Consider the following 57,671-nt stretch of genomic DNA (forward strand, 5'->3'; position numbering starts at 1 on the left):
CTCGCGCGCCGAATGGGTGCTCAAGCAACTGCCGCGCGCACGCAAACTGGCGTTCCTGCACGAGCCTGAGTTGGGTCTTTCGTCCATCGATTCATAGCGGAGGTTGTCGAGGTTCGGCCCCGGCAGCTCCCGAAGTCGGCGGATCTCTTCCTTCGTTCGTCGCGGCTGGAGCCGCTCCTACAGGGACTTGCGGCAAGCTTGCTGGGTGCACTGTAGGAGGGGCTTCAGCCCCGACAGTATCCTAGGCCGGCAAGCAGTGCCGCTTCGCTCGTCGCGGCCGAAGTTGCAAGAAGCGAGGAAGCCGCGACGGCGACCGTGCGCACCGCTTTCGATCAATCCGCCGCGTGCATGCTGCCGGTGTCCAGCCAGCGCTGGTGCCAGGACAGCGCCTCGGGCAGCAGGTGCGGGGTGTGCTTGCCGTAGCTGTCGTGCAGCGCGCGGTCGAAATAGTCTTGCAGCTGCGCGCGGTAGCTCGGGTCCACGCAGTGGTCGATCAGCTGGCGTGCGCGATGCCGCGGCGGCAGGCCGCGCAGATCGGCCAGGCCGTGTTCGGTGACGACGATGGAGACGTCGTGCTCGGTGTGGTCGACGTGGCTGACCATCGGCACGATCGCCGAGATGCTGCCCTGCTTTGCGGTGCTGGGGCTGAGGAAGATCGACAGGAAGCTGTTGCGGGCGAAGTCGCCGGAGCCGCCGATGCCGTTCATGATGCGGCTGCCCATCACGTGGGTGGAGTTGACGTTGCCGTACAGGTCGGCCTCGATCATGCCGTTCATCGCGATGCAGCCCAGCCGCCGCACCAGCTCCGGATGGTTGGAGATCTCCTGCGTGCGCAGGATGATGCGCTCGCGGTAGAAATCGATGTTGCGCTTGAACTCCTCGTTCGCCTCCGGGCTCAGCGCGAAGCCGGTGCACGAGGCGACCTTGAGCACGCCGCTGCGCAGCAGGTCGAGCATGCCGTCCTGGATCACCTCGGTGAAGGCGCTCAGGTCGCGGAAGCCGCTGCTGGCCAGCCCGGCCAGCACCGCATTGGGGATGTTGCCCACGCCCGACTGCAGCGGCAGCAGGTTGGCCGGCAGCCGGCCCTTGCCGACTTCGTGTTTGAGGAAGTCGATCAGGTGCGCGGCGATGCGCTCGCTGGTGGCGTCGGCCGCGGCGAACGGGCTGTTGCGGTCCGGGCCATGGGTGCGCACCACCGCCACGATCTTGTCCGGATCGCAGCGCAGCGACGGCTCGCCGATGCGGTCGTCGGCGTGCAGCAGCGGGATCGGCTTGCGCTGCGGCGGCAGCGCAGTGCCGTAGTACACGTCGTGCATGCCGTCGATGCCGGCCGGCTGCCAATCGTTGACCTCCACGATCACTTTCTTGGCTAGGTCCAGCCAGGTCTTGTTGTTGCCGATCGAGGTCGACGGGATCAGGCTGCCGTCCTCGCGGATGCCGGCCACTTCCACCACCGCGGTGTCGATCTCGCCGTAGAAGCCGAACCACACATGCTGGGCGACGTGGCTGAGGTGGATGTCGATGTAGTCCAGGGTGCCGGCGTTGATGCGCTGGCGCGCGTCCGGGTCGGTCTGGAACGGCATGCGCAGGGCGATGCCGTCGGCCTTGGCCAGCGCGCCGTCCAGTTCCGGCGCGGTGGAAGCGCCGGTCATCAACTGGATCTTGAACGCCTGGCCCTGCAGGTGCGCGGCCTCGATCCGCTGCGCCAGCGCGATCGGCACCGCCTTCGGGTAGCCGGAGCCGGTGAAGCCGCTCATCGCCACCGTCTCGCCAGGCTGGATCAGCGCGGCCGCGGCCTCGGCGGTGACGACGCGCTCGCGCAGGCGCGGGTGGAGGATGCGTTCGGCGGACATGGGCAACCGTGCGGAAAGAGAGGGAGCGCCGATTATCGCGGATCGCGCCGCGTCCGGGTTTGCGCCGATGGGGCACTGGCGGCGCGCGGCTTTCACGCGCCCGACGCCGTAGCGCAGCGATAGTGCCGCAGTGCCGCCCTTCGCCCGCCTCTCGTTGAACGCCGCCCTCGAACGCTACCGGCGCTGGCCGCGGCCGTGGCGCCTGCTGCTGCGTGGGCTGCTGGTCGCCTATCTGCTGTACCTGCTGCTGGGCAACGTGTTCCTCAACACGCCGCTGTTCGACATGGCGACCAACCGCAAGCCGGAAAAATTCCGCATGCAGACCGGCCCGGCGCTGACCGTGCTGCCGGGCTTCGTCACCGCCTGGAACGTGCGCATGCGCGGCCATGTGCAGCGCACCGTGTGGACCCTGCGCGCCGACCGCGCCAGCGCGCGCATCGCGTTGCTGCCGCTGCTGCACCGCGAAGTGCGGCTGCCGTGGCTGGAGGCGGTGAACGTGATCGGCGAGATCGACCGCGTCGCCGACACCATCCCGCCGCCGCCGCCCAGCGACCAGGGCTGGACGCTGCGCTTCGATGCGATCCACAGCGGCACGCTGCGTCGCGCGCGCTTCGGCGACCTGGCGATCGAGGGCAAGGGCCACGGCACCGTGGGCTTCCTCAAGCAGTTGCGCGGCGGGCCGTCGGAACTGTTCCCGTCGCAGATCGTGTTCGACGACGCCAGCGTGCGCTACGGCAAGCGCCAAGTCGCCGACCAGGCGCACGTGGACGCGCGCTTCTCGTTCCCGCGCCACTACCGGGCGCAGGCGCCGGGCCTGCGCAAGCTGGGCATCGCCGACGTGACGCTGCAAGTGCACGGACGCAGCGTGGCGCTGCGTATCGATACGGCCGGCGGCCAGACCCGGCTGAGTACCGAACCCGGACTCGGACACGTCGAAGCGAACCTGCGCATGCTGCGTGGCGAACTGCAGCCGGGCAGCAAACTCAACTGGCGGGTGCCGCTGCACGCCGGCGTCGGCGCCACCGACCGCGGCGTGCTGGCGCTGCTGCTCGACGTCGATCGCGACATCCGGCTGCGCGCGCGCCTGCCCGGCCAGGTCGACCCGCGCAGCATGATCGATGCCGACCTGCGCATCGCCGGGCGCAGCATTCCCTTCGCCGACCCGGCAGCGCTGCTGCCGCGGCTGTCCGGCACGCTGCAGGGGCGTTGGCATTTCGAATCGCTGAACTGGATCAGCGACCTGCTGGTGCGCAAGCCGTGGTTCCGGCTCGACGGCGGCGGCGACGTGTCCGCCGATCTGCGTCTGGCGCAGGGTGCGCTGCAGCCGGGCAGCCGCCTCGACGTGCCCGACGTGCAGGCGGTGGCCGACGTGCTGCAGGTACGGATTCGCGGCAAGGCGCAGGCCATCGGACGCATCGTCGGCAGCGCCGCGCAGCCGCGCACGCAGGTGAACGTGCGCATGCACACGTTCGCGTTGACGCCGGTGGCCGAGCCCAAGGCGATCTTCGTGCAGGGCGAGGATCTGCGCCTGGATCTGGACGGCGACGGCACGCTGGCGACGCTGAAGGAATCGCTGCAGGCACGCCTGCGTTTCGACGATGCGCGCGTGCCCGACCTGCGCGCTTACAACCGCTACCTGCCGGCATCGCAGGTACGCGTGCTCGGCGGCAACGGGTCGCTCAGCGGCGATTTGCATCTGGACGCCGCCGGGCAGGTCGGCGCAGGCAACGTGCGCCTGCGCGGCCGCCAGGCGCAGTTGCAGGCCGCCGGGCTGGCGCTGGTGGGCGACCTGGACCTGGACGCGCGCTTGCGGCGTGCGGAACTGCACGGCAAGCGCTTCGATCTGAGCGGCAGCACGCTGCGCCTGCAAGGCGTGCGCTACGGCGAGGCGGCGAAACAGCGCGACTGGTGGGCCACGCTGCGCGTGCCGCGCGGCCGCATCGTCGCCGAGCCGGCCAAGCAGGCCGATGCGCAAGTACAGATCCAGATGCGCGACGCCGGCCCGGTGCTGGCGGTGTTCGCGCAGCGCAGCGAGGCGCCGGCGTGGCTGCTCAAGCTGGCCGATGCCGGGCAGCTGGATGCGAGCGGCCAGCTGCGTTGGCGCAAGGACGCGCTGTGGCTTGATCGCCTGTCTGCGGAAAACCAGCGCGTGTCGCTGCGCGCGCGCCTGCGCGTCGGCGATGCCGGCACTCAGGGCGACCTGTATGCGCGCTGGGGCGTGCTGGGCGTCGGCGTGGCGCTGCGCGGCGAACAGCGGCAATGGCATCTGCTCAACGCGCGCGAGTGGTACGAGCGGCAGCCGGCGTGGTTGCCGGATAGCGCGCCGCCGCCCGCGTCGAAACCCTGATCGAGTCGCAAGGCGGCATCGGCTTCGCGCGTGGCTGCGGTCATGCAAGCTCGCAGCCGGATGCACGGTGCAGCGCCGCCGTCGCGATGCGGGCAGAGGGCTTGCGCATGGTGGGATGACAGCTTGAGGAGTCGGCTTGGAACGGCTGGGACTATCGTTCGCAGCAGGCGTAATCGACGAAGCGTGTCGCGATCGATGTCGACCACGCCCCGCACGGATCGCGACATGCGGGTGCGACAATTGCGCATTCGCCAAGGCAACGCGCGTACGGCGGGAACAGCCCTCGGCGCCTCCCGCAGCGCAGCAGAATGTACCGCCCGGTATCGTTTTGCAGTGCAGCGTGCAATGTGCAAACAAAGCGCCCAAGATCGCCCTGCATCCCGACGTGGGGGAGGGAGCAAGGCCCGCTGGCAGTTCGCTGCAAGCGGGCTTTTTTTTGCCTGGAGTTTGGCCGAGCCGAAGACGCCAGACCGTCTTTTAAGACAAGACCAGGCAATGGCGCCGAACGCACGCGGCGCGGCCTCGAATCCTGAGCGCAAACATCGTCCGGTGACATGCGGCCCCTGTCTGCGGGCGCGCCGGGATGCCAGAATCGGCGGATGCCTGCGCCTTCCCTGCTTGTTCCCGACATCCTGCAACCCGTGCTGGACCGCAACCTGGCGCGCCTGCGCCAAGCCGTCGGTACCTTGCCCTGGCCCGACCGTCCGGGCCTCGACGCCGACCTGCAGCGCGCCGTGCTGGCCAGCGAGTTCCTGCTCGACACGCTGTGCCGGCAACCGACGCTGCTCGCGCACCTGGCGCAGTCCGATCCGCCGCCGTTGCCGCCGCCGCTGCTGGACCCGGCGCAGCCGGCGCAATGGCCGGCGCAACTGCGCCGCCATCGCGCCGCCGCGTCGGCGCGGCTGGTGTGGCGCGACGTGCTGGGCCTGGACGATGTCGACGCGACCCTGGCCGGCAGCACGCAGCTGGCCGAGACTTGCCTGGACCTGGCGCTGCAGGCGCTGGAAGGCGAGTTCGCCACCCGCCACGGCGTGGTCCGCGCCGCCGACGGCAGCGCGCAGCGGCTGGTGGTGTTCGGCCTGGGCAAGCTCGGCGGCGGCGAACTGAATTTTTCCTCGGACGTGGACCTGGTCTACGCCTATCCGCAGGGCGGCGAGTCCGACGGCGCACGCCCGCTCGCCGCCGAGGAATATTTCGCGCGCCTCGGCCAGCGCCTGGCGCGGCTGCTGGACGAGACCACCGCCGACGGTTTCTCGCACCGCGTGGACCTGCGCCTGCGGCCGTTCGGCACCGCAGGGCGGGTGGCGCTGTCGTTCGCCGGCATGGACCACTACTTCCAGCGCGAAGGCCGCGACTGGGAGCGCTATGCGTGGCTGAAGGCGCGCGCGGTGGCCGGCGACATCGCCGCCGGCGAGGACTGGCTGCAGACCCTGCGCCCGTTCGTGTACCGGCGCTATCTCGACTTCACCGCGCTCGACGGGCTGCGCGAGATGAAGGCGGCGATCACCGCCGAGGTCGCGCGCCACGATCGCTTGGACGACATCAAGCGCGGCCCCGGCGGCATCCGCGAGATCGAATTCCTGGTGCAGTCGCTGCAGTTGATCCGCGGCGGCCGCGAGCCGGCGCTGCGCGAGCGCCGCTTGCTGCCGGCGCTGCAGGCGTTGGTCGCCGGCGGCCAGGTCGCGGCCGCGGATGGCGCCGCGCTGGCCCACGCGTACCGCTTTCTGCGCCAGGTCGAGAACCGCCTGCAGATGCTGCGCGACGCGCAGACCCATGCGCTGCCGGAAGACCCGCTGGACCGGGCACGCATCGCGCTCGGCCTCGGCTACGCCGACTGGGCGCAGCTGTATGCCGCGTTGCAGGTGCAGCGCGACCGCGTCGCCGCCGAATTCGCCGAGCTGCTGGCGCCGCGGGTGCAGGCCGCGGCGCCGGATGCGCTGGCCAGCTACTGGCGCGGCCTGCCGCACGAGGCCGGCTCCCAGGTACTGGCCGCGGCCGGGTTCGCCGATGCCGACGGCGCCGACCAGGCACTGCGCGGTTTCGTGCAGTCGCTCGGCGTGCGCACGCTGTCGGACGCTGCGCGCGCGCGCCTGGACCGGGTGCTGCCGGCGCTGCTGCATGCCGCCACGCGCTCGCCGCAGGCCGACGCCGCGCTGCACCGCGTGCTCGGCCTGCTGCAGGCGATCCTGCGCCGCGCCAGCTACCTGGCGCTGCTCGACGAACAGCCCAGCGCGCTGGCGCGGCTGGTCGACGTGCTGGCGCGCAGCGCGTTCCTGTCCGAACGCCTGGCCGCGTATCCGCTGCTGCTCGACGAATTGCTCGACAGCCGCGTCGCCGGGCCGATGCCGGATCGGGCGGCGATGCAGCGGCTGTGCGACAGCGCGGTCGCCGCCGCCGGCGACGATCCGGAAGCCGCGCTGCGCGGCCTCAACGAAGCGCGCCAGGCCTTGAGTTTCCGCATCGCGCTGGCCGCGCTGGACCGGCGCCAGCCGGCGGTGCGCAGCGCCCGCCAACTCGCGGAACTGGCCGAGGGCGTGGTGCTGACGGTGCTGCGTCTGGCCCGCGCCGAACTGGCCGCGGCCCATGGCGAGGTGCCCGGCGGCAGCTTCGCGATCATCGGCTACGGCAGCCTCGGCGGCATCGAACTGGGCATCGGCTCGGACCTGGACCTGGTGTTCCTGTACGACCACGCCGCCGGCGTGGAGGCCTCGGACGGCGCGCGCCCGCTGGAGAGCGGACGCTGGTTCGCGCGGCTGGCGCAGAAGGTGATCGCCCTGCTCGGCGCGGTCACCGGCGGCGGCCGCCTGTACGACATCGACGTGCGCCTGCGCCCGGACGGCGGCAAGGGCGCGCTGGTGTCGTCGCTGGCCAGCTACACCGAATACCAGCGCGAGCGTGCCTGGACCTGGGAGCACCAGGCACTGGTGCGCGCGCGCGGCGTGGCCGGCGACGCCGACCTGCTGCAACGCTTCGAGCAGGTGCGGGCGCAGACCCTGGCACGCCCGCGCGAGGCTGCGCAGTTGCGCGAGGAAGTGCTGAAGATGCGCGCACGCATGCGTGCCGAACTGGACCGCAGCGATGCGGCGCGTTTCGACCTGAAGCAGGGCGCCGGCGGCCTGGTCGACCTGGAGTTCCTGCTGCAGGCCGGTGTGCTGCTCGGCGCCGCGCAGCATCCCGAGCTGACCCAGCCGCGCGATACGCCGGCGCTGATCGACGCCTTGGCGGCCAGCGCTTGGTTCGATGCGCCGACCGTCGCCACGTTGCATGACGCACACGCGACCCTGGTCGACGCCGGCCTGGCCTGCACGCTGGATCGGCGCCCGCGGCTGACCGCGAGCACCGAGGCGATCGCGCACGCACGCGCGGCGATCACCGCCGCGGCGCAGGCCAAGGAGTTGGCGTTCGAGCCGGGGCGCAGCGGACGATAGCGCGGCTGGCCCGCCGACGGTGCGCCGGATCCCACCCGGCCTGCCCGGAAGTGGATGGCATGCCCCTTAGGCGAACATGGGGCGTGCCCGTCATCTGGGGTTGACTCGCTTTTTGAGCCAAAGCGCCCTGATGAGCGTGAGCACAAGCAGAAGAAAGCCGCAGAGTCCTTGCAGTAATTCCGGCCAGCCGGGGCCGAGGTCGCATGCGGCCGCAATTTTCTGCCAAAGAACGTCTGCGGAAAGCGCATTCAGAAGCGAGGCGAGCAATAACGGAAGAAGCAGTGGATCGCGGAGCATGCGCCTGTAGTTCGATGTCATCTGTCTTCGCTTCCTTTCGTTTGTGAGGTGGCCGATTCGCGTCCGAGTCGTGGCGCCGTCGATGCGTCGCGGAGAAGAATTCGAAGCGTGTATTGGGTCCGAGTCACGTGCGCGTCCGCACGTAGCGGCGTTGTTCGATCCGTCGTACTGGCGCGGCGACGATGTTGCCGACGTCGGCCTGGCGTGGCGAGTGCCGACGGGTCGGTCCATTGGCGTTTGCGTGGCTGCGCGTTGCCAGGCCGGGACGTCGCGCAAACGCCGGGGTGCCTGATTCCATGGCGGCCGCCAAGCGGATCGCGGTTCGCCCTAACGCGGCGGCGCGCGCGTGGCCGATGCATTGTCGGCGGCCGGCGGGGCGGTCCGCCACAGCAGCGCGCGGAACGGCGCCAGCAGGAACACGCCGATGCCCAGCTTCACCGCCAGGTCGCCGGCGGCCCAGCTGACCCACGGCAGCGCCGAACCGGCGAAGGCGATCGACCAGAAGATCGCCGTGTCCAGCGTCGCGCTGCAGGTGGTGGCGACGATCGGCGCGCGCCACCAGCGGCCGCGGCGCAGGCGGTCGAACACGGTGATGTCCAGCAGCTGCGCGGCGATGAACGCCAGGCACGAGGCGGCGGCGATGCGCGGGGTGGCGATCCAGATCGACAGCAGCACCGCCAGCGCGAAGCCGCACCAGGCCACGCGCCGTGCCGCGCGCGGACCGAAGCGGCGATTGATCAGGTTGCTGACCAGGAACGCCACCGGATAGCTGAAGGCACCCCAGGTCAGCCAATCGTTGATCGGGAACTGCACCAGCACGTTCGACAGCAGCACCACCGCGCCCATCGCCAGCACCGCCAGCAGCAGGGCGCGCGGGGTCAGCGCGGCGAAGGTCGGCGATGGCGAGGATGGTTGGTTCACGGGCGGCGGCGCTAGGGCGAGGCGAAGCGGCGCATTATCGCGATGCGGCGGCGTCGCGGCCAGCGCGGTGTGCCGCGGACCGCGGATGCGCCCTGTAGATGCTTCCTGTAGGAGCGGCTTCAGCCGCGACAGGATCTTGCTGGTGAAGCCCGGTCGCGGCTGAAGCCGCTCCTACAGAAGAAGCGATCCTTGCGAATCCTTGAGCCCTTCTGTGGGAGCGACTTCAGTCACGACGGGCTTTCCCGATAGAGCCCGTCGCGACTGAAGTCGCTCCCACAGGATCGCTAGGTGTCCCTGCAGAGCGCTTCAGCGCTCGCGCGACACCGCCGTCCCATCCACTGCCGCACGACCCACCGCCGGGTCGTCGGTGAAGAACCCATCGACGCCTGCGGCAATGAACGCGCGCATCTCGGCGATGCTGCCATCGGCATTCACCGCCGCCGGACCGCGCGCGTCCTGCAATTGCTTGGGCAGGAAATAGTTCTCCGGACGGAACGTGTACGGCACCACCTGCAGCCCGGCCGCATGCGCGTCGGCGACGAAGGCGGTGGGCGCGGACAGCGCGCCGTCTGTATCGACCGGGATGATGGCGCGCAGGCTGGGACTGACCAGCTGCGCATACTTGGCGATCGCGCGCAGGCCCTGCGCGCTGCCCATCTGCGCATAGGTCGGGCCGTCGCGCAGCTGGTCGCCCGGGCGTTCCTCCGGGTCGCCCAGCAACTGCACCAGGCGCACGTTCGGATGGGTGTCGCCGAGCTTGCGGTGCAGCGACTGCAGGTTGCCGATCTCGAACGACTGCACCACCACCGGTGCGCTGCGCGTGTACGCATGCGCGTCCAGCGTGGCCAGCAGCTTGTCTTCCATCGCCAGGCCCAGCGACTGGAAATAGGTGCCGTGCTTGATCTCCGGGATCAGTCCGATCGGGTGCCCGCGCGTGGCCGATTCGGCCGCGGCGAAATCGATGATCTCGTCGAAGGTGAGCAACTGGAACTGCCCGTCGAACGCGGTGCCGCGCAGTTGCGGCAGGCGCTCGCGCGCGCGCAGCGTCTTCAGCTCGGCCAGGGTGAAGTCTTCGGTGAACCAGCCTTCCACCTGCTGCCCGTCGATGGTCTTGCGCGTCTTGCGCGCGGCGAACTGCGGATGCGCGGCGACATCGGTGGTGGCGCCGATCTCGTTCTCGTGGCGCGCCACCAGCGCACCGTCCTTGGTCGAGACCAGGTCCGGCTCGATGAAATCGGCGCCGTCGGCGATGGCCTTGGCATACGCCGCCAGCGTGTGCTCCGGGCGCAGCGCGCTGGCGCCGCGGTGACCGATCACCAGCGGCTTGTGCGGACCCGCAGCCGCGGCGTTTTCGGCCGCGGCGGCCAGCGACGACAGCGCCATCGAACATCCCAGCAACCAGACAATCGGTTTCATCATCGCATGCGTTCCGGAGCGAAGTGGCGACAGGATGCGCGCGTTCAGAAGCGCGCGTCCAGGGTCAGGAACACCTGCCGTGGCGCGCTGGCGTGGAACGCCAGCGAACGCCCGTTCGGGTCGCTGTTGCTGAAGGCGGTGAGGTTGGAGGCGTAGCGCTTGTCGGTGAGGTTGGTCACGTTGAGCGACAGCTTCAGGTCCTGCAGGAACGACACCGCGCCGAAGTCGTAGCCGGTGCCGGCGTCGAACGCGGTGTAGCCGCCGAAGCCCTGGTCGTTGGTGTAGGTGTAGTAGCGCTGGCCGGTGTACTTGCCGCGCAGGTTCGCGTTCCAGCCGTTGTAGTTCCAGCTGATCTCGCTGGTGAACATGCGCTTGGGCGTGTCCACCGTGTACTTGCCGGCGGTCGGAATGGTCACGCCGTTCTGCACGTAGTTGTCGTCGTAGGTGGAGCGGTTGATCGAGGCCGAGTTGTACCACTGCAGGTGCGCGGTCGGCTTCCAGATGAAGGTCAGCTCGCCGCCGCGGCTGCTGACCGAGCCGACGTTGAAGAAGCGCGTGGTGCACGCCGGGGTGGTGCCCTGCTGGATGCTCGGGCAGGGGTTGAGCGAGAGCAGGCGGTTGTCGAAGGTGACGTCGTAGCCGACCAGCGAGGCCTCGAACTGGTCGCGCACCAGGCGGTAGCCGGCTTCGAAGGTCTTGGACTTCTCCGGCTCCAGCGCGCCTGCGCTGGCATCGAACGAGGCCTGCGTGACCAGCAGCGGGCCGCCGGCGCCGCCGCCCTGGAACGCGGCGATGTTTTCGGCGTAGGAGGCGAACAGTTCCTGGCCTTCGGCCAGGCGGTAGCTCACGCCCACCTGCGGCAGCAGCGCCTCACTCGCCTTCAGTGTGCCGTTGGCGACCGGCGCTTCGACCGCGATCCCCGGCGTCTCGCGCGCGGTCATCGTGGTGTGCGGGCTCTTCACGCCCAGGTCCAGGGTCAGGCGTTCGTCGAGCAGCTTGAAGGTGCCCTGCAGGTAGGCCTGCTTGGTGGTGATCGTGTAGTCCTGCGAGAACAGCCGGCGGTCCGGGCCGCTGAGGAAAAGGTCGTCGTCGATCGGGCCATCGATCCAGTAGAAGTTGCGCTCCACGTGGTGCTTGTTGCGCTCGTACCACACGCCGGCTTCCAGGTGATGCGGGCCCAGGTCCCAGCCCAGCGAGGCGATGCCGCCGGTGCGGTTGATCGTGTAGTTGGTGCTGCGGATCGAGATCGGCAGCGCCTGCGGCGTGCCCGGGTTCGAGGCCTGGCCCGGCGACCACCAATGGCCCTGGCCTTCGTTCTCGTGGTGGTAGACCTGGGTGTGCACGCTCACCGTGTCCGAGGGCTGGAAGTCGCCGGCCAGGTAGTACAGGTCGTCGTTGCGCAGCGCGCGGCTCTGGTAGTACGCGTCGTCGATGTTGTCCACGCCGCCGCTGTAGGCGCAGCGGCTGGCGTCGCGGGTGGCCGGCGCGCAGTAGGCCGCGGCCAGCGCACGCTGCCAGTCCGGCGCGTACAGGTTCCAGTCCCAGCCCAGGCCGCGGCGCATGCCGCTCTTAGACAGATAGGCGTAGTCGGCCTGCGAGGTGCGCGAGGTATCGACGAAGGCAGTGATCTTGCCGCCGTCGAACTGGTACACGCCCTTGCCGTTGAACTGCGCGGTGCTGGTCGGCGAGTCCGGCTTGGCCCACATGTCGGCGCTGGCGTAGATGCCGGACAGGTAGGCGGAGAAGCCGTTGTGCTCGCCGGTGTCCAGGCGCAGGTAGGTGCGGCGGTTGGCGTCCGAGCCCACGGTCTGCGACAGGCGCACGCCGGTTTCGGTGGCCGGATCGTCCGAGAAGTACTGCACGGTGCCGCCGAGGTTGCTGGTGGAGGCGGTGCCCAGGCTGCCGATGCCCGAGGCCAGTTCCACCCCGCCGAAGTTCTCGGCGATCAGCGCGCGACTGATGTTCAGGCCGTTGTAGTTGCCGTAGGCGTTGTCGCCCAACGGCAGGCCGTCGAGCGTATAGCCCAGGCGCGTGCCGTTGAAGCCGCGCAGGCTCACCGTCTGCGATTCCTCGTTGGCGCCGAACGCGTCGTTGGACTGCACGTTGACGCCGGGGATGCGGTTGAGCAGCTTCTGGATGCTGGTGCCCGGCGGCAGCACCGGCACGTCCTGACGGGTGATGCGCTGCACCTGGCGGGTCTCGCCCTGGCCGATCACCGACACCGCGTCGAGTTGCTGCACGCTACCGGTGCCTGTGTCGGTGTCGGCCGAGGCGGCATCGGCCGCGGCCGGATCGGCATCGGCGGCCTGGGCGGCGAAGGACGACAGGACGAGCGCCAGCGCGGCGGCGAGCGGGTAGGGACGGGGCATCGGGCGATTCCATGGCAACGGGGGAGGAGAGGAATCGGCCCGGCGCGGGACCGTTCGTGCGAGCGGCAGCGATGGCGAGGCGGCGCCGATTCCAGAAGCCAGGGTGTTGCCGAACTGTTAACGGCAGATGCAACGCTGCTGACACTGCGGTGACAGTGGCCGCGAATGCGACGGCGTTTGCCGTGTGCAGCGCATGTGCGTGCGTTTGTCTCTGTGGTGTTGGAAGTGCATGCCGTGTTGCGTGGAGCGACAAGGCGAGCGGCGGAGATCGCGTTTGCGCCACTATCGTGGCTGCTGGCCGAAGCCACCGAACACCGCCTGCAGTGCACGTACCAACGCCGGCAGAGCTCCTGTAGGAGCGGCTTCAGCCGCGACGCTTTCTCCAGCTCGATCGATCCGATCGTTTCATTTTCCGGTCGCGGCTGAAGCCGCTCCTACAAAGGTATTTGGCGATGCGGGGGCCAAGGTTCCGCTCGTCGGGACTGAAGTCCCTCCCACAAAAAAGCAGGATGCCTTGTAGGCCACTGTAGGAGCGGCTTCAGCCGCGACGCTTTCTCAACTCGATCGATCCGACCGTTTCATTTTCCGGTCGCGGCTGAAGCCGCTCCTACACGGGCACTTGGCGATGCGGGAGCCAAGGTGTCGCTCGTCGGGACTGAAGTTCCTCCCACAAAAAGCAGGACACCTTGTAAGCCACTGTAGGAGCGGCTTCAGCCGCGACGCTTTTCTCCAGCTCGATCGATCCGACTGTTTCATTTTCCTGTCGCGGCTGAAGCCGCTCCTACACGGGTACTTGGCGATGCGGCAACCAAGGTGCCACTCGTCGGGACTGAAGTCCCTCCCACAGTGCATCCAGGACGCCGGCCGCAATTCCTTTGTGGGAGCGACTTCAGTCGCTACGAACGAAGCGGTGTCCCTGACGGATCCGGAACAAGTCGGATGCCCCCATCCGGTGGTGCATGCACAGCGTCTCGCCGCAGCGGACGAACGGAGCGGGCGTTACGCCTCGTCCAGGCCCAGCATCGCGCGCAGCTGCGTGGCGATGCGCGCCGTCTCGCGCAGTGGCGTACAGGCAGCGCCGATGTCGCCGGGCACCGTTTCGTCCAGGCGGCCGCGCGCGCGCAGGGCTGCATGAAAATCGCGCGCCCGGCCGCGTGCCAGCGCCGGCATCGCTACGCGCACCGGCACCCGCGTCGCGCACGCCTCCGACAGCAGGTTCACCGAATCGGGCGTGCAGACGACGCGGTCGGCCCAGCCCAGCATGCCGGCGTACGGGTTCGGGCCATCGTCCTCGCCGCACCAGACCAGCCCCGGCACGCCGGCGAACGCGCTGCGCAGCGCGGCGGCCACCGCGGGTGGGGTGCGCCGCGAGGTGCTGGCGAGCACGCTGCCGCCGCTGTCGCGCAACTGCGCGGCCAGTTGCCTGAACAGCGCCGACGCCGCGTCGGCGGTCCATGGCGCAAGCGCGGCGGGACCGCCGACCAGCATCGCAGTGCGCGGCGACGGCAGCGCGCCGAACGCCGGGAACGCCGCGCGCGCAGTGGCCAGCCAGGCATCGTCGACCGGATGCAGGCTGCCCAGCAGGGTGAGGACGTTGTCGCCACGCAGGCGATCGTGGTCGGGCACCACCACCACGTCCCAGTGCCGCGGCGGCAGGCGCGGATCCAGCACCTGCACCACGCGGCTGCCGCGCGCGCGCAGCAGCCGCGTCGCCAATGCCGCCTGGCGGCCGCAGCCGATCGCCAGTGCCGGCGGTTGCCGCAGCAGGTCGGCAAAGCCCGGGCCGTAGGCGTGCGCCGCGCCGGGCAGCCGCCGCGGCGCCAGCCAGCGCCAGGGCATGTGCGGGTGCAATACCAGCGCCGCGGCGGGCGTCGCCGCGTCCCCGGCCAGCGCGGCGGCCAGCGCCTCGGCCTGGCGCGCATTGCCGGCGCGACCATCGCTAATCGCCCAGAGCGCGCCCGATCGTTTCACGTTTGGTAGTAATCCGTTGCATTGCGGCTGGGTGTTGCGGCTATCGTGCCACTCTACACTGGCCGTCTTGCGCCGAGACCGCCCCCTGGGGCGCCGGCGTCCCACTGAAGACAAAAGGAATGCCCGCATGTCCGACGCCCTGCACGACGCTGCCCTGGATCAGCTGTTCCGTACCGCCCGCACCCAGAACGCCTTCCGCGACACGCCGGTCGGCGAAGACACCCTGCGCGCCCTCTACGACCTGCTGAAGTGGGGCCCGACCGCAGCCAACGGCAGCCCGGCGCGTTTCGTGTTCGTGACCTCGGCCGCGGGCAAGGAGAAGCTCAAGCCCACGCTGTCCGAAGGCAACCTGGCCAAGACCATGGCCGCGCCGGTGACGGTGATCGTCGCCCACGACGAAGACTTCCATGAGAAGCTGCCGTACCTGTTCCCGCACGCCGATGCCAAGAGCTGGTTCGACGGCCCGCGCGAAGGCCGCAGCGAATCGGCGTTCCGCAACGGCTCGCTGCAGGGCGCCTACCTGATCCTGGCCGCGCGTTCGCTGGGCCTGGATGCCGGCCCGATGTCGGGCTTCGACAACGCCAAGGTCGATGCGGCATTCTTCGCCGGCACCGCGATCAAGTCCAACTTCCTGGTCAACCTCGGCTATGGCGATCCCACCGGCCTGTTCCCGCGCCTGCCACGGCTGAGTTTCGACGAGGCCGCGCGCATCGAGTAAGCCGCAACAGTTCCGCTTCATCCTCACACCGCTGTACCTGCGCTTGCCGCAGTTTCCCAACCACCGATTTTCCCAGGAGCTTCTCGCCCATGAACAAGACCCGCAAACTGCTGCTTCCGCTCGCCCTGGCGCTGGCCGTCGTCGTCGCCCAGCCGGCCACCACCGCCTTCGCCGCGCCGGCCGCCGCAGCCGCCACCGCGATCAAGGGCGCCACCGGCACCTACAAGCTGGACCCGACCCACACCGACGTGCTGGTGCAGTGGAACCACCTCGGCTTCTCCAACCCCACCGCGCACTTCGGCGACGTCGACGGCACCCTGGTCTACAACGCCGAGAACGTGGGCAAGTCCAGTGTCCAGGTGACCCTGCCGCTGTCCGGCCTCAACAGCTTCACCGCCAAGTTCGACGAACACCTGAAGAGCGGCGACTTCTTCGACGCCGCCAAGTTCCCGACCGCCACCTTCAAGAGCACCAAGGTGAGCGCGGCCGGCACCAACAAGCTGAGCGTGGCCGGCGACCTGACCATCAAGGGCGTCACCAAGCCGGTGGTGCTGGCGGTGACCCTTAACGGCGCCGGCCCGCATCCGATGAAGAAGGTGCCGGCGCTGGGCTTCGATGCCTCCACCACGATCAAGCGCAGCGACTTCGGCCTGGGCGCGTACGTGCCCAACGTCAGCGACGAGGTCAAGATCCGCATCACCACCGAGGCGCTGCAGGACGCGAAGTAAGCCTCGCGCTGTGGTGAAAGCGGCGGCCTGAACCGGGCCGTCGCTTTCGATGAAAACGCCCGCCATCCGGCGGGCGTTTCCGTGTGTGCCCTCGCGGCGCGACCTGTCGGCGCCGCTGGCGGGAGTGCGCGGTGCCCGCGCGCAGCCGAGGGTGATTCGCTGCCTGCAGTCGGGACTGAAGTCCCTCCCACAGGGGGCGATGCGTTTTGTGGGAGGGACTTCAGTCCCGACGCGGGACATCTCGGCTGCTGCATCACCGCCCAGGCGATCCGGAACCGCCCCTGCACATCGCCATGCAGGCTGCGGCAAAACAACGGCACCCACATTGAGCGCCCAAGCCTACGCCTGCTCCTCGCGCCCCGACTTCCAATACCCTGTCGCGCGGATCCAGTCCCTGGGCACGTTGAGGCGGCCTTCGACGAACTTGCGCATCATCCGGGCGCGTGCCGATTCGCAGGCGATCCAGTAGAACGCGTCGCCGTCCGGTGCCTCGAAATCGCGCAGCGCGTCTTCCAGCAACTGGCTGCTCAGCATGGGCACGCCATTGCGCTCCAGCCAGGTAATGTCGACCTGCGCGCGCGACGGCAGCGCCTGCCGATCGGCGCCGCCGGCGATCTCGATCAGCGCGTGCACCCGGGCGCTGGGCGGCAGTTCCTCCAGCCAGCGGCCGATCGCCGGCAGCGCGGTCTCGTCGCCGATCAGCACGTAGGCGTCGTAGTCGTCGGCCACGACGAACGAGCCGCGTGGGCCGCCGACCACCAGCGGATCGCCCGGGTTGGCGCGTGCCGCCCAGCGGCAGGCCGGGCCGTCGCCGTGCAGCACGAAATCCAGGGTCAGCTCCTGCGCCGCCGCGTCGTAGTGGCGGGGCGTGTAGTCGCGCGCCGGCGAGGGCGCGGCGTCGACCGGGTAGACCGGGCCGCCGTCGGTCATCGTCGGCAGCACGAACGCGCCGTCGGCGTTGGGGAAGAACAGCTTGACGTGATCGTCGGGACCGGCGCTGACGAAGCCGTCCAGCTCCGGGCCGCCGACGACGATGCGGCGCATGTGCGGGGTCAGCGGCTGGGTGCGCAGCACCTGCAGCTGGCGCATCTTCAGTGGATGGCGCAGCAGGCGGTTTTCATGGGGGGTCATGCGAAATCCTTTTGGGAAAGGGCAGCGGCGCGGTGCGCCTGCATAGAAGAAGGAAAGGCGGTAGGGCGCGGGCAGGTTTCAGTCATCGCCGTCGCGCTCCATGCCGTCGGCGGCCTGCGTCAGCAGCTGCGCGACGCGGGCGACTTCGGCCTCGCTCCAGCGGCCGTGGCGCGCCAGCAAGGCGTGCTTGATCCGGCGCATAGCCTCGCGCACCGGCGCCGGCACGTTGGCACGCACCAGCGCGCGGGCGCTGTGATGGGTGCGTTCCACTGCCGCATCCAGCTGCGCGCGTTGCGCCTGCACGAAGGCGCGGCCGTCGGCGGTGATCGCGTAGCGCTTGCGCCCCGCATCGGCGTCGGCCTGCACCAGGCCCTGCGCCTCCAGTTGCGCCAGGGTCGGGTAGACGGTGCCGGCGCTGGGCGTGTACAGGCCATGGAACAGGTCGGCGACCGCGCGGATCAACTCGTAGCCGTGGCGCGGCTGGGTCTCGATCATCGCCAGCAGCAGCAGGCGCAGGTCGCCGTGGCCGAGTGGGCGCCCGCCACGCCCGCCGCTGCGGCCATGCGGGCCGCGGCCGGGGCTGTCCTCGTCGAACAGGCGGTGCGGGTGGCGGTGGCTGGAATCGGTCGGGCGCGGCATCGTTTCGATATGTCTAAGTGTTGCGAAACGATATATCGAATCTAAGCTGTGGGCAAGGCGCGGGCGGCGGGTGGAGCGAATGGAATGGGCGCGCGTTCAGCCAGGGATGCTTACCGATGCGGCGTGTTCGGGGCGGTCGCGAGGTCGGTTGGTCGCGTCGCGACTGAAGTCGCTCCCACAAGAAGCGTGCGGTCTGGCGCCATACCCAGGAGATGAGGCGTCGCCTTGTGAGCGGCTGGCGCGACGCATTCTGTGGGAGCGACTTCGGTCGCGACGCGGGAAGGTTGGCAGCCGGCTCCGGAAACCGGTCGCGTGTATCGCGCGCTTGTAGATCCTGTCGGGGCTGAAGCCCCTCCTACAGAAGCGGGCGCAAGGATCCACCAAGCGCCCTCTGTAGGAGCGGCTTCAGCCGCGACAAGGTGTCCACTCGGTCGACCGGCTTCAGTTCCCCTGTCGAGTCGAATAGGCTTCGTTTGCTGTCGGGCTGAAGTCCCTCCCACAGTGCAGCAAGCCAGCACTCCGAACGCATGCCTGTGGGAGCGACTCCAGTCGCGACGCGGAGTGGGTCAGCAGCCGGCTCCGGAGGCTGTCGGCGCTGAAGTTCCTCTCAACAGTGCACCGAGCCAGCGCTTCGGATGCCTCCTTGTGGGAGCGACTTCAGTCGCGCCGCGTGTGGCGTACATATCGCGCGCGTGCAGATCCGGTCGGGGCTGAAGCCCCTCCTACAGAAGCGATGCGCGCTCCAGCAGATACCCCTGTAGGAGCGGCTTCAGCCGCGACAAGGTTTGATGCCCGGCCGACCGGCTTCAGCTCCCTGTCCAATCGATCGGCTTCAGAAGCAGTCTGGACTGAAGCCCCTCTTACAGTTCACCCAGCAGCCCACGACACAGCCGAACACCACGCCCAATTCAGCCGCCATCGCCATCCTCAAGCACCCTGCGCTGCATCTCGTCCAGGTACTCGTCCAGCTCCTGCACCGAGGTGAAGATCTCGTTCAACGGCACCGCCTTGACCACGTCGAACACCTTGCGGATCTGCGGTTGCGGGTTGACCACCAGCACCCGGCCCTCGCGCGTGGCCAGCACCTTGCGCGCCTTGAAGATCGAGCGGATGCCGGCGCTGCTGATGTAGTCCAGGTGCGACAGGTCCAGCACCAAGGTAGTGATCTGCGTGGCCAGCAGCGGCGCCAGCGCCTCGTCCAGTGCCTGATAGGTGTGCGTGTCCAGGCGCCCGCTGAGGGTGATGCGCTGGCGCCTGTCTTGTGTCGGTTCGATCTGCAGGCTCAACGTGGTCATGCGGGGAACTCCTGGGGGATGGGGTCGAAGGGTTGCAGCAAGGTGATGCGCACGACGTTGCGGCCGGCGTCGTGACGGTAGTCGATGTGGTCGGCCAGCTGCCGCACCAGGTGCAGGCCGAGGCCGCCGATCGGGCGCTCGGCAATGTCCGCGTCCAGGTCCGGCATTGGTGCGCTGCGCAGGTCGAAGGCCGGGCCGCTGTCATGGAATTCCAGCACCAGCGCGCCGCTGTCCACCTGCAAGGTCACCTCCACCGGCGGCTGTTCGCCGCTCAGGTGGCCGTGCTCGAGCGTGTTGCAGGCCAGTTCCTCCACGATCAGACGCGCCCGGTGCACGTGCTCCAGCACCACGCCGTGGCGCAGCAGCGCGGCTTCCAGTGCGTCGCTCAGCTGCGCCAGCGTGTCCAGCGCCGGCACCATCTGCAGCCGTAGTTTCATGTGCTTGCCTCCCGCGTCGGGTCCTGGCGCAACCGGATCGCCAGCAACGTAATGTCGTCGGACTGCGGTGCGCCTGCGGTGAATGCGTGCACATCGGCCAGCACCCGCGCGCATTGCGCCTGCGCATCGATGCCCGGCCGCAGCGCCGCCAGCAACCGCGCTTCGCCGTATGCCTGGTCCTGCGCGTCCATCGCTTCGGTGATGCCGTCGGTGTAGCTCAGCAGCGTGGCGCCGGCGGCCAGGCGCCCGCGCACCACCGGGTAGCGGGTCTGCGGCTCGATCCCCAGCGGCGGGCCCGATTCCACCGCCAGCAGCTGCACGTGGCCGTCGGCGCCGAGCAGCACCGGCGGATCGTGGCCGGCGCTGGACAGCCAGTAGTCGCCGCTGTGCACGTCGATCAGCCCGCACAGCACGGTGGCGAACATGCAGGTGTCGTTGCCGTCCACCATGCGCTGCGAGGCCGCGATCAGGATCGCGTCCGGCCGGGTGTGGCGGCGCGCGGCCACTTCCAGCACGGTCATCGCCCGCGCCATGAACAGCGCCGCCGGCACGCCCTTGTCGGACACGTCGCCGACCACGAACCACAGCAGCCCCGGCTCGGTCTCGAAGAACTGGTAGAAATCCCCGCCCACCATCGTCGCCGGCTCCAGCAGCGCGTAGGTTTCCAGGTGCTTGTGCGCGCTGTCGAAGGTGCGCCCGTCCGGCAGCATCGCCTGCTGGATGTCGCGCGCGATCGACAGCTCGCTCTGCATCCGCTGCCGCGCCTGCGCCAGCGTGGCGATCTCCTCCAGCTGCAGCTTGATCGAGCCGCGCGCGCGGTCGAACGCGCGCGCCATCACCCCCACCTCGTCCTGCCGCTCCACGTGCCGCAGCGGGTAGTCGAACTCGCCCTGGCTGAAGTGTCCCGCCGAGTTGGTCAGGTCCTCGATCGGCCTCGCCAGCCGCACCGTGTAGCGGCGCAGCAGCCACAGCCACAGCAGCAGCGCGGTGCCGCCGCCCAGCCCCACCCACAGCGCGATGCGGTTGAGCCCGGCCACGATGTAGCGCTCGGACACGGTCAGCGCGAAGGTCCAGCCGGTGTCGCCGACCGCCGCGCTCTGGGTCAGGTAGCGCTCGCCGTCGGGCGCGGTGTGGGAAAAGCGCACCGGCCGGTGCGCGGCCACGGCGGCGGCCAGCGGCGACAGGTCCGGCCGCGCGCGCGCCACGTGCGCCTCCAGGGTGCGGCGGAAGCGCAGCGCCGGGTCCGGATGCAGCACGAACAGCCCGTCCGGCGACAGCAGCATCGGCTGCAGCCCGGCGCTGGCCGGCAGCTCGCCGACGATGGTCTGCAACCGCTTCAGCGGCACGTCCACGCTGACCATGCCGATCGCCGGCGCCCCCGTATCGTCGCCGGGCAGGCGCAGCGGCAGGTTGTAGGTGGTGAGGAAATCGCCGCCGGTGGAGGCGTCGCTGTACGGCTCGGACCACCACGGCGCCGACGCCGCCAGCGTGCGCCGGTACCAGGGCATGCTGCGGTAGTCGAAGCCCAGCGCCTCGGCCGGCTGCTCGATGATCTTGCCGCGCGTGCGCCGCAGGTGCCAGGCGAAGCCGCGGTCGTCGCCCTTCAGCGCGCCCGGCTCGATCACCAGCAGCGCCCCGGCGATGTCCGGGTCACCCTCCAGCGTGGCGTGCAGCAGGCTGCGCAGGTTGAACGGCTGGCGCCCGACCCCGGACGCGCCGGCGGCCAGGGTGCGGCCGCTCACCTGCACCGAGCCCAGCGTCGCGTCCAGGCTGCGCGCGGTCTGCTGGGCCAGCCCGGCCACTTCCTCGCGCGCGTTGCGCACCACCACCTGGCGCGCGCCCAGGTAGAACAGCAGCGCCAGGCCCAGCAGCAGCGCCACCTGGATCAGGCTGCCCCACAGCATCAGCCGGGTGCGCAGGCTGTGCCGCCAGGCGACCGCGGAAGCGTCCTGCACGGAGGATAGGGCGGCGATGGCGGCGCTCCGCGGGAGTCGGCCACGATCATAAGCGCAGCCGCGCTCCGCCGCGCATCCGTGTCCCGCGCTGACCCGGGCCAATGTGACAGTCCGTTCCATACGCTGGCGTACGAGGTCCGGCGGGGCGGTTGCGCTACACTTGGAGGCTTCGAAAAACACATGCAATCGCGCGCGTGCGTGCGACCGACGGGAGCGCTATGAACTGGTTGAACGAGGTGCTGCAGAACGATCCGAACCCCACTGAGACCCAGGAGTGGATCGAATCGCTCAAGGCCGTCATCGATGTGGCGGGCCCCGAGCGCGCGCATCAGCTGCTGGAGGACATGGTCGAACTGACCCGCCGCTCCGGTGCCTACCTGCCGTTCTCGCCGACCACCGAGTACGTCAACACCATCGCCCCCGCCAACGAGGCCAAGAGCCCGGGCGATGCGGCCATCGAGTGGAAGATCCGCTCGATCATCCGCTGGAACGCCATGGCCACCGTGGTCCGCGCCAACCGCAAGCCGGGCGACCTGGGCGGCCACATCGCCTCCTTCGCCTCCAGCGCCACCCTGTACGACGTGGGCTTCAACCACTTCTGGCGCGCCCCGTCCGACAACCACCCGGGCGACCTGCTCTACATCCAGGGCCACAGCTCCCCGGGCGTCTACGCCCGCGCCTTCCTGGAAGGCCGCATCAGCGAAGACCAGCTCAACAACTTCCGCATGGAAGTGGACGGGCAGGGCATCTCCTCCTACCCGCACCCGTGGCTGATGCCGGATTTCTGGCAGACCCCCACCGTGTCGATGGGCCTGGGCCCGCTCAGCGCCATCTACCAGGCGCAGTTCATGAAGTACCTGGAGCACCGCGGCCTGATCGAGAAGTCCGACCGCAAGGTGTGGTGCTTCATCGGCGACGGCGAGAGCGACGAGCCCGAGACCCTGGGCGCCATCGCCCTGGCCGGCCGCGAAGGCCTGGATAACCTGATCTTCGTGGTGAACTGCAACCTGCAGCGCCTGGACGGCCCGGTGCGCGGCAACGGCAAGATCATCCAGGAGCTGGAAGGCGTGTTCCGCGGCGGCGGCTGGAACGTCATCAAGCTGCTGTGGGGCGGCTACTGGGACGCGCTGCTGGCGCGCGACACCGACGGCGTGCTGCGCAAGCTGATGATGGAAACCGTCGACGGCGAATACCAGAACTGCAAGGCCTTCGGCGGCGCCTACACCCGCGCCAACTTCTTCGGCAAATACCCGGAGACCGCGGCCATGGTCGCCGGCCTGTCCGACGACGACATCTGGCGCCTGAACCGCGGCGGCCACGATCCGCACAAGGTCTACGCCGCCTACCACCAGGCGGTGAACACCAAGGGCATGCCCACCGTGATCCTGGCCAAGACGGTCAAGGGCTACGGCATGGGCTCCTCGGGCGAATCGCTCAACCCCACCCACCAGACCAAGAAGCTGGACGACGACGCCGTGCGCGCGTTCCGCGACCGCTTCAACATCCCGCTCAGCGACAAGCAACTTGCCGACGCCGAGCAGGTGCCGTTCTACCACCCCGGCCCGGATTCGCCGGAAGTGCAGTACCTGCAGGAACGCCGCGCCGCGCTCGGCGGCCACCTGCCGCAGCGCCGCCGCAAGGCCGACCAGTCCTTCGACGTGCCCGGCCTGGACAAGTACGACCGCCTGCTCAAGTCCAGCGGCGAGCGCAGCTATTCCACCACCATGGCCTTCGTGCAGAGCCTCAACATCGCCCTGCGCGACAAGGACCTGGGCCCGCGCATCGTGCCCATCGTGGCCGACGAAGCGCGCACCTTCGGCATGGAAGGCATGTTCCGCCAGATCGGCATCTACGCCCCGTTCGGCCAGAAGTACAAGCCGGTGGACGCGGACCAGCTGATGTTCTACCGCGAGGACCAGTCCGGCCAGGTGCTGCAGCAGGGCATCAGCGAGCCGGGCGCCATCTCCTCGTGGATGGCCGCCGGCACCAGCTACTCGGTCAGCAACGTGCCGATGCTGCCGTTCTACATCTACTACTCCATGTTCGGCTTCCAGCGCGTGGGCGACATCGCCTGGCAGGCGGCGGACATGCGCACCCGCGGCTTCCTGCTCGGCGGCACCGCCGGCCGCACCACGTTGAACGGTGAAGGCCTGCAGCACGAAGACGGCTTCAGCCAGGTCATCGCCGGGTCGATCCCGAACGTGCGCAGCTACGACCCCACCTTCGGCTACGAAGTCACCGTGGTCATGCAGTACGGCATGAAGCGGATGATGCAAGAGCAGGTGGACGAGTACTACTACATCACCCTGATGAACGAAAACTACACCCACCCGGAAATGCCGGCCGGTGCAGAAGAAGGCATCATCAAGGGCATGTACCTGCTGACCGACGCCGGCAAGCCCAAGAAGGGCGAACTGCGCGTGCAGCTGCTGGGCTCGGGCACCATCCTGCGCGAAGCCATTGCCGCAGCGGAGCTGCTGGACAAGGACTTCGGCGTCACCGCCGACATCTGGTCCTGCCCCAGCTTCAACGAACTGCGCCGCGACGGCTTCGACGCCGAGCGCTGGAACCGCCTGCATCCGGAAGGCGAGCAGCGCAAGCCGTACGTCACCCAACTGCTGGAAGGCCGCCAGGGCCCGGTGATTGCGGCAACGGACTACGTGCGCGCCTTCGCCGACCAGATCCGTGCCTTCGTGCCGACGCACTACACCGTGTTGGGGACCGATGGTTTCGGCCGCTCGGATACCCGCGCCAACCTGCGTCGCTTCTTCGAAGTGGATCGGTACTACATCGCGCATGCCGCGATCGCGGCGCTGGCGAAGGACGGGAAGATGACCGGCAAGGATGTGGCTCGGGCGATCAAGCAGTACAAGATTGATCCGGAGAAGGCTAATCCGGTTGGGGTTTGACCAAGCTAAACATATGAAAGAGCGGCCGAAAGGCCGCTTTTTTTTACTTACCCTCTCACCGCCCGAGTAGTGCCTTTAGGTTGAATATGAGTGGGGTAGGAGGACGGGCAATAGCCTTGAAGTTAAAGCGAGCTCGGCTCGTTGAAGTTGAGCGCTTGAAGTGTTCCCTTAATGGGGCAAACACCACGGTAGAAATAGATCTCCTGCATATGTCCTGCTGCTCTGAGCGAGGCGGCGGAAGCTACGCTACGTCTATCTTGTCTACGAGATGCGACGCAACTGATCGCATGCTGGCTGTGGCACGCTCTAATTGAGGCGGGAATTTATTGGGTGGCGGGAGTATCCTTGATCATTGTTCTGAGCATGCCGGGGGCTGAGCTTGGCGACTACGGGTAATTTGCACTTCGATGTCAGTACGGGCCTTAAGCGAGTGCTGGGCCGCGAACTAATTACGGATGATGAGGTCGCTGTCTTCGAGCTTGTCAAAAATTCCTTCGACGCTGGCGCGGACAGTGTGCAGCTGCACTTTGGCGAAGACATGATTGTCGTTGCGGATAACGGCAATGGCATGTCTTATGACGACCTCACGGGCAAGTGGCTGTTCGTTGCCTATTCGTCAAAGCGCAGCGATCGTGCCCCAGACGACTTCCGTAATATCGCCGCTGAGCGCCGACACTACGCGGGTAGCAAGGGGATCGGTCGCTTCTCGTCTGATCGGTTGGGAGAGGAGGTCGTTATACAAAGCCGCCCTCGAGGCCGGGCTAAAGCGGTTCATAGGCTGGATGTTAATTGGGAACTGTTCGAAAGAGATGCCAAAGAGCACTTTGAAAAAGTGCCTGTGCACTACGTAGAGCAGGATGGGTTCCATCTGCCGCGCGAGATGCGCAAGTTCGAGTCCAAGCTCAAACATGGCACAGTGGTGACCATCCAGCGGCTTAGACGGCCATGGCCGCGACAGCGCATCTTGGACTTGAAGGCATCACTCGCGAAATTGATTAACCCTTTCGGTGAAGATGCTGATGGCTTTAGCATCCATATCACGGCGCCAGCCGAGTTGGCAGAAGATAAGCAACTTATCGCCACACTTGGAAAGGAAGGAGATAAGCCGCTGCCCAAGGACCTAGTAAATGGTCGGATAGGAAATTTCATCTTCACCACGCTTCAAGACAAGACAACATTTATTCGGGTGGCTATCGAAGGTGATGAGCTTTACACGACGCTCACGGACCGTGGCGAGGTGATCTACCGGATTGTCGAACCGAACCCTTACCAAAAACTGTCGTCAGCCGGCTTCAAGTGCGAGATCTATTACTTAAATCAATCAGCCAAGGCCACCTTTACCCGGCGTGTTGGATTGCCTTCGATTCAATTCGGGTCAGTCTTCCTTTTTAGGAACAATTTCCGGGTCTACCCAATCGGTGAGGACGGGAACGATTGGTTTGGCTTTGATCGCCGTAAGCAGCAGGGTTATGCGCGCTTTCTAGGAACGCGTGAAATCATCGGGCGCGTCGACGTTTCTGGATCCGATGAAGAATTTCAAGAGGCATCTAGCCGCAATCAGGGTCTGATAGGAACGCCTGCGGTCGAGCAATTGCACAAGGTGGTCATGGAACATTGCCTGAAGCGGCTAGAGAAGTATGTGGTCCCGGTGTCTTGGATTGACAAGGCTGATGCCAATACTGACGACCTTTCGCGATTGATGACTGACCCAGGGCGAGCCCGAGTATCAGCAGCTGTCGCCAATCTTGTGGACAATGAGAAAGTACGTCTGCTTGAGTACAGCAAACGGCTTGTTGACTTAATCAACGAAAGGTCAAGTGACTTCGAAGCGTCGCTCGTTAGCCTTCGCGCAATTGCAGAGAAGACGGGCGACAAAAAAATGTTAGCTCGACTAGAAGCCGCTGAGCGTCGATTCGACGATCTAAAGAAGTCTGAGGCGGATGCACGGCGAGTTGCTAACAAGGCGCTTGCAGCTGCCGAAGCCGCGACTCGGCGTGCCGATACGGCCGAAGCAGAAGCAGAGACGGAAAGAAGGAGGTCACATTTCCTTGAATCTTTCGTCACCGTTGACGCTGCCACAATTTTGAATTTACACCATCAGGTGACAATTTATGCAGTGGACATTGCGCAGCAGATCGAGAATTTTTTAACTGAGACTGCAGGCAAGAGTTCGGTTCCACGCGAAACAGTTCTTAAAACGCTGGAGCAGATGGCATTTCTTAATAGGAAAGTAATGTCGGTTACAAAGTTCGCAGCGAAGGCAAAATTCAAACTGGACTCCGAAAAGATTGAAACTGATATCGCCTCTTTTATTTATGACTACATCGAGCAAATTGCTCGCACTACGGGTAGCGCTCGGCTGCAGATTTCAGTCGAGAACAATCATCCAGGCCTCAAATTACGTTTCAATCCAATAGATGCTTCCATTGTTGTCGACAACCTAATCAGCAATGCCAAGAAGGCTAAGGCATCGCGGATTAAGTTTGTTTTGTCTCAGGAGGACAAGAATGGCCTGAAAATTCATGTCAGTGACAACGGGCGTGGCTTGGCCGCCGGCACGAATCGCTTGCGTATTTTCGAGATGGGCTATACAACGACGCAGGGGTCAGGTCTCGGCCTATATCATGTTAGGCAGGCTCTTGGGGAAATGGGCGGGAGTATTGAGCTTGATGATAATATTCAAAAAGGCTTGGGGCTAGTTATCAAGGTCGCCGCAAAGGGGAGGGGCGCGTGAGACTTGACTTCAATGTCTTGTGGGTGGATGACCAGCCGGGGCGCGTGGCCGCTCAAATCAAAAGTATCTCATCGAAAATGGCAGCCGAGGGCTTTGAGTTCAAGCCTCGTCAGTGCACGACGATTAATGAGGTGATAGAGGCTATCTCCGAGGATGTTTTTACAGATGAGATTGACTTGATCCTGGTGGACTGGGATCTGGGCAATGGCGCGCACGGCGAGGATGCCATTGGACGTGTCCGGGAGACGGTTCAGTACAAGGATGTGGTCTTCTATTCCGGGCAATTGTCGGTTGTGGAGCTGCGTCAAAAGGCTTACGAGAAGCAGTTGGAGGGGGTTTACTGCGCCAGTCGTGAGGATCTTGTCGACGAGGTGGTTGGTGTCTTTGAATCGTTGATCAAAAAGGTACTCGACCTCGATCACACGCGCGGTATCGTAATGGGCGCTACCAGCGACATTGACCACATGATTAACGCCTGCTTGACCTTGGCACACAACAAGCTGGATGAAGAGGGCAAGGCCCAATTTATCAAGGAAGCGCTGAAGCGTGTGGCAGCCCAGGTGAAGAACGTCGCCAAGCTGGGTGACAAGCTTAAGGAGGCCCCTAGTACCGAAGCTCTGTTCGACGCACACATGCTTTTAACTTCCGACCAGCGCTTGCGTTTACTAGCAAGCATCTTGAAAATGAGAGAATTTGCAGCGCACGCAGCGGGAGTGGCAGCAGTAAAATCGTATCGTGAGGGCGTTGTCGGTGGCCGTAATAAGCTGGGGCATGCGGTATTGGTTCCCCAGGGCAAGCCAAGCAGCGTGGTTTATGGAAATGGTGGGGTTGTGGACATCAATGAGATGCGCGAGCTTCGCAAGCTAATCTTAGGTTTGCGCGCGGAGTTCCGTGCTCTGCTGAATGCGATGCAGGCGTGATCGCGTATTGCTGACGCCATTATTGGTTTTTGGAGTCTTATTCTTGAGTAGGTCTGTCAAGGCCTCACCAATCGCTCTTGCAACAAGCGGCGGAACTGCGTTCGCTACTTGAGTAAAGCGAGGGACCTCTTGTTTTCGGAGGTGGCCGCCGGTTGTGTACTTTCCTTGAAAAGAGTACCAATCCGGAAAAGTCTGTAGCCGCGCGTTTTCACGAACCGTTAGCGTGCGGGGCTCCGAATAATGCAGAAGGTCATCAGGCATGCTGGTAATCGTTGGGGATGGGCGATCAGGATCAAGCACTCGCAGTGCCATCTTCTTGAGGCCGAAGCGAGCTCGCATCTCAGCACCAATACTGATGTTGAGGCGACCTTGCGCGTGACTAAGCTCGATGATCTCCTTAAAGCGGCAGGCGATCTCCTCTGCGTGTCGCGCTAGTCGGAGGCCCGTAGGCGCCTTGCATCCCGCATTCATCATTTTTTGGTAATGCGTGAGCGGACCTGCATAGCGCGTTTCTTCGAAGCCTTTGCTCTCAACAGACGGCTGCTTTCCGCTACGGCTTATCTCGAGGTCAGAAATCGCAGCCCCAGACGAAACTGGCACAGTCAGGCGCTGTGAGCGTAAGAATGAAGGCAGATTGCTACGGAGGTACGCAAACGGATCCGGTATATTCAATTCTGAGCGGAACGCCAGGACGAAATAGCGCGTGCGTGCCTGGGGAACGCCAAACGTCGAGAGGTCGAGCAGCTGCTCATGGACCGTGTACTCGTCAGACAGCTGCGCCTTGAGCAACTGAGAGAAATTCTTTATTTCGTCCCCGGTGCTGAAATCAAGCGTGAATCCTCGGACGTTCTCGATCAAAACTGCTTTGGGCTTTATGATGTCAACTAAATCTAAATAAGAAGCGAAAAGCTGATTGCGTGGATCATCATGCTTGCGCCGTCCGGCACTGGAAAAGCCTTGGCACGGTGGTCCGCCAACAAGAACGTCTACGCTGCCGGAAATGTTTTCGAGCTGGCCCCGATAGTTGCTAAGAAGCTCGACGATGCCAATCGGTTTCTTTGGGAGCCAGCGCGGCCACGTGTACTTGTGCGGCGATCCCTTAGTCAGTAGGTTCGCCTTGAGTGTGGCGAAAGCGAACTTGTCGCGCTCGATTGCAAAGCGCCCAGTCCAGCCTGCCTGCATTAGGCCGAGTGACAAGCCGCCGCAACCTGCAAAGGCGTCAACGAACGTCAGTGGCTTGGCGGATGATCGCGGCATTGACTATCAGTTCCCGTTGTTGTCGGCAGGCCATCTTCTATTATGCCTGTGATCCTGTTAGACAGCCAAGTGGTTTGAGCTAAAACAGCGCCTGGGTGAGCTCGCCGGCGGTTCTGTGGCAGGCGGCATGCTTTCGTCCACTCGCAAAGCTCTGAGCGATGGTGCGGTCTGCGCGTTCTGACGCAGGCCATCTGAAGCTGAGCATCCAGATATGCTCTTTATTTCTCTGATGAAAGTTTAATATGGTGGAAACTTCTCGGATTTCCTAAAAATGTAATGAAACAATATTGCAAGGTGGTGACGCATGAAAATCTAGTGGGTAGCTTCTGTGGCATTAAAGCTTATTGCGGCCCGAAATTTTTTTATAAAGCCTCTCCAGTCGGCGATCATTGAGTTGGCAAGCCCAGATGACACAAACTAACCAACCATCCTTCCTCAAACTGCGAATGGCTCTGGCGTCGCGCCTGCGGTTCCCCGTGATCTTATCTGTCCAGTAATCCGTCCGGGTTTTTGGCATCTTCCAGGCATGGCAGCCCTCATGCCCATGCCAAAAACAGCCATGTACGAAGATCGCAACTTTTCGCGACCTAAAAACCAAGTCTGGCCTCCCGGGCAACCTGCGGTCATGGAGCGAGTAACGCAAGCCGCGACTATGTAAGTACCTCCGTACGATCATCTCGGGCTTGGTGTCACGGCCTCGAATCCGGGACATCAAGTAGCTTCTGGCCTCTTTGCTCATGAAATCCATGGAGCAATAGAACATCCGGTATGGCGTGAAATCAACTAGCGATGCCAAATTGATCATGTCTCCTGCCAGCATCCCTAAAGCCCCGCCTATGGGCGCCATGGGCCCATTGCTGGTCGTTGACATTTCATTTGTCCAGTAGCAATGTTAGTGGCAAGGAGCGTCGAAACTCCCCTAACAGCGGTACCCACCTCCGACAAACCGGTGGGTTTTTTGTGCCCGATGCTCGGGCGCAAGCCGACGCGATGCCTGCGTCGGGAGGGCGGCTAATACAACACCCTTCGGGGAAATACGCCCGCCGTCTGTTAGCGGTTTCGAACCTCCCGACTTCCCGTCCGCCATGCGTGGCGGGCGGACCCTTCATGGAACGAGGAGGCAACGATGGCGTACGACCGTTTGGACGAGGAAGACATGCCCGGCTATTTCCTGCCGGAGGAGAGCCAGTTCCGGCTGGCGAAGCTGCGCGATCACGTGAGGTTCCTGGTCCGGCTGGCGCAGCCGCGCACGCCGGACGAGGAACGTGCCGCCGAGCCCAAGGTGCGCATGGGCGAGCTGGCGCTGTGTCTGGAGCTGTTGGCCGACCAGGCGGAGCTGGTGCTGGACGCGCTGTCCTATCCTGCGCAGCGGACCGACACAACGCGCGGCGCCCAGCCCGCTGCCACCGTCGAGGCGGCGCCGGACGCGGGCGGCGGCGCCTTCCGCGTCACGCTGGTGCAACTCGACCGGCTCACCCTGCTGGCCGAGACCGTCTCGGCCCATGCCCGGGTGGTGGCGGCCGGCGATGCAACCGCGCGTGCCGGCCAGGCATTGCCAGAGGTGGGCGACACGCTCTGCGATGCAGCGGACGCGATGCGGGCGCTGCTGCTGCAGATCGAGCGCCAGCCGCTGCACGAACCAACGCCCAACGGCGTACGTGAGGAGCGGGCGGTCTATGCGGTGGAGTGGGCTGCGCCGCCTGCGGGCGGCGTGCGGCTGCACTGATCGCGGCCTGGGTGGGATGCGGTAGGGATGCGTCGCCGGAGAGGGCTGGCCTCGTGGTGCGGGGCCGGCCCTGGAATGCAGCGAGCGTCAGTGCGCGAGCAATGGGAGTGAGGTACCTGAGGGAATAAGCGGCGGTCATGCGACCACCCAGCCCATCCATTGCGCCCTGGCCTATCCCGTGTTGCACCGCCCCGCCGGCGACCGCCGCGCCCGGTCCTGCGCCTGAGCGGCCTGTGGCTGGAGCAACTGGGCTTCGCCATCGGCAGCAGGCTGCAAAGCACCTGCCAGGGCGGTAGATAGGTGATGGAGCTGGCAAATTTTGATCGCGATTGACGTGGACGCGCAACCGGCGGTGGGCTATTTTCCACGTGGCTAGCCCACAACGTGGCGGCACGTGCCTAGGGCGCGTGTAGCCGTCCAAGCAAGGAGTGTGCATGACAACCAAGTTCTTCCGGGGCTTCCTCCTGACACTGGTTCTCATGACGGGGTGTACCTCCGTATCGGCTGGCGACAAAGATGCTGTGCCGGCGAAGAGATCGCTATGCGAACAGTCACGCGGCTGGGGTGGTAGCGCATCGTCGGCAGCCAGTCAGATTGAGCCTCAGGTGGCTGAGGACGACAGCGGGCGCACCTATCGTTTCGATCTTGGCGGCCGCGGAGGAGTCCGGTCACTGGATGCCAGCTGTGGTTGGGGAAGCTACGCCGAGTGCGATATCAAAGTGCTTCAAGTTGACGGCGCGAGCTATCATTTCCCGGAAATGTCGACGTTCGGCCTATGGGAGTCGCAAGACAACCTTTATCTCCTTTATCGCATCGTTGCCCCCAAGGACGATGCGGCAGCTGGCAAGCGCCGAGTGGTGAAGGTGGGGAATCCCCCGCTTGAAGTCTGCAATGAGATTGGGGATTACTCGAACATCATGTAGTTGTGCTTTTTGATACGGAGATCATGCATGCCTATCGTCTATCGCCAACTTACCCAAGATCAGTACAACACGCTGACTGGTGATTTGATCAAGCTCACTGAAAGCTTGCACGCCCGGTCGCAGGACGTAGGGGATGGACGGGCAACCATCGGCTATGGGTACACCTTCAATCGTTCCAACAATACCGAGATCTGGCGAGATTCGGGAGTCGGTCTCTCCGAAGCACAGTGGCGCCAGCTTGCTGCCATTGATGCTGCCGCCCCAGGCGACCGCACAAGATTGGGCTTGCAGTTCGACAGGACGCTCAACGCGGCTGAGGGCGATAGGCTGCTATCAGCGTCCATGCCTGAATATGAGCGGCCGATTGCTGGCCTGAACATGCCGATGTCGCAGGAGCGCGCCGCACTGGTGTCGCTGGTCTACAACCGTGGCGCCGGGTCCTATAACGCCAATATGCAGCCGTTTCGGGACGCGGTTACTTCGGGGGATCGCGCCGAGGCTTGGTTCGAAATGCGGTACAACGCGTGGGGCAGTAACGCGACTGCCGAGGCCGGCCTGCGCAAGCGCCGCGTGATGGAAGCAGAACTGTTTGGCCTCTACAACGATCCCAACAACGTAACGCCCGAGGAGGCGTTGTCGACCTATGGCATGTATCAACAACACCGAGACCGCATCAGTCGGGACGAGACACGGTGGGGCGTTGACGTGGATGGAAATCCAGGCCGCCGCAACCTGATTGCCGAGGCGAACCGCGACTACGCCACCCTGTTGGCCGGTCGTGGTGAAGTGCAAACGCTGGCGCAGTCCTTGGAGCCTGCCCGCGTACGTCTGCTGTCCGACCTACGTGAGCAGCATCCGGAGATCGCGGACCGTTTGACGGAAAATGCATTCAATGCTGGTTCGATCTATGTCGATCCAGGCAGGGATTCAGCGCGTGTGGCGGTAGACGCCAACCATGCTGCCACGCTCGATGCGACCCGCAGCCGTGGTGGCAATGAGGTCGCCAATAACGATCTGCTGTTGGGGCAGGGAGGAAACGACACGCTGATCGGAGGACAAGGAAATGACGTTCTGATCGGTGGAGGTGGCCGTGACGTGCTGCAGGGTGGCGCCGGTAATGACACGTATGTCGTTGGTGACGGTGATGTGGTCAGGGACGCCGATCGCAGCGGGCAAATATTCTGGAGCGGCCAGCATCTCACAGGCGGCATTCGGCAAGTACAAGACCCAGAGGGTGTGTTTCGAAGTGCGGACAGTCAACATACCTACCATCTGGAAGGTGCTGATTTGTTGATTCGCAACGGACAGGGTCAAACCGTGACTGTCCAAGACTATCAACCTGGTAGCCTCGGCATCGAATTGGGTGAAGCGCGCCGACAGGATCGGGACAGGGCTTCGATAGCTGATCCTGATCTGCGTCACGTTGATAGTCGCCCGGTCTCTCCAGCGGATCAACGGCAGCCAGAGTCGCTCGCCGCAAATCCGCTGGTGGATCAAGCACGAAGTGCTGTGCATCGCTTGGATGCCTCGCTTGGCCGGGCATCGGACGATGCCAGCGAACGGATGACCGCGAGCTTGGCTGGGTTGGCGCGAGAAAATGGCCTGACTCGTATCGATCACGTTGTTCTGAGTGAGAAGACCGAACGACGTGCCGCCGGAGAGAATGTTTTCGTGGTGCAAGGTGCCTTGAACGATCCGGCACACCTGCGTGCTCACATGAGTACCGAACAGGCCGTTGCTACTCCGGTGCAGGAGTCGATGCAACGGCTGCAAGAGCTGGAGCAACGACAGGTACTGGCTCAAGCTCAGGAGCAGACCACACCGCACCGAACGATGGGAGTATAGGCCCGTTGCTGATCGCCTTTTGGGCTCTAGATGCCGGGGCCTGGTAAGCCGTTAAATCGGTATCCCTCGCGGTGCCGAGGGAGTTTCGGATAGCGTGGCAGCTTCCAACGTGGCTGGCATCGCTGTGAAAAAGAAGCTCGAGCAGTTCAGGCAGGGTGGCGCGGTGACCGGCAACTCAATCAATGGTTCGGCCACGAAGCGGTTTTGCCGGAACGTGTTCCGCTGAAGCCTGGGGGAGCAGTCTTCGGCGTAGGCGGTGCCGCATCCAAACTGACTGGTTGGATCACATGCGCCTGTAGGTAAGGGCGCCGGCAAGTAGCGCTTACGATCCTCTCTTGTGGCTTACTTCTTCGTCGACCCCTTGCCACATAGACTGATGTTGATTCTCGCGGCGCGCACGGGCTACTGCGCCGGTGTGATCGCTGTGCGGCTTGATGCTTGCGAAGGCCTCGACCGCCGTGCCTACGGCTCCAGCAATTGATGCAGCAGCTTGCGGTGTGTTTCCTTCATGCGTTCCACCTCTTCCGTGGCGGCGTCGCCGAACACCAGTTTGGCGATGCCGGCGTAGACGAACGGGGTCATGGCGAAGTGGAAGTGTTCGCTGAGCGGGCTGCGCTTCATCCGGCCCGCCGCCACCTGTTCGTCGACGATGGCCTGGCGTTCGGCGCGGGCGCTGACGTTGGATTCGTTCCACTTCGTCAGCACGTCCGGGATGCGGTGCCCTTCGGCGATCATCAGCCGCAGGATGGCCAGGGCCTCGGGCGTGAACGAGGCATAGGTGACATCGACCAGGTTGTCGATGAAGCCGGGCACGTCGTGGGTGTCCTCGATCTGGCGCCAGTTGCCTTGGCTCCTTCCCAGTGCGGACAGCGACCGCAGCAAGGTCTCGAAGATCTCGTCCTTGCTGGAGAAATGCACGTAGACGTTGGCCTTGGAGATGCCGACGCGCCGCGCGATCATGGCGATGCTGGTGGCGGCGAAGCCCTGCGCGCTGAACTCGACCAGCGCGGCCTCCAGGATCTGCTTGCGGCGGATCTCCGGGGAAAGTCGCGTCCTTTTCTTCTTGGTGCCATCCGCCGTTTCAGGCGTCTTTTTCGCGTTCTTCGTCGCCATCGGTGCCTCCATCGTTCGGGCCGTTCCGGTCCCGCCAGGGCCAAGCCGGGCAAGTCTGCAAACGCGGCAAGCGACCTTGACCCGTCAGTGTAGCGGGTGGCGCCACGGCGGCGGCAGTGGCTGGACCGGCTGCAGCATTGGGTTGGCTTGTGCTGCGCTGACGCGGTGCATATCGGGATGCAGCGAGCGGCGGGCGCGCAAGCTGAACGCCCAGTTACCGCAGTCGGTCGTGTAATGACCGTTCGGTCATTATAGCGCTAGGATCTCTACTGTCCGGTCGGTCAGTAAGGCGATGTTCCCACTACGCGACGCGGCGGCGATCGGGCGGGAGCGGCCGCTCTGCCGCCAGGGCAACCCCTAACCGCTTGCCGGCCGCCGATGGCCGGCCCTATCGAGGATTCAAAGATGCGTCATGAGGAATCTCATCGTTCGTCGCCAAACACATCTTCGCCGCGCGCGGCTCTGGGGTGGGCTGGTGTTCTTTCCATCGGACTGGCCGCTGCGCTGCCCGCCGGCGCCCAGGAGGCCGAGGTGCCGGAGGCCAAGAGTTCGCGTTGGGGAATCGGGCTGGGCGCCGCGGTGATCGATCGCCCCTACCGCGACTACGACCAGGAAACGAAGGGGCTGCCGATCGTCTATTTCGAGAACCGCTGGACGGAAATCAATGCGGGGCGGTTCGACTTCAAGATCAACGACAGCGACGTGCTGAACTTCCGCGTGCGCGCACGCTACGCCATGGACGGCTACGACCCGGAGGACTCCGATTACCTGCAAGGCATGCAGGAGCGCGACGACAGCATCTGGGCCGGCGCTGCGGTGACCTGGAACAGCCCGTTTGCCGAGATCTCCGCCGAATACCTGGTGGACGTGATGGACAAGAGCGAAGGCGCGCGCGGACGCGTGCAGGCCGAGCACCGCTTCGGCATGGGCCGCTTCGGCCTGACACCGCGTGTGGCCGCGGAATGGGTCGACGACAAGTACGTGGCCTATTACTACGGCGTGCGTCCCGAGGAAGCCACGCTGGCCCGCCCGGCCTATGACGGCGAGGGCACGGTCAATGTCGAGCTGGGCCTGCGGCTGGACTACAGCCCTGCCGAGCGACACACGTTCTTCGTGGACGTGGCCGGTACCCAGTACGGCGACGGGATCAAGGACAGCCCATTGCTGGAGAAATCGCGGCAGACCCGGATCTCGGCCGGCTATCTGTTCCGCTTCTGACACGACACCGCACCGGCGGCGCACGCGACGTTGCCATGCATCGGCAGCACGCGTGCGATGCCTTCCACCGCAGTTTGCAGATGGAGCGACGCATGTTTCCTGGATCTTCGAAGCGAAACCAGTCTTCCCCGCCGCACCAGGACAGTGGCTACTGGTTCGACTTGCCCGACATCAAACGGCGCAACGCGCGCCGGCAGAGAGGACGTTTGGTCGGGATCGGCTTGGCCGTGGCGGCGGTGTTGCTGATGTTCGTGCTGTTCGGCGACAGTGCATGAGAACGCAGCGGCGCTACCGCTGCAGTACCGCAGGTGCCTCCACTTCGATCCGCACGGGCACGCCAAGCGCTTGCGTCAGCTCCGCTTCCTTCGCCTTGCCGCCGGTACCGTCTGGCGCGACCGCGATGACGATCGCGCCGCTGCGTTCGTCCACGTAGCGGGCGTGCGCCGTCGGCAACGCCGCCGCGATCTTGGCCGTGCTGTCGGCCAGGATCCGGTTCAACTCCGCGAACGAGTGGGCGGCGCCGGGCTCGAACACGACCTGCAGCGTGCTGCCTCCCACGGTGTGCGTTTCCGGTGCCACGGGGTCCGTGCCGGTGAGCCGAACGACGATCCGCTTCTGCTTGCGCTCATAGTAGAGCCCGGCCAGGCGTTCGGCGTACTGCGCGCGGATCCGCTCCACGATCGGGCCGGTGGCCGACTCGATCCGTTCGTCCGGCGCGGCTGCTGCCGGCGTCGTCGCGGCCGCGTCGGCCGGCGCGCTCGCCGGCCTTGGCGTGGTGTCGTCTGCCGTGCCGCATCCCGTTGCGCCCAAGCACATCATCAATGCAATTCCCGGAACTCGCATGGCGCTTCCCACGTTGGCCAGAAGATCGGCCATATATACACCGGCCGATCTCCAGTACACGCTGCGCAGCATCATGCCGCGCCCGCGCTCTACGGATAGAGCAGGTTGAGTCCCATGCTGTCGTAGGCCCAGTCGGTGCTGGTGTAGTAGCACGGGCTGCCGCCTGCGGTGGGTCCGGCGAAGTGGATGCCCGCGGCGAGCGTGGTGCCGGTGAACCAGGGGCCGCCGCTGTCGCCGCCGATGCAGAACAGTGAGGCGCCGGCCACGCGCACGTACACCGCATTGCAGGCGGAGGTGTTGCTGGGGCCGCAGATGCTGCCGGGGTTGGCCACGGTCGACTGCACGCTGCCGCAGTTGTAGCCGCCGTTGCGACCGTAGTGGCAGTGCACGGCGCCGGTCGTGGTTGCGGCGCGGGTGCGACGGCCGGTCGCTGCGCGCCAGGCGTCGGCGTAGAAGTAACCACCGAACGCGACGGCGGTGTTGCCCAGGCGCAGCAGGTCTGCATTCGCGTTGGCCAGCAGCGCCACCTCGTTCAGCGTGTGCGATGCGCCATCGATGCCGGAGTAGGTCTGTGCCGCGCCGGTGTCGCAATGCCCGGCCGTCAGCACGCCGTGCTGGTTGCTGGCTGCATGGTTGACCGCGAAGCCCGTGGTGCACAGCGACGAGATGCTGCCGCTGCCATAGACCGCCTGCGTCACCGCGCGCGGCGAGGCTTCGATGCGCACCGGTACGCCCGCGAGCTGCTCGAGCTGCCTGGTCAGTCGGGCCGTGCTGCGGGTGCCCTGGTCCACCTCGATGACGATCGAACCGGTGCGTTCGTCGACGTAGCCGGCATGGACGCCGGATGCCTTCTCGCGCAGGCCGGTCGCCAGCGCACGTTCCAGTCCGCTGGTCAGTTGCGCGACGGTATGCGTCGCACCGGGCACGAAGGTCACTTCGAGCGGATCGGTGCCGAAGGTGTGGAACTGGGTGCGAACCGCCTGGTCGCCGGTCAGGCGCACGACCAGCCTGTCCGCCGGAGCGTGTTCGAGGTACATGCCCGCGAGCCGATTGGCGTATTGCGTGCGCAGCGTGTCCGCTAGGTCGGCGGCGTGCTCCTGCACGTTGATGATGCTGCGGGCACGTGCGGGATCGACATCCAGTGCGGCCGCAATGGCGGGCAGATCGTGCTCTACCGCCTGCGCCGCTGTCAGCGCATCGCTCGGCGCTGCCTGCGCCGCCGCTGCGTTCGCGGCGCCTGCCGCCACCGCTGCCATGGCCGCTGCCAGGGCCAAGCCCATGCCGTGCATCTTTATCGTCTTGGTTCCTGTTGCCGACAGCCGCGCGCTCAACCGTTCGAGGTTCATCGTCGCTCTCCTGTGGATGGAAGGTCGCGGGATGCCGCGACCAAGGCGACTGTAGGAAGCACGCCTTCCGTTTTTCTGTGATGGACAGGATGGTCTGGCCAGGGTGCCGAGACTTGTCTACCCCAAGTGCCAGGGCGCGGAATGCACTTCACTGCGAGAAGCAATGCGTGACGCCTCGGTTTACTGGGTTTATCTGGAGAAAATCAAAGAAAACCTAGATCTGAAATCCATATTTACGCGCTTGAGATGTCTACAAACTATTTTTTGAATCGGCGTAGCGTCTATCCACATCTCTCTGAAACCGGGGCGGCCTTTATGTCAAGCGGCGAGCAAGGTGCTGTGCGTGAGAAACAGGGAAGGCTGGTTGTCATCGGTTCCGGAATCAAGGCCGTGTCGCATTTCACGCTGGAAGCCCAGGCGCATATCCAGCAGGCGGACATCGTGCTGTACGCCGCCGCCGACCCGGTCACCGATATGTGGATCGAGGCGCAGAACTCCAATGCCTTCGATCTCTACGAGTACTACGCCGACGACAAGGCGCGAATCATCACCTACGTGCAGATGATCGAGCGGATCATGGCCGAAGTGCGTGCGGGAAAATATGTTTGCGCGCTGTTCTACGGCCATCCCGGGGTGTTCGTGACGCCGTCCCACAACGCGATCGAGATCGCGCGCCAGGAAGGCTACGACGCGGTGATGCTGCCGGCGGTTTCCGCCGAGGATTGCCTCTATGCCGACCTGGGTGTGGACCCGAGCGTGCCGGGCATGCAGATCTACGAGGCCACCGATTTCCTGCTGCGCCGGCGCAAGATCGATACCACCGCCAACTTCGTGCTGTGGCAGGTCGGTTGCATCGGCGATCTTGGCTTCAAGTTCGGCGGCTACAAGAACGACAAGTTCGATGTGCTGCTCGATTATCTCGAAGAGATCTACGGCCCCGATCATCCCGCGATCAATTATGTCGCCAACATGTTCGCCGGCCCGCCGCAGATCGATCGCTATGTGATCCGCGACTATCGCGATCCGGAGGTGAAGGCGAAGGTGTCCGGCATCTCCACGTTCTTCATTCCGGCCAAGGACGCGATCCAGTCCGATCCGGACATGCTCGCCAAGCTCGGCCTGGCCAAGATCAGCGAGGCGCGGCGCACGCCGCTGATCTGCGACCGCGACGATTATCCGGTCTTGGCCGAGATCGCCCGTCGCAACATCCACAACCACAAGGTGCCTGCTGGCTATAAGTACAGCTTCGCCTCCGAGCCGCTGTACCAGACGCTGCTCACGCTTGCACTGGACCAGCGCGCCCAGGGCGAGTTCCGCACCAACCCCAAGGCCTACCTCGACGCCCGTGCTGGCCTGACCGCCGACGAGCGGCGTTCGCTGCTGCTGCAACACACCGGCGTGACCCGGATGATGTTCAAGCGCGATCCGGACAAGGAGGCGGTGCGCTTCGTGGGCGCCGCGCTGCTCGATCCGGCGTTGGCACGCGACTATCGCGACCGGCAGGCCGCGGTCGCGCAGGCCGTCGCCGACCGCGAGATCGCCATCGGGGAATACGAAGGCCTGGTCGCGTCCTGGCTGCGGCAGCGCGGCTACGCCGCCACGCCCTCCGCGGTGACCCGCGCCATGGCCGACGTCCACACCAGCAAAGACAGCTTGATAGAAGCCTGATCTTCCGCCGCTCCTTCCATCTGCAGGACAAGAGGACACGACAATGGCGACCTTCGATCCGTCCGGAACCTACATGACCAGCTGGCTGCAACCGGACGGGAAAACCTATATTCCCGGCCCGGTGGTGATCGATGCCAGCAGCCAATCGATCACGCTCAATGGCGCGGCGATCAACTCCCCGGCGTTCACCGCGACTGGAGTGAGCTGGTCCGCGTCGAGCAACAACGCGACCTCGGCGCAGCTGACGTTCTACCAGAATGCCGGCGTCAACGGCTTCGTCGGCCTGTTCGCGCAGGGCAGCGACCCGCTGCCGGCGGCCAACAATCTGTTCGGCAATGCCGGCACCGCGACCCAGCAACTGTCCACGTGGAACGGCACCTACAATCTGTTCAGTCTGACCAGTGACGGCAAGAGCACGGAGCTCAGCGACAAGCTGGTGATCAATGCGCCCGAGGTCACCTATGCCGGATCGGTCGTCAACAAGCCGGTCTATACCGGCGAAAAGGGGCCGAACGGCGAGATCGACCAGCTCGCATGGTTCAGCCAGAACGGCAATCCGCAGAACGCAATCATCCAGTTCTCCAATTCGCAGGCACCGACGCTGACGCTTTACGGGGAGATGTGGAACAGCGGAGCGCAGCCCACCTACGTGAACCTCTCGGGGACCACCAAGTCGACGACCAGTCCGCCGAACATCACCGTGATCGCCGCGATGATCAGCAACACGACGACGGAAGTGACCACCGAGGTGACCACGGAAGTCACCACGGAGGTGACCACCGAGGTCACGACCGAAGTGACCACCGAAGTCATGACCGAGGTCGCGGTCGCGGTGGTCGAAGTGCTGGCGGAGGAGGACGACAATCCGTCGCTCGGGTCGGCGAAGGCGTCGCGCCCCAAGGACGACACGGTGGCGGCGGAAGACCTGCTCACCAAGGCGCTGGCGCTTGCGGGCTAGGCCGCGGCGCCGGTTCGGTGCGGCCGACGAAGGGTAGGGCCCGTCATGGCATCCATCGCATCCCCCGTCCGGTTTTGCAGCCCGGCGACGGTCGACGTGGCAGGGCGTGCCCTGCCGCTGTCGTCGGTCTTCGCCTACGACACCGCACGCTGGGACCTGCGCGCGATCGTGGCCGAATTCTTCGGCACCGACGCGCTCGAAACGCTGCATCTGGATCCGCGCTGGAACCCTCGGGATGCGGACCTCGCGTTGCCGCACCACTTCATCACCCGCAACAGCTGGGATGTCAGCAAGGCCTTGCGTGAGGCGGTGACCGAGCGCTCGATGGCGCTCATCCACTCGCTGGTCTTCGACCACATCGCCGGATTCGTCGGTCCGATCCGCAGCCTGCAGCCGGAGGCGATGATGCGCGTCAACTTCCATGGCTCTCGGGCGATCCTGCGTTTCCACCGCGACGAGGAGTACGGGCAGCGGCCGAATCTGGTCAACATCTGGTTGCCGGTAACGCGGACCCACGGCAGCAATTCGATGTACGTGGAGTCCGCGCCGGGCCTGAGCGACTTCAAGCCGGTGGAACTCGAGTACGGCGAAGGCTTCATGTTCTACGGCACGGAAATGGTGCACGGCACGCTGGACAATCTGAGCGGCGGCACCAGGATCTCCTACGATTTCCGTTTTTCGCTGTAGCTACCGACGGTCCGGATCAAGCCAGCGCGCCGGCATCGCAGCGCGAGTGCCGTACAGGGTCATTGAGGATTTGCAGGCCTTCCCGAGCGGCGGACGCTTCGGACCCTGAGCGCGGTCGAGGAACCGGGCGCCTGGCCGATAACGCGTCCATCGGCATCGCGCTATCGCTTCGATGCTTCCCGCTCGACCATGGAGGTCCTGTTTGAGTCTGTTCCCTCGCGAGTTTTGCTGGCTGATGCTGCTCGTCCTGCCGTTCTGCGCGGCTGCGGGAGGAGGCGCCGCCGATGGTCTGGTCGCCGCGCCTGCCCGCCTGCGTACGTTCGGCCAAAATGGCGTGGGCCTCACCCTGAACACCAACGCGATGTGCGAGGACCAGTACGACGAGGAAATCGAGGTGCCCGGTTCGCTCGGCAATGCGTTCCGTTCGATGGTCGGCGAGATTCCCGGCACCTCGCTCGGCATGCCCGAGACCGGCAGCATACGCACGATCAACGAGGGCAAGGTGAGCATGGTCAAGCCGTACTACCGCGAATATGCGTTGGTGGCGGGCAAGCCGGTCATGGTGCAGGCCGATATCCAGTCGGCCGCGAACATCAGATGCAGCGGAACACCATGGCCCGTTGGCTACGTCAGGTGCCACGGCATGGATGCGCTTCACTTCGCCAGGATCGCCGCGCCGGCTGAAGCAATACCAGTGCCAGACCGCGGCATCGAATGGAAAAAACGCGCTTGTTCACCGGTTGCACGCTGCCTATCGCCGTGCGTTGGCCGCTGACGTCTTGTCCATGATCGGAGCCGGTTCAGCTCTGCAGGCGAGGTGATTGACGGCGCTGCTCAACCCGCTTCCTGAGCTCGCAAGTGGCCGATCAGCAGCGCATGCAGCACTGGCGGCATTGGCAGGTCGCGCTGGCCTTCGTCCCATTGCTGCAGGAACGGAGCCAGATGGTCGCGGTGCCAAGCGCTGAGGCGCTCGCGCGCGGCCTGGCGTGTCCGCAGGCGCTCGACGATCGCCGTGGCACCGGCCTCGTCGCCATGCTGCAGGTGATGGAAGACGAAGGCCAGCAACAGGCTGTCGGGGCTGTCGAACAGCACGTCCGGTGGCACCATGCCGTCGTCATCGCCTTCTTCCAGCAGGTGCAGCAGGCTATCGGCGCTGCGGGAGAAAAACGGCTCCGGGAACTGCTGGTCGATGAAGCCGAAGTAGTTCGCATCCACTGCGGGCAGCGCGGCAATCAGGCGCTCGATGGCGGCGCACAGCTGCGTATCGTTCTTGGAGGCATCCAGCGCCCAGCCGCCGAAATCGCCGATGTCCGCGCTCTGCTGCACCTCCTCGGCAAAGAATCCTGCGGCGATCGCGTAGAAATGCAGGTCGTGCAATTGCGGGGTGGCCTGGCGCCGTTGCCATGCCAGCAGTCGCGCGTGCTGCACGCCCACCTGGATCATCAGCATGCCCCGACCCATTTCATGGGTGGCCCAGAGGAACTGGCGGCTGCCGTCGCGCTCGCGGATCCAGCACCATTGACGGTCCCTGCCGGCATGCACCGGCAACCAGCCTGCGGCCTGCAGGGCGGCGCCGAGATTCTGCTCGACCAGCGCGGGAATCAGTTCACGCACCCTGGCCTGCTGGATCAACGCCTTGTCGCGCGCGGCCAGCAGGAGGGACGATTTGCGTTTGGGTTCCAGGAAGAAGCGCAGGCCGAAGCTGCGTTCGACCTCGTCGTGCTCGCTCTCCGTCAGCCGGGGCAGCGTTAGGTCTTGCGGCACGCCACGCCGGCGCTTGAGCCCGCGGCGCGCTGCCAACGCGCGGATCGCCTGGAAGTCGTCCGACGCGAGCAGGCCGTCGAGCGTGGGCGCCACGCCATCCTCGGCGGTGAATGTCTCGTCCAGCCAGCCGTTCACCAGCAGCGCATACCAGTCGGTGAACAGTGCGGTCTCGTTAGCCTGGTCGGCGAGCGTGAGTACGCTGCGCAGCAACGTCGGCAACGGCAGGGCGTGGTCGGCATCGGCCTGCCGATAGAGCACGCGCGCCTGGCCTTCCCATTCGAGGTAGCCCGCATCGTCATCGCGCCCGAGCCAGCCCGGCTCAGTCGCAGCCAGCGCCTCGGCCCGCAGTCCGGCATCGGCGATGGCCTCCACTGGCGTACGCACCAGCACCCCGTGGCGCAGCAACACACCGGGCAACCGGAACCAGGTCAGGCTGGTGTCGTAGCGCGCTTGCAGATGCAACAGCCCGTGGATCAGCGAGGATTGGCATGGGCCGTCCAGTGCACTGCGGTCGACCAGATGGATCGTGCTCTCGATCAGGTCCTCGATGGCGTGCTGCGACATCGTGCGTCCTTCTGCGTCCGTGGCGTCAAGTGGAGCTTAGCCGTCTGTCCTTTGCAGGGGCATGAACGCGCGCAACGGCTGTCGCGGCGTGGATAAAGGGACTTCATAAAGCAACGTCGAATGCGAGCGAGACACGTCGCCGCCAGGTCGCTAGCGCAGCGGCTGTATTGCTTGCGTGCGCACAAGTGACGCCGCGGCCCATGTACGCGTTGCCGATCCACCATGGCGAGCGTTCTCTCGGGAAGAGGGGCAGCACCATGCGCGAAGTGGGAGGCGCGATGATGGAAGCGGGAAGCAGGCAGCAGGACGCCTGCTCAGATACCCGTTCTCAGGTCGAGCGCCTAGCTGCTCTCCAACCCGCAGTACACGTTGGAGAAATCCTGCTTGGCGAGGTCGCTCTTGTGGATCACGAAATACAGCTCGCCTGCGTCCCAGAAGCAGAAGCCGGGGTTCGCATCCGATGCGACGCGCAGCAGCACCATGAAATCCTCCGGGCGACCGTGCAGGCGGTTGGCGGCTTCGCTGAGCGGGGTATCGTGTTGCTTGAACACGTGGCTGTTCACGCCGTGCACCGGAGAGACGGGGGACTGCGCGGCAAGCCGATCGCGCAACGATTCGACGAGCTCATACGCTTCCTCCAGGGCATCCAGGCCCTCGGCCGCGCCTTGGTAATACTCCTCGTCGGAATAGAAATGCGGCACGCTGATCCAGCGGGCGGCGCTGGCGCGGTAGGGAAGGGTGCCGTCGTCCTGGTCGTCGACCAGCGCTGCATCGCTCGCCAGGTCCGCAGCGGTCTGCAGCGCCGCGCGCGGACCGGCGTAATGGAAGACCTGCGGCGTGAGGTCTTCCTGGTCCGAGATGAAGAAATACAGCACGCCGTCCCGCGGCAGGTAGGTCTGTAGCGGGGCCAGCTGCGCGCAGTCCAGTTGCGCGATGAACTGCATGGGGCGGATCGTGCCGTCGAAGGCGGTGACCCGGGGGTAGGACATGTCCGGTGGCAGGTCGGGCAGTCCGCCGAAGCGCGTGTTGCCGCGCATCCGGTAGTCGTCCGCTTCGTCCGTGGCCAGCGCGATTGCGCGCCAGGCCAGCGCCTGCATCCCGGACCGGTAGGGCGCCCACTGCGCGTCGCTTGCCAGCGCCTGCTCCAGTTGCTGGGCCAAACCCGGGTCGCTGCGCACGTAGTAGGCGTCATCGTCGAAGGCGACCGTGCCTTGGTCGCCGGCGCCCTTGTAGCGGTAGTCCAGCAGGGCGTGCTTCTTCGGCAGTTCCAGTTCCAACCGTTCGATGCGCTCCAGCCCGGCGGGCAGCGCGGTCAACGGGTTGTTGGTGAGGTCCAGCCGTTGCAGCGCCGGCGAGGCCGCGACGCTGGCGGGCACGGTCTGCAACTGGTTGCCTGCGAGCGACAGGGTCTTGAGTGTGGCGGGGAACGACGTGTCGGGCAGCTGCTCGATGGCGTTGTCGTCCAGCACGCAATACATCAGTGGCAGCGACAGCAGTTCCGGCGGCACGGTGCGAATGCCGGTGCGGGTGACGTGCAGGCGCCGCAGTGCGCGCAGCGCCCCGAGCGCGGCGGGGAGACGCTCGAGGGCCTTGGCCCTGACGATGCTCAGGTCCTCCAGGGCGGAGAAGCGGGCGATCGCGTCCGGCAATTCCCGCAATCCGTTGGCGCCGGCGGCTTCGTCGTCGTAGTAGACGCTGAGCGAACGCAGCGACGTATAGGCGTACAACGCCTCCGGTAGCGTGGGTCCGGCCAGATTGGATAGGTGCGCGTGGCGCGGCAGGCCAGGCGGTGCGCTCGACAGCTCGTCCATCGAGGTGAAGCGGTAATTCGACCAGTCCAGGGTCTCCGTCGCCAGCTTGCGCGCGATGCGCACGGGATAGCGATGGCCGGCGCCGTACGCCTGCAGGTAGCCGCTGAAGCCGACCCAGCCCTGCTCCAGCACCAACTCTCCCCAGAGCTTGAGGTCGAAACGCAGGCCGCCCGACCAGAGATAGGCCTGGTGGGCCGGCTCGCGATCGTCCTCGAAGCGGATACGGCCAGTCGGCACGCCCGCGCGGTGGACGCCCTTCACCGAGAATCGGAAATACACCTTGGTATCGTCCACCAGATGCGCGCGTGCGGTCGCGTCCGCCTTGCGTGCACGCGCTTGCAGGTCGATGACCAGTTCGTCGCCACTGCTGCCCGTATTGCCGATGCTCGCCCCGGTCTCGCGCCGGAAGTCGAACGCCAGGTCGTCGATAAGAAAGACGTCGCGGCCGTCCTCGGGAATGCGGAACGGCTCCGCCGGCGCGGTCACGGGTGCGGGATGCCCATCGTCGTTGCCGTCCTCGTCGTCCTGGCCGCCGAGCATGTTCTGCATCCAGGCGTCGTGCGCCGCCAGCGAAGCGGCGGCGTCGCCGGTCACGCGCAGGCTGCGCAGCGCGGCGTCGAGCACTGGAACATGCTCGGCCTCGGTGCCGGCCGGGCAGTCGCCCACGATGTCCAGGTACAAGGCATCGTCCAAAAGCACCATGACGAACAGATACACATAGTCGTCGCCCTGCGCGGTCACCTGGAATGCAGGGCGGCCGTCGATCACCAGTGCCTGCTCGGCCAATACCGCGACTTCGCCGCGCCGTGTCCGGCACTCGGCACGAAAGCCTTCCCAGGGATCGGCGGCGGCATCGTGCGGGGTCTCGCGTCGCACGATGACGACACCCAGCGAAACTTCATCATCGGCGACGGGGTACGCCGCTTTGACGAACTGGCCTACCTGCCGCACGACGGTGAAGCGATCGGGCAGGTCGATGGAGAGGGCATCGGTCTGAACGCGGCGCATGGGCGTGGCATCGGCAGCGGTTGAGTGGCCGCAGCTTACCTTGGTGTTTTTACGGTTGTCATGCGTGGGAGGCGTGTTGATCCACACACGAGCCGGCATGGAAGCGCCTACGTCGTCGATATCCAGGCCGTTCCCGATGATGCACAGCGCCCGTCATAGGACCTGACGGCACATGGAGGTACGATTGGAGAGAGGCAGCGCGCGCTTCGGTCTATTGGCGAACGTGCTTGGCAGCTCGGGTAGAGGGAGGCGATCGATTGGAAACGACCCAGCATCACGCGCAACAGCGTCCCCCGGCCACGCGGCTCTACGCACTGCTGGCGCGCGAGGCGCGCACCGGTGTGATCTTCCGCCGCGGACCCAGCAAACAGGTGCAGCTCATCCGCTGGGACCTGCGCGAGGACAGCTTCGAGCACGGGCAGTGGTTCAAGGGCCGCATCTACGAGCGACGTTGCGATCTGTCGCCGTCGGGTCGGTTGCTGGTGTATTTCGCGTCCAAGCAGCAGGGCGATTTCGTCACCTGGACAGCGCTGTCGCGTCCGCCATTCTTCACTGCGCTGGCGTTGTGGCCGAAGGGCGACTGCTGGGGCGGTGGCGGCATGTTCGAGGACGAACGGACCCTGCTGTTGAACCATCGTTCGCAGGAGGGCCGCGATCCCTTTCCGTTGCCGACCGGCTTCCAGGTGCCGCACGACCTGCAGGTGCGGCCGTTCGGACGCGGCTCGGGCGGCGGCGAGGACGAGCCGATCGACAGCGCGCTGCGGCAGCGCGACGGCTGGCAGGTGATCGATGCGGGTGTGGGCGAAACCGGTGGCCTGACGTCGGGCGTGCTCTACCGCTTCACCCGTCCGCGCGTGTGGGAGAAGCCGGGCGCCAGCGGCCGCCGGTTGCAGTCGCTGCTGCAGGTCGTCGGCCGCGGGAACGAGGCATGGTACGGCCTGGACCATCGTGTCCTGGACCGCGACGGCACGGTGCTGCTGGACCTGCCCGGCAGCGACTGGGCCGACTGGGACGGCGGCGATCTGGTCTTCGCACGCGATGGCTGTCTGTACCGGCTCACGAAAAGCGGTTTTCGGGACTATGCGCAGGACGGCGAACGGGTCTTCCGGCTGTTGCACGATTTCAGGAGCGCGCGATTCGCTCCGCTCGCGCCGACCGCGAACGCGCTCAAGTATTGATCGCGAGGTGCCGGTGGATGGAGGCAATGCCTAGTTAGGATCGCGGCGCAGCGATCCGATGCATGGCGACGGACACATTCGACTGCCGCGCCTCTTCGTTCGAAACAGCCCATGGCCGTCGCGCTTGACCATGCATCGGCACTTTCATCGTCACACTACAAAACTGAAGAATTCATCCCGATTGCATGATGCGTCTTCACCCGCATAGCGCGATGCTGGCCTCCCCATTGGAGGAGGAATCGCATATGAAACATTCACTGTTGGTGCTGTCCATCGTCGGTGCGCTGGCCATCGCGGGCTGCAAGAACAAGGACAACGACGCTCCGGCACCCACCGCGGACGCGCCGGCGGCCTCCACCGAGCCGACGCCGGTCGGCGGCGCCGCGACGCCCACCACGCCGCCGGTCGGCGAAGCCAGTCCGGCACCGGAAGGTGCGGCGCGCGCCAGCTCCGGGGACGACATCGCGCTCGGCCTGTTGGGTGCGGTCGACAAGAACGAAATCGCAGCGGCAAAGCAGGCGCAGGAAAAGAAGGTGACGGGTGCGGTGCTGGACTACGCCAAGATGATGGAGAAGGAGCACTCCGCCAACCTGGAGAAGACCAAGGCGCTCGGCACGCTGGCCGAAACGCCGGACGTCAAGCAGCTGGAGACCAAGGGCGAGCAGGAGCTGACCACGCTGGGCCAGAAGTCCGGCAAGGACTACGCGGCGGCCTATATCGACGCGATGATCGCCGGGCACAAGGAGGCGCTGCAGCTGATCGACTCGCAGATGACGGCGGCGGCGTCGACCGATCCGGTCAAGAAGCACTTGACCGAGACCAGGACGCACGTCGAGCAGCATCTGGCGAAGGCGGAAGAGATCAAGAAGTCGATGTGATCCCATGGCGTGGCAGGTCGTCGACCTGTCGCGCCTTGCTGGCGCAACGTCCGCACGCACGCGTTGGCATTCCTTGTAGCAACCGATCGGGCTCGCTTCTTTCATCCACTACTTGGATGGCAAGAAGTGAGCCCGCTTGGTTGTTGCGCAACGATTGGCATGCACGCGCCGCGGCGACGGCGAAACCCATCGCACGTCACCGACGCATGCCTTTCGGCACGCCATCCAACGGCACGGGTGGCGGTGCGCGCGTTTGGCGACACTGTCCGCTACAACCGGATGGAGGGATGGCATGGCGCGATGGCGGTCGATGGTGGGATGGTGCGTGGCGCTGGCGCTGCCCGCCGTTGCGCAGGCGCAGGTGGATCTGACGACGTTGGACAAGGACATGCTGGGGCCGCGCACGCAGGTGCTGGTGCTGGGGTCGGTCCATCTCAGCGAGATCGACGGCGGCGTTGCGCCAGCGGCGCTGGACGCGCTGCTCGATCGCCTCGCGGCATTCAAGCCGGACATCATCGCCATCGAGGCCATCGGCGGCGAGCAGTGCGATCTCGCTGCGCGCCACCCCAGCGTCTATGGCGCCGACTATTGCCTGTCGACCAGCGAGGCGCAGGCAGCGACGGGGTTGGATGTGCCCGCCGCCCTCGCCGAGGTCGACACGACGCTCGCCGCCTGGCCGGCGCAGCCGACGCCTGCGCAGCGGCGACGACTGGCGGCCGTGTTCCTGGCGGCCAACGAACGTGCCTCCGCCTATGCGCAATGGCTACAGTTGGCGCCGGCCGAGCGGCACGCGGGCGATGGCCTGGACGCGGCGCTGGTGGCGGCGCTTGCCAAGATCGCCACGAGCAGCAACGAGAACTACCGCATCGGTGCGCGCCTGGCGGCACGGCTGGGCTTGCCGCGCGTGCACCCGGTGGACGACCACACCGGCGACAACATCCGGGTCGCCGACAGGAAGGCGTTCGGCCAATCGATCGAGCAGGCGTGGAAGGACGGCAGGGCCGCGCTGGACGGGATCGAGCGGCAGGAGCAGGCGCTGCAGCAGGGCGATCTGCTGCCGTTGTACCGCTTCATCAATAGCCCGGAGAATCTGGCGATCTACGCAGACGTCAATGCCGGCGCGGCGATGCGCGCGGCGTCGCCGCAGCACTATCCGCAGATCTGGGTGAGCGGCTGGGAAATCCGCAACCTGCGCATGGTCGCCAACCTCCAGCAGACGTTCCGCGAGACGCCGGGCGCACGGGTGCTCTCGATTGTCGGCGTGTCGCACAAGCCATGGTTCGACAGTTGGCTTGGGCAACTGCAGGGCGTGGAGAGCGTCGATGCGCAGCGGGTGTTGCAGTGACCGGCGACGGCCGCTGCGATGCGGCGCAGGCGGCCGTGCGGCGGCGGTGTCGCGGTGACCGCTTTCAGCGTGTTGCTGCCGTCGGCTCGGCACTGCCGTAGACCCATTCGACGAAGACCGCCGACAGGTCCTGGCCGCTCGCGCGCTCCATCGCGGCCTGGAAATCGCGGCTGGTGACAGTCTTTCCCGCATGGCCGCGGGTGAACCCGCGGATGCCGTTCCAGAAGGCCTGTTCGCCCAGGCGCTCACGCAGGTGCGCCAGGAACAGTGCGCCCTTGCTGTACTGGACGGCGCGGCGCATGCCGAGGGATGGATAGCTGCCCGACCACGCGAGCGGCTTGTCGAAGCCCGCGGCGCGGGCGCGCTCGAGCCGACGCTGTGCCTGTTCCAGTTCCTGCCGATAGGCGGCAGCGCCGACCGCCTGCTCCTTCCACGCCGCGGTCATGAACGTGGTGATGCCTTCGTTCAACCAGAAGTCCTGCCACGTCGCGCAGGTCACCAGGTTTCCCCACCACTGGTGGGCCATCTCGTGGGCCACGATCCACGCTGCGGACGGCGCCTGGCGATCTTCTTCCAGGGCTTCCTGCCCGATCAGCGAAAACGTCGCGGCCTCCTGCGCTTCCTGTCCCGGCACCAGCAACTGCGTATAGCGCCGGTCGGGCAGGGCGATGCCGGCCTTGTCGGCGAGGAAGCGCGCGATGCCTGGCGCCTGCGCGAACGCCGCCGGCAGGTCGGCACTGTTCCCGGTGGCGTCCAGGTACACCAGTTCGCCGACGTCGGTGTTGACCGTCGCCTTGGCGAAGGTGCCCGCGGCGAAGCCGAACAGGTAGGCCGAGTAGGGCCGGGTGGAGCGCCAGCGATGCAGGACCAGGCCGTCGTGGCGCGGACGCAGCGGCAACGCCTTGCCTACACCGAGTGAGGTCGCGCCTGCCGGCAGCAGCAGGTCGAGCGCGAACGCGGCCTTGTCGCCGGGCGCGTCCTGCAGGCAGACCATCCAGTCGCAGGCGAAATAGCTGCTGTAGACGCCGTCGCCGGCGCGCACCAGGCCGCGCGCGGGCACGCCCTCCAGCGCGAAGCGGAGCGTGGCGCTCGCGCCCTTCTCCAGCGGCGCGGGCAGTTCGAAGACGACGCCGTCGGCGCGACTGACCACCGTCACCGCGCGCCCGTCCAGCGACGCGGCATGCAGCCGCAAGGCATTGGGCGAGAACACCAGCTGCGACACCCGCTGCGTGCCGCGCAACGTGATGCTCTGCGTGCCCGCCACGGCGGTGGTCGCCAAGTCGGGACGCAGGGTCACCGCGTAGCGTTCGACTTCGAATCCCGCACCGGGCGCCGGCGCCCCCGTCTGCGCCGCCGCGCCCGTCGCTACTGCCGATGCGGCGACCAAGATGGCCAATGCCGCGCATGCGCGCCGGCCCGCTCGCCGGGGCGCCAGGCGTGTCATCGGGACTCCTTGGTGGCGAGCAGATACTTCAGCCCGTGGGTGAGTCCGCGCGGCGCCACGCTCAGGTGGTCCTCGTCGTTGAGCACATCCAGTTGCACCTGCAGCCCGGGATAGCGCCTGGCGCGCAGGCTGCGCACCATCGCCTGCGCATCGTCCACCATGTCGTAGTTCTGCCCGTAGCGGGTCTGCTCGTACTCGCCGACGTACAGATAGACCTGCGCAGGCAGATCCTTGTGAGTGGCGGCGAACGCCTTCTCCTGGTCGCGCATGGCGTGCTCGCCGTACCAGTACGACGGGCTGCCCAGGATGTAGCCGGCGAACATCTCCGGCGCGCTCAGCAGGATCTGGGTGCCGAGCAGGCCGCCGTAGGAGTGGCCGAGGTACAGGCGCCTGCGTTCGTCGGTGCGGTAGCGCTGCGCCACGAACGGCAGCACCTGGTCGCGCAGGTAGCCGATGTAGCCGTTGGCCTTGCCGTGCGTGGGGGTCGGCGCCGCGTTCGCTCCGTCCTCCGGCGTCGGCGTGTAGTCGCGGCGTCGGCTCGGCATGGGCTCGTCGCCGACGGCGTACGACAGGCCCACCAGGATGAAGTCGTCGATCTTCGGCCCTTCGCCGTTCAGGCGCCGCGCGATCTGCCGCACCAGCGGGAAGGCGTAGTCGGCGTCGGTGACATAGAGGACGGGATAGCGGCGGGCGGGATCGTCTGCATAGCCGCGCGGCAAGGCGACGAACACCTGGTAGTCGCGGCCGGAGGCCGGATCGGGCACCGTCCAGACCTGGCTCTCCGGGATTTCGTAGGGCTTTCCTTCGCTGCGCTGCCGTCCCGGCATGGAGGCGCTGGCTGGCGCGGACGTTGCCGGCGCCGGGGACGTGGACGTGGCGTCCTTTGGTGTCCTGGCACAACCTGCGAGCAGCAACACGATCCATCCCAGCGACATCCACTTGCTCAATCTCGTTCTCCTGCCCGCTCGGGCTGCATGGGATCCGGCGTGTGCGGACAGGGCGGCATGATGGCACGGCATCCGGTCGGCTCCGTTGCAGCGGCGTTTGCACAGCAGGCTGCGGTGCAGAATGAGCGGATGCGCATGCGTGCGGCCCGTTGCCGCAGCCAGGCCAACGGCGACGCGACACGCTGCCGCCGCCGCCGCACGCGGCGGACGCATCTGCGGCATCCGCTAGACTGGCCCGCTCCGGATCTGGTGTCGCCGATGAAACGTTACTGTCGCTATGTGCTGCTGGCCGTGCTGGCCGTCTTCGGTGCCGCGCAGGTGCAGGCGCAGGAGTCAGACCGCCGCATCGCGGTGACCATCGACGACCTGCCGTGGCAGCGCATGGGCAATACTCCGGCTGCGCAGCTGCCGGCGTTCCATGCGCAGCTGATGGCGTCGTTGAAGCAGGCGGATGTGCCCATCGTCGGATTCGTCAACGAGGACAAGCTCGAACAGGACGGCCACCTGCAGCCGCAGCGCGTGGCGATGCTGCGCGACTGGCTGGACGCCGGTTACGAACTGGGCAACCACACCTACGGCCACGTGAACCTGCACGAGGTCGGCTTGCCGGCCTACGAGGACGCGATCGTGCGCGGCGAGCGCAGCCTGCGGCCGCTGCTGGCCGAGTACGGGCAACAGCTGCGCTGGTTCCGCCATCCGTACCTGGCCACTGGCCGCAGCGCGGCCGATCGCGAAGCGGTCGTCGCGTTCGTTGCCGCACGCGGTTACCGCATCGCACCGGTCACCGTGGACAACAGCGAGTGGGTGTGGGCCTTCGCCTATGCGCGGGTGCTGGAAACCGAGCCGCAAGGCGCGGCACGCGAGGCCACGCTGCTGCGGCTGCGCAAGGGCTATGTGCCGTACATGCTCAACAAGCTGGACTACTACGAAGCGCAATCGCAGCAGTTGTTCGGCCGCCGCATCGCGCAAGTGTGGCTGATGCATGCCAACGAACTCAATGCCGTCGCCTTCCCGGAACTGATCGCGGCCACGCGCCGCCGCGGCTATGCGTTCGTCACTCTGGACGAGGCGCTGCGCGATCCGGCCTATCGGCACGCCGAAGGCTATACCGGTGGTGGCGGCATCAGCTGGCTGCACCGCTGGGCCATGGCCGAACACAAGCCCAGGAACTTTTATGCCGGCGAGCCGCTGGTGCCGGCGTGGGTGTCCGCGCTGGCGGGGATCGATGCGGAATAGGGGCAAGCGGGTCGGATACGTTGGGTGCATGGAGCGCACCTGCGCCGTTCACCCGTCCATGCATGCGATGGCGTCACGCTGTCGCCTCCTCACTCGCCAGCCTCTCCATGCGCGCCTCAGACACGCCACCGTGGAAGAAACCCAAGCCGCGCGGCCAGCGCGCGCAGCCGCTGTCGCCTGCGCAGAAGGCCGCGGCGCGGCAGCGCGCCGAAGAGAATGGACGCCCGTATCCGAACCTGATCGACAACATGTGGGCGGTGCGATTGCCGCGCGGCGATGGTGTGGCGGAGGACGTTGGGGAGGAATAGGCGTCGAGGTGCGCATGCGGTTGCAGAGCAGGTGCTGAGTTCTGGTGTGCGACCTGCAGCAGCGGCGCCGTTTGATCTTGGGCGATCGGTCGCGGCAGGCCCTGTCGGTAAGGCCCGTCGCGACTGAAGTCGCTCCCACAAGAGAGCCGCTCCCGCTACGCAGTGATGGCTGCATTGCCTTCGCGGATGCGCTGGCTCCGGTGTTCAGTGGGCCGGCGTCTGCAACGTGCGCAGCACCGACTTGTCGATGCTGGCCGCCACGCCGATGCTGCGCCCGGCGAGATTGGCCACCCGGTACTGCACCGCCACGCCCAGTACCTGGGTGGCCTGCGCCAGCGAAAGGCCGTAGTCCTGCTGCAGCCAGTGCAGCATGCCGGAGGTGGCCACGCGCAAGGCCTCGTCGCTGGAGCCGGCCTGGCCCAGCGTCATGATCTGCTCGGGCGATTCCACCCGCGGCATCGCGATCGCCCGGTGCTTGATCAGGTCGACCCGCAGTTCCACGTCCAGCGAGGTCTCCAGCGCCCATTGCGTGGTCTCGCCGTCGCCCTGCAGCGCGTGCCCGTCGCCGAGATAGAGCAGCGCGCCGGGCTGTTGCACCGGCAGGTACACCGTATTGCCGGCGACCACCGCGTTGAAATCCATGTTGCCGCCGCTGACGCCGGTATCGCCGGTGGACAGGGCGGCGCTGCCGAAGCCCGGCGCCAGCGCGAGGCCGCCGAGCATCGGCCGCAGCGGGATCGCGAAATGCTTCATCGGCCCTTCGGCATCGAGCGGCGACGCGAGCGAGGCGTCGCGGTCCAGGCGCCAGCGCACGTGTTTGCCGAGTCCGGCGGCTTGCGCGGCCACGCGCGGGGTCTGCAGGCGCCCGACCAGGCCATCGAGGCTGTCTGCACTGTCGCGGTTGAGCCGCAGCGAGACCAGATGGATGGCTAGCGTGTCGCCAGGTTCGGCGCCGGCCACGAAGAACGGCCCGACCTGCGGATTGCCGAACAGCGCGCGGGTGGTGCCGCTTGCGTCCACGCCGCCCGAATCCAGCGTCTGCGTGCGCAGCGTGTCGCCGGGCCAGAGCACCAGCACCGGCGCGCGATCGGCGCTGAAGGTGTTGGCGTAATCGGCGGGCACGAAACGGTGCGTGCGTGCCGCGCCGCTGCTGCGTGCAGGCACGCGCCAAGCCTCGAAGGGGTGGGTGGCGCGTACGTCGGCGGCATTGGTATCAGGTTGGTCGCTGCGCCCGCGCATGCGCTCGCCATCGACGCTGCCGTCGAAGCGGTAGACGCGGCCATCGGCGGAGGTGGCAACGAACGCCACCGCATCGCCGTGGCGGGTGCCGCGTACCGGGTCGGCGTCCAGCCGTCCTTGCAGTTGCGTGCCGGTCGCGTCCAGTTCGAGCGTCTGATAGACGCGGTTGCCCCATAGATCCGTGGCCACGATCCATTGCTCGCCGCCCCATGCCGGCGCCGCTGCCGCCAATGCCAATGCCAGTGCCGCGTTCCAGCGCATGCTTCGCCGCTTCATCGTCGTTCCCTGATGCGTGGTCGTTGACTACATTTGTAGTCATTGGCCGCCGGGGCTGGAAATGCCGGAAGTCACGCATCCAGGCTGTCGTCGCTGACGGCCTGCGTCGCGTGCCGTTCCCGCGGTCTCGATGAATGTCGCCGCACCAAGGTGGCGGCCTCTCCCTTGGTGCCGGCGCGTCCGCGCCCATGCTGTGCCTGCCGGCATTGGGCCGGTCACCTCCTCCAGGTACTGGTATGACCCCGCAAGAACAACAGCTTCTCGAAGATTTCCTGGCCCGCGTGCGCGGCGCCGGCGGTGTGGCGAAGGATCCGCAGGCGGACGCGCTGATCCGCGAGCGCCTGGCCGGCCAGCCCGATGCGGCCTATCTGCTGGTGCAGCGGGCGCTGCTGCTCGAGCATGCGCTGGAGACCGCCAAGGCGCAGATCGCGCAGCTGCAGCAGGCCGCGCCGCCGCCAGCGGCCGCCAGTTTTCTCGGCCAGGGATTCAGCGCGGGACCGCCGCCGTTGCCGCCGGCGCCCGCGCCGCAGGGCGCACCGGGGTGGCGCGAGCGCTTGTTCGGCGGTGGCGGTGGCGCGGCCGAACAGGCGCCGGTCGCGGCACCGGCTGCGCGCGGGCCGAGCTTCCTCGGCGCCGCGGCCACGACGGCGGCCGGCGTGGCCGGCGGCATGTTCCTGTTCGAGGGCGTGGAGAGCCTGCTCGGCGGTCACCACGGCGGCGGATTCCTGGGCGGCGGCGCGTCGCAACCCGCCGTGGTCGAGAACGTCACCAACAACTACTACGACGATGCGCCGCTGCAGGACGCCGATCAGGACTTTTCGGACGACACCAGCCCGGATGGCGACGACAACTGGACCTAGGAATCTGGACGTCCCGCTTGGCAGGCCCCTTGATGGGGCCACTGAGCGGGCGTTGTAGCGCATTGCGCCTGCGATGTCTGTCCGCCGTGGGCACTTTTCCCTGCTCTTCATCAGGCTGCCGCCGCATGGCCACGTTTCGCTGTCCAGCGTGGATGCTGCCTTGGCGGACGTCAGGTCGGGACTCGCCGCGGCGGGTCCCAGCCTGATGCCGGCGACAAGGCGCGAAAGGCGACGCGCGAGGTTACGGCATGGTCGTCACGCCTGACGCGCAGCATGCATGGCCGGACGAATCTGCGGCCTGTCGGGCCGCAGATCCTCCGTGTGTCGTGCGCTGTGGCGAACGGACCATCGGTCCGGGCGCCGCAACGCAAACGCTCAGTTGCTGATGAACGTCGCCACGCTCTGCGGATCGACATAGAACGCAGTCTGGCCGTTGCTGACCTGATACGTGCCGCCGTAGCCGACATTGACGCTGGCCGAGGTGCTGTACTTGGTGAAGCTGGGCGCGCTGCCGCTGGGCAGGGTGACCTTCAGTTCGCGGTACTGGGTGCCGGTGTTGACCGCGACCAGCACGATCTTGTTGTCGGTCCGCTTGTAGGCGGTGACGGCGACGTCGCTGTACGGCGCGGCGGTGGCGCCGATCCGCTTGGCGCCGGGGCGCACGAAGCGCGCGTACTGCGCCATCGCGTAGCCGCGCTTGCTGATCGCACCGCCCTCGGTGATCAGGCCATAGCTGCGGCGGATGTACCACCAGATGTAGGCGCTGTAGTTGGCCGCCATGCTCTTGTGCAGCTCGCTCGCCACGCCCAGCGCGGACGGCCAGGCATTGCCGTCGGTGTTGTCGGTGTAGTGCTCGGTCATCCACAGCGGCTTGCCCTTGCTGCGTGCCAGCGGATAGTCCTTCGGCTGCACCCCGTACAGGTGTCCGCCGATGATGTCCACGTGCTGGCTGGCGCTGCTGTTGAGCAACGTGTCGGTCAGGTTGGGATTGAAGTTCAGCGACTCGGCGGCGAGCACTTTCAGGTTGCCGAATCCGGCGCCCTCGGCGCTGAGGAAGTTGGTGAAGTCGCTGGCGCTCCATTCCGCCGACTCGTAGTCCGGATGCCAGTCCGGTTCGTTCTGCAAGGAAAGCGCGTACAGCGGCGCGCCTTTTCCGGACAT

46 protein-coding genes (2 of these 46 cut by a window edge) are annotated in these 57,671 nt (G+C 66.2%); 24 read left to right on the top strand and 22 right to left on the bottom strand.

The window, feature by feature from the left end; all coding sequences use genetic code 11:
• Positions 1-97, top strand: partial view of a GIY-YIG nuclease family protein gene (locus VDQ83_RS07715; RefSeq protein ID WP_455434452.1) — the 3' end only. It extends 188 nt beyond the left edge of the window; only the last 97 of its 285 coding nucleotides appear in the window; the start codon falls outside the window, past its left edge; it ends in the stop codon at positions 95-97.
• 235 nt (positions 98-332) lie between these two features.
• Here VDQ83_RS07715 and VDQ83_RS07720 read toward each other — a convergent pair whose 3' ends face one another.
• Entirely contained in the window at positions 333-1,853 is a 1,521-nt protein-coding gene (locus VDQ83_RS07720; protein WP_455434453.1) for an acetyl-CoA hydrolase/transferase family protein, read from the bottom strand.
• Between the two features lie 154 nt (positions 1,854-2,007).
• On the opposite strand from VDQ83_RS07720, the gene VDQ83_RS07725 reads away from it, so the two are divergent.
• Positions 2,008-4,200 (top strand): hypothetical protein, encoded by a 2,193-nt coding sequence (locus VDQ83_RS07725; RefSeq protein WP_455434454.1) that lies wholly within the window; start codon positions 2,008-2,010, stop codon positions 4,198-4,200.
• 599 nt (positions 4,201-4,799) lie between these two features.
• On the top strand, positions 4,800-7,628 hold the full coding sequence (gene glnE / locus VDQ83_RS07730; protein WP_455434455.1) for a bifunctional [glutamate--ammonia ligase]-adenylyl-L-tyrosine phosphorylase/[glutamate--ammonia-ligase] adenylyltransferase: 2,829 nt from the start codon (positions 4,800-4,802) through the stop codon (positions 7,626-7,628).
• A 90-nt stretch (positions 7,629-7,718) separates the two neighbouring features.
• Here the strand turns inward: glnE and VDQ83_RS07735 are convergent, their stop codons facing one another.
• The 5 genes from VDQ83_RS07735 to VDQ83_RS07755 form a co-directional block, all read right to left on the bottom strand.
• Positions 7,719-7,946, bottom strand: a complete 228-nt coding sequence (locus tag VDQ83_RS07735; RefSeq protein ID WP_455434456.1) for a hypothetical protein — start codon at positions 7,944-7,946, stop codon at positions 7,719-7,721.
• Positions 7,947-8,252: 306 nt separating this feature from the next.
• Entirely contained in the window at positions 8,253-8,846 is a 594-nt protein-coding gene (locus VDQ83_RS07740) for a queuosine precursor transporter (protein ID WP_455434457.1), read from the bottom strand.
• A 306-nt stretch (positions 8,847-9,152) separates the two neighbouring features.
• Positions 9,153-10,265 (bottom strand): glycerophosphodiester phosphodiesterase, encoded by a 1,113-nt coding sequence (locus tag VDQ83_RS07745; protein WP_455434458.1) that lies wholly within the window; start codon positions 10,263-10,265, stop codon positions 9,153-9,155.
• A gap of 41 nt (positions 10,266-10,306) precedes the next feature.
• A complete protein-coding gene (locus VDQ83_RS07750; RefSeq protein ID WP_455434459.1) occupies positions 10,307-12,631 on the bottom strand; it encodes a TonB-dependent receptor in 2,325 nt (774 codons plus the stop codon).
• A gap of 999 nt (positions 12,632-13,630) precedes the next feature.
• Positions 13,631-14,602 (bottom strand): mitochondrial fission ELM1 family protein, encoded by a 972-nt coding sequence (locus VDQ83_RS07755; protein ID WP_455434460.1) that lies wholly within the window; start codon positions 14,600-14,602, stop codon positions 13,631-13,633.
• A 127-nt stretch (positions 14,603-14,729) separates the two neighbouring features.
• Between VDQ83_RS07755 and VDQ83_RS07760 the strand changes: the two genes are divergently transcribed.
• Positions 14,730-15,320: a malonic semialdehyde reductase gene (locus tag VDQ83_RS07760; RefSeq protein ID WP_309918664.1), complete on the top strand. Its 591-nt coding sequence runs from the start codon at positions 14,730-14,732 to the stop codon at positions 15,318-15,320.
• A gap of 89 nt (positions 15,321-15,409) precedes the next feature.
• Complete coding sequence (locus VDQ83_RS07765) at positions 15,410-16,048, top strand: YceI family protein (RefSeq protein ID WP_309918667.1); 639 nt, start codon at positions 15,410-15,412, stop codon at positions 16,046-16,048.
• Between the two features lie 339 nt (positions 16,049-16,387).
• Here VDQ83_RS07765 and VDQ83_RS07770 read toward each other — a convergent pair whose 3' ends face one another.
• The 5 genes from VDQ83_RS07770 to VDQ83_RS07790 form a co-directional block, all read right to left on the bottom strand.
• Positions 16,388-17,179, bottom strand: coding sequence for a siderophore-interacting protein (locus VDQ83_RS07770; protein WP_455434461.1), 792 nt, complete (start codon positions 17,177-17,179; stop codon positions 16,388-16,390).
• A gap of 78 nt (positions 17,180-17,257) precedes the next feature.
• On the bottom strand, positions 17,258-17,818 hold the full coding sequence (locus tag VDQ83_RS07775; protein ID WP_455434462.1) for a PadR family transcriptional regulator: 561 nt from the start codon (positions 17,816-17,818) through the stop codon (positions 17,258-17,260).
• A gap of 908 nt (positions 17,819-18,726) precedes the next feature.
• Complete coding sequence (locus tag VDQ83_RS07780; protein WP_263396973.1) at positions 18,727-19,113, bottom strand: STAS domain-containing protein; 387 nt, start codon at positions 19,111-19,113, stop codon at positions 18,727-18,729.
• Positions 19,110-19,550: an ATP-binding protein gene (locus tag VDQ83_RS07785; RefSeq protein ID WP_455434463.1), complete on the bottom strand. Its 441-nt coding sequence runs from the start codon at positions 19,548-19,550 to the stop codon at positions 19,110-19,112. Before VDQ83_RS07785 ends, VDQ83_RS07780 begins: the two co-directional genes overlap by 4 nt.
• Entirely contained in the window at positions 19,547-21,454 is a 1,908-nt protein-coding gene (locus tag VDQ83_RS07790; protein ID WP_455434550.1) for a SpoIIE family protein phosphatase, read from the bottom strand. Before VDQ83_RS07790 ends, VDQ83_RS07785 begins: the two co-directional genes overlap by 4 nt.
• 269 nt (positions 21,455-21,723) lie before the next feature.
• Between VDQ83_RS07790 and aceE the strand changes: the two genes are divergently transcribed.
• From aceE to VDQ83_RS07805, 3 genes are all read left to right on the top strand, one after another.
• Positions 21,724-24,414 (top strand): pyruvate dehydrogenase (acetyl-transferring), homodimeric type, encoded by a 2,691-nt coding sequence (gene aceE, locus VDQ83_RS07795; protein ID WP_455434464.1) that lies wholly within the window; start codon positions 21,724-21,726, stop codon positions 24,412-24,414.
• A gap of 379 nt (positions 24,415-24,793) precedes the next feature.
• Complete coding sequence (locus VDQ83_RS07800; RefSeq protein WP_455434465.1) at positions 24,794-27,148, top strand: ATP-binding protein; 2,355 nt, start codon at positions 24,794-24,796, stop codon at positions 27,146-27,148.
• Positions 27,145-28,068 (top strand): hypothetical protein, encoded by a 924-nt coding sequence (locus tag VDQ83_RS07805; protein ID WP_455434466.1) that lies wholly within the window; start codon positions 27,145-27,147, stop codon positions 28,066-28,068. Before VDQ83_RS07800 ends, VDQ83_RS07805 begins: the two co-directional genes overlap by 4 nt.
• Here the strand turns inward: VDQ83_RS07805 and VDQ83_RS07810 are convergent.
• The gene (locus VDQ83_RS07810; RefSeq protein ID WP_455434467.1) at positions 28,018-29,325 is read right to left on the bottom strand and encodes a DNA cytosine methyltransferase; all 1,308 of its coding nucleotides are present in this window, start codon (positions 29,323-29,325) and stop codon (positions 28,018-28,020) included. The two genes, VDQ83_RS07805 and VDQ83_RS07810, sit on opposite strands and share 51 nt — an antisense overlap.
• Before the next feature lie 334 nt (positions 29,326-29,659).
• Positions 29,660-30,196 carry a very short patch repair endonuclease gene (locus tag VDQ83_RS07815; protein WP_455434468.1) on the bottom strand — a complete coding sequence of 179 codons (537 nt, stop codon included), beginning with the start codon at positions 30,194-30,196 and terminating at the stop codon, positions 29,660-29,662.
• Between the two features lie 255 nt (positions 30,197-30,451).
• Here VDQ83_RS07815 and VDQ83_RS07820 point away from each other — a divergent pair, with 255 nt between their 5' ends.
• The 4 genes from VDQ83_RS07820 (at position 30,452) to VDQ83_RS07835 (ending at position 33,819) form a co-directional block, all read left to right on the top strand.
• Positions 30,452-31,051 carry an XAC0095 family protein gene (locus VDQ83_RS07820; protein ID WP_455434469.1) on the top strand — a complete coding sequence of 200 codons (600 nt, stop codon included), beginning with the start codon at positions 30,452-30,454 and terminating at the stop codon, positions 31,049-31,051.
• A 159-nt stretch (positions 31,052-31,210) separates the two neighbouring features.
• Entirely contained in the window at positions 31,211-31,351 is a 141-nt protein-coding gene (locus tag VDQ83_RS07825) for a SymE family type I addiction module toxin (RefSeq protein ID WP_455434470.1), read from the top strand.
• A 134-nt stretch (positions 31,352-31,485) separates the two neighbouring features.
• Positions 31,486-31,974: a hypothetical protein gene (locus VDQ83_RS07830; protein ID WP_455434471.1), complete on the top strand. Its 489-nt coding sequence runs from the start codon at positions 31,486-31,488 to the stop codon at positions 31,972-31,974.
• Between the two features lie 27 nt (positions 31,975-32,001).
• Positions 32,002-33,819: an XVIPCD domain-containing protein gene (locus VDQ83_RS07835; RefSeq protein WP_455434472.1), complete on the top strand. Its 1,818-nt coding sequence runs from the start codon at positions 32,002-32,004 to the stop codon at positions 33,817-33,819.
• A 462-nt stretch (positions 33,820-34,281) separates the two neighbouring features.
• On the opposite strand, the gene VDQ83_RS07840 is transcribed toward VDQ83_RS07835, so the two are convergent.
• Complete coding sequence (locus VDQ83_RS07840; protein ID WP_455434473.1) at positions 34,282-34,932, bottom strand: TetR/AcrR family transcriptional regulator; 651 nt, start codon at positions 34,930-34,932, stop codon at positions 34,282-34,284.
• 531 nt (positions 34,933-35,463) lie between these two features.
• Here VDQ83_RS07840 and VDQ83_RS07845 point away from each other — a divergent pair.
• Both VDQ83_RS07845 and VDQ83_RS07850 read left to right on the top strand, forming a co-directional pair.
• Positions 35,464-36,150 (top strand): MipA/OmpV family protein, encoded by a 687-nt coding sequence (locus VDQ83_RS07845; protein WP_455434474.1) that lies wholly within the window; start codon positions 35,464-35,466, stop codon positions 36,148-36,150.
• Positions 36,151-36,185: 35 nt separating this feature from the next.
• Positions 36,186-36,425, top strand: a complete 240-nt coding sequence (locus VDQ83_RS07850; protein ID WP_455434475.1) for a hypothetical protein — start codon at positions 36,186-36,188, stop codon at positions 36,423-36,425.
• A 13-nt stretch (positions 36,426-36,438) separates the two neighbouring features.
• On the opposite strand, the gene VDQ83_RS07855 is transcribed toward VDQ83_RS07850, so the two are convergent.
• Positions 36,439-37,026 carry a hypothetical protein gene (locus VDQ83_RS07855; protein ID WP_455434476.1) on the bottom strand — a complete coding sequence of 196 codons (588 nt, stop codon included), beginning with the start codon at positions 37,024-37,026 and terminating at the stop codon, positions 36,439-36,441.
• Positions 37,027-37,082: 56 nt separating this feature from the next.
• Positions 37,083-38,324 (bottom strand): hypothetical protein, encoded by a 1,242-nt coding sequence (locus VDQ83_RS07860; RefSeq protein WP_455434477.1) that lies wholly within the window; start codon positions 38,322-38,324, stop codon positions 37,083-37,085.
• Positions 38,325-38,654: 330 nt separating this feature from the next.
• On the opposite strand from VDQ83_RS07860, the gene VDQ83_RS07865 reads away from it, so the two are divergent.
• The 4 genes from VDQ83_RS07865 (at position 38,655) to VDQ83_RS07880 (ending at position 42,427) form a co-directional block, all read left to right on the top strand.
• Positions 38,655-40,007, top strand: a complete 1,353-nt coding sequence (locus tag VDQ83_RS07865; protein ID WP_455434478.1) for an SAM-dependent methyltransferase — start codon at positions 38,655-38,657, stop codon at positions 40,005-40,007.
• 43 nt (positions 40,008-40,050) lie between these two features.
• Positions 40,051-40,965 (top strand): hypothetical protein, encoded by a 915-nt coding sequence (locus VDQ83_RS07870; protein WP_309918735.1) that lies wholly within the window; start codon positions 40,051-40,053, stop codon positions 40,963-40,965.
• A 45-nt stretch (positions 40,966-41,010) separates the two neighbouring features.
• On the top strand, positions 41,011-41,652 hold the full coding sequence (locus VDQ83_RS07875) for a hypothetical protein (RefSeq protein WP_455434479.1): 642 nt from the start codon (positions 41,011-41,013) through the stop codon (positions 41,650-41,652).
• Between the two features lie 202 nt (positions 41,653-41,854).
• Entirely contained in the window at positions 41,855-42,427 is a 573-nt protein-coding gene (locus VDQ83_RS07880) for a hypothetical protein (protein ID WP_455434480.1), read from the top strand.
• A gap of 59 nt (positions 42,428-42,486) precedes the next feature.
• On the opposite strand, the gene VDQ83_RS07885 is transcribed toward VDQ83_RS07880, so the two are convergent.
• A complete protein-coding gene (locus tag VDQ83_RS07885; protein ID WP_455434551.1) occupies positions 42,487-42,759 on the bottom strand; it encodes a hypothetical protein in 273 nt (90 codons plus the stop codon).
• 1,562 nt (positions 42,760-44,321) lie between these two features.
• Positions 44,322-46,886, bottom strand: a complete 2,565-nt coding sequence (locus VDQ83_RS07890; protein WP_455434481.1) for a DUF1963 domain-containing protein — start codon at positions 46,884-46,886, stop codon at positions 44,322-44,324.
• A 170-nt stretch (positions 46,887-47,056) separates the two neighbouring features.
• Between VDQ83_RS07890 and VDQ83_RS07895 the strand changes: the two genes are divergently transcribed.
• From VDQ83_RS07895 to VDQ83_RS07905, 3 genes are all read left to right on the top strand, one after another.
• Positions 47,057-47,977 (top strand): hypothetical protein, encoded by a 921-nt coding sequence (locus VDQ83_RS07895; protein ID WP_455434482.1) that lies wholly within the window; start codon positions 47,057-47,059, stop codon positions 47,975-47,977.
• Positions 47,978-48,189: 212 nt separating this feature from the next.
• A complete protein-coding gene (locus VDQ83_RS07900; RefSeq protein WP_455434483.1) occupies positions 48,190-48,855 on the top strand; it encodes a DUF4142 domain-containing protein in 666 nt (221 codons plus the stop codon).
• A gap of 292 nt (positions 48,856-49,147) precedes the next feature.
• A complete protein-coding gene (locus tag VDQ83_RS07905; protein WP_455434484.1) occupies positions 49,148-50,200 on the top strand; it encodes a DUF5694 domain-containing protein in 1,053 nt (350 codons plus the stop codon).
• Positions 50,201-50,264: 64 nt separating this feature from the next.
• On the opposite strand, the gene VDQ83_RS07910 is transcribed toward VDQ83_RS07905, so the two are convergent.
• Together VDQ83_RS07910 and VDQ83_RS07915 are read right to left on the bottom strand one after the other, a co-directional pair.
• Positions 50,265-51,497 (bottom strand): M1 family aminopeptidase, encoded by a 1,233-nt coding sequence (locus tag VDQ83_RS07910; RefSeq protein WP_455434485.1) that lies wholly within the window; start codon positions 51,495-51,497, stop codon positions 50,265-50,267.
• A gap of 143 nt (positions 51,498-51,640) precedes the next feature.
• Positions 51,641-52,561: an alpha/beta hydrolase gene (locus VDQ83_RS07915; protein WP_455434552.1), complete on the bottom strand. Its 921-nt coding sequence runs from the start codon at positions 52,559-52,561 to the stop codon at positions 51,641-51,643.
• Between the two features lie 288 nt (positions 52,562-52,849).
• Here VDQ83_RS07915 and VDQ83_RS07920 point away from each other — a divergent pair, with 288 nt between their 5' ends.
• Both VDQ83_RS07920 and VDQ83_RS07925 read left to right on the top strand, forming a co-directional pair.
• A complete protein-coding gene (locus tag VDQ83_RS07920; RefSeq protein ID WP_455434486.1) occupies positions 52,850-53,827 on the top strand; it encodes a polysaccharide deacetylase family protein in 978 nt (325 codons plus the stop codon).
• A gap of 107 nt (positions 53,828-53,934) precedes the next feature.
• A complete protein-coding gene (locus VDQ83_RS07925) occupies positions 53,935-54,135 on the top strand; it encodes a hypothetical protein (RefSeq protein ID WP_455434487.1) in 201 nt (66 codons plus the stop codon).
• A gap of 204 nt (positions 54,136-54,339) precedes the next feature.
• Here VDQ83_RS07925 and VDQ83_RS07930 read toward each other — a convergent pair whose 3' ends face one another.
• The gene (locus tag VDQ83_RS07930) at positions 54,340-55,650 is read right to left on the bottom strand and encodes an acetamidase/formamidase family protein (protein ID WP_455434488.1); all 1,311 of its coding nucleotides are present in this window, start codon (positions 55,648-55,650) and stop codon (positions 54,340-54,342) included.
• A gap of 236 nt (positions 55,651-55,886) precedes the next feature.
• Between VDQ83_RS07930 and VDQ83_RS07935 the strand changes: the two genes are divergently transcribed.
• Positions 55,887-56,510 carry a DUF2076 domain-containing protein gene (locus VDQ83_RS07935; protein ID WP_455434489.1) on the top strand — a complete coding sequence of 208 codons (624 nt, stop codon included), beginning with the start codon at positions 55,887-55,889 and terminating at the stop codon, positions 56,508-56,510.
• A gap of 375 nt (positions 56,511-56,885) precedes the next feature.
• Here VDQ83_RS07935 and VDQ83_RS07940 read toward each other — a convergent pair whose 3' ends face one another.
• On the bottom strand, positions 56,886-57,671 hold the 3' portion of the coding sequence (locus VDQ83_RS07940; protein WP_455434490.1) for a glycoside hydrolase family 30 beta sandwich domain-containing protein. Its footprint extends 432 nt past the window's final position; only the last 786 of its 1,218 coding nucleotides appear in the window; the start codon falls outside the window, past its right edge; its stop codon occupies positions 56,886-56,888.

It is taken from the genome of Xanthomonas sp. WHRI 7945, assembly GCF_035026585.1.

What these genes read in the sequence shown, in the direction of transcription:
- VDQ83_RS07885 (WP_455434551.1), bottom strand. Translation starts at nt 42,759, where the DNA reads ATGGTGCCACCGGACGTGCTGTTCGACAGCCCCGACAGCCTGTTGCTG.
- VDQ83_RS07935 (WP_455434489.1), top strand. Translation starts at nt 55,887, where the DNA reads ATGACCCCGCAAGAACAACAGCTTCTCGAAGATTTCCTGGCCCGCGTG.
- VDQ83_RS07900 (WP_455434483.1), top strand. Translation starts at nt 48,190, where the DNA reads ATGCTGGCCTCCCCATTGGAGGAGGAATCGCATATGAAACATTCACTG.
- VDQ83_RS07830 (WP_455434471.1), top strand. Translation starts at nt 31,486, where the DNA reads ATGACAACCAAGTTCTTCCGGGGCTTCCTCCTGACACTGGTTCTCATG.
- VDQ83_RS07770 (WP_455434461.1), bottom strand. Translation starts at nt 17,179, where the DNA reads ATGACCCCCCATGAAAACCGCCTGCTGCGCCATCCACTGAAGATGCGC.
- VDQ83_RS07760 (WP_309918664.1), top strand. Translation starts at nt 14,730, where the DNA reads ATGTCCGACGCCCTGCACGACGCTGCCCTGGATCAGCTGTTCCGTACC.
- VDQ83_RS07785 (WP_455434463.1), bottom strand. Translation starts at nt 19,550, where the DNA reads ATGAAACTACGGCTGCAGATGGTGCCGGCGCTGGACACGCTGGCGCAG.
- VDQ83_RS07765 (WP_309918667.1), top strand. Translation starts at nt 15,410, where the DNA reads ATGAACAAGACCCGCAAACTGCTGCTTCCGCTCGCCCTGGCGCTGGCC.
- VDQ83_RS07925 (WP_455434487.1), top strand. Translation starts at nt 53,935, where the DNA reads ATGCGCGCCTCAGACACGCCACCGTGGAAGAAACCCAAGCCGCGCGGC.
- VDQ83_RS07930 (WP_455434488.1), bottom strand. Translation starts at nt 55,650, where the DNA reads ATGAAGCGGCGAAGCATGCGCTGGAACGCGGCACTGGCATTGGCATTG.
- VDQ83_RS07780 (WP_263396973.1), bottom strand. Translation starts at nt 19,113, where the DNA reads ATGACCACGTTGAGCCTGCAGATCGAACCGACACAAGACAGGCGCCAG.
- VDQ83_RS07920 (WP_455434486.1), top strand. Translation starts at nt 52,850, where the DNA reads ATGAAACGTTACTGTCGCTATGTGCTGCTGGCCGTGCTGGCCGTCTTC.
- VDQ83_RS07875 (WP_455434479.1), top strand. Translation starts at nt 41,011, where the DNA reads ATGGCATCCATCGCATCCCCCGTCCGGTTTTGCAGCCCGGCGACGGTC.
- VDQ83_RS07870 (WP_309918735.1), top strand. Translation starts at nt 40,051, where the DNA reads ATGGCGACCTTCGATCCGTCCGGAACCTACATGACCAGCTGGCTGCAA.
- VDQ83_RS07775 (WP_455434462.1), bottom strand. Translation starts at nt 17,818, where the DNA reads ATGCCGCGCCCGACCGATTCCAGCCACCGCCACCCGCACCGCCTGTTC.
- VDQ83_RS07865 (WP_455434478.1), top strand. Translation starts at nt 38,655, where the DNA reads ATGTCAAGCGGCGAGCAAGGTGCTGTGCGTGAGAAACAGGGAAGGCTG.
- VDQ83_RS07855 (WP_455434476.1), bottom strand. Translation starts at nt 37,026, where the DNA reads ATGGCCGATCTTCTGGCCAACGTGGGAAGCGCCATGCGAGTTCCGGGA.
- aceE (WP_455434464.1), top strand. Translation starts at nt 21,724, where the DNA reads ATGAACTGGTTGAACGAGGTGCTGCAGAACGATCCGAACCCCACTGAG.
- VDQ83_RS07815 (WP_455434468.1), bottom strand. Translation starts at nt 30,196, where the DNA reads ATGTCAACGACCAGCAATGGGCCCATGGCGCCCATAGGCGGGGCTTTA.
- VDQ83_RS07835 (WP_455434472.1), top strand. Translation starts at nt 32,002, where the DNA reads ATGCCTATCGTCTATCGCCAACTTACCCAAGATCAGTACAACACGCTG.
- VDQ83_RS07810 (WP_455434467.1), bottom strand. Translation starts at nt 29,325, where the DNA reads ATGCCGCGATCATCCGCCAAGCCACTGACGTTCGTTGACGCCTTTGCA.
- VDQ83_RS07745 (WP_455434458.1), bottom strand. Translation starts at nt 10,265, where the DNA reads ATGATGAAACCGATTGTCTGGTTGCTGGGATGTTCGATGGCGCTGTCG.
- VDQ83_RS07720 (WP_455434453.1), bottom strand. Translation starts at nt 1,853, where the DNA reads ATGTCCGCCGAACGCATCCTCCACCCGCGCCTGCGCGAGCGCGTCGTC.
- VDQ83_RS07850 (WP_455434475.1), top strand. Translation starts at nt 36,186, where the DNA reads ATGCATCGGCAGCACGCGTGCGATGCCTTCCACCGCAGTTTGCAGATG.
- VDQ83_RS07735 (WP_455434456.1), bottom strand. Translation starts at nt 7,946, where the DNA reads ATGACATCGAACTACAGGCGCATGCTCCGCGATCCACTGCTTCTTCCG.
- VDQ83_RS07840 (WP_455434473.1), bottom strand. Translation starts at nt 34,932, where the DNA reads ATGGCGACGAAGAACGCGAAAAAGACGCCTGAAACGGCGGATGGCACC.
- VDQ83_RS07820 (WP_455434469.1), top strand. Translation starts at nt 30,452, where the DNA reads ATGGCGTACGACCGTTTGGACGAGGAAGACATGCCCGGCTATTTCCTG.
- VDQ83_RS07750 (WP_455434459.1), bottom strand. Translation starts at nt 12,631, where the DNA reads ATGCCCCGTCCCTACCCGCTCGCCGCCGCGCTGGCGCTCGTCCTGTCG.
- VDQ83_RS07905 (WP_455434484.1), top strand. Translation starts at nt 49,148, where the DNA reads ATGGCGCGATGGCGGTCGATGGTGGGATGGTGCGTGGCGCTGGCGCTG.
- VDQ83_RS07790 (WP_455434550.1), bottom strand. Translation starts at nt 21,454, where the DNA reads ATGCTGTGGGGCAGCCTGATCCAGGTGGCGCTGCTGCTGGGCCTGGCG.
- glnE (WP_455434455.1), top strand. Translation starts at nt 4,800, where the DNA reads ATGCCTGCGCCTTCCCTGCTTGTTCCCGACATCCTGCAACCCGTGCTG.